Genomic DNA, 54589 nt, shown 5'->3' on the forward strand with positions numbered 1-54589 from the left:
CCGGCGCCCTGGTACTGGTTGCCGGACTCGCACCAGCACTGGTGGGCCGACTGGGCACGAAGCGCACCCTGGTCGGCTCCCTGCTGCTTCTCGCGGCCGGCCTGCTCTGGCTGGCGGCGGCGCCGAGCGACGCCGACTTCACCGTGCACATCCTCGGACCCAGCCTGGTCATCGGGATCGGTCTCGGTGGCGCCTTCATCACCGCCACCCAGCTCTCCGTCGACGGCGTCGAGGGTGGCGAGGCGGGCCTGGCCGGCGGACTCATCAATACCAGTCAGCAGATCGGCGGCGCCCTCGGCCTGGCGTTGCTCGCGTCCCTGGCAGCCGCACGCACCGCCGCGCTCGAAACGGCGGGAGCGGCGGGCGGCGAGGCGCTGACCGGCGGGTTCTCCTGGCTGTTCCTCGGCACGGCGGCCTTCGCCCTCGTCGGCGCCGGAGTCGCGGGCATCGCCCGACGCTCACCTGATGCCGACGTCCAGCACTCCGCCTGATCGATCATCGGCACTCGTGCCGCCCAGCCCCGCCTGCCCCAGCAAGAACCCCGACAGAACCCCCGATAGAACGGAAAACCCACCATGTCCTCAAGCGCCATTCCCACCACCACCGGCCGCGCCCTGCGGTACGTGCAAATCTCGGCTTGGGCGATCCCCGTCCTGGTCATCGGCCAGTTCTCGATGCTGGCGATCATCCCCGTGGCCCTCGTGCTCGTCGGCACCCTGCGCGACACCCGCCTCCGGGCGCTGCGCTGGTGGGGCGGACTGCTCGCGGCGAGCTACGTCGCACCCCTGGCCATCTGGCTGCTGCGACCGGACGGCGCGCAGAGCCTGTCTAAGGACATGCATCCGGCATTCGCCGCTCTGATCGTCGCCGTCGCGGCAGTAGTGCTCGTCAAGCTCTACCGGCCCAGGCGCTGAATCGCCGCCGGCCGCGTCTGCGAATCGACGCGCTCGGTCCGGGGTCAGGTCGCCTGCAGTACGGTAAGTGCACATGCAATCAGGAATCCCACCGGTGAGATTCCAGACCAGCGCCGTCGAGAGGTGACCGCATGACCGGGTCCGCAGTTGTCGTCCCCCTGGCCCCGCGCCTGCAGCCCGGCCGCTTCCTGGTTCCCGATGTGGCACGCGGTGTGGCCATCATGGCGATGCTCGTGGCGCACGCCGGCCCGATCATGGCGCAGCAACCGGCCGCCACCCTGTTCCTGCAGGGGCAGCTCAACGACGTGGCGTCCCCGCTGTTCGCCACCACCATGGGCGCGGCCGCGGCAATCGTGCTGGCCAAGGCCGGCACCGCATCCGCCCAGCGCACGGTGATCGTGCAGAACGTCATCCGAGGCGCCATCCTGGTGCTGCTCGGGTTGCTCCTGGCCACCTGGGGCAGCTGGATCGCGATCGTCCTGTCGTTCCTGGGCATCGTTCTCGCCATCGGCACGCCGCTGGTGCTGCTCGGCACCCGGGCGCTGATCGCCGTGCTGGCGGCGGTCCTGGTGATCGGCGCCCCGCTCAACGAGCTGATGCTGGCCGCCACCGGTCCGCTGATCACGGTGGGTGAGCGCACCCCGGCGAGCTTCCTGCTCGAGTGGCTGTTCCTCAGCCCGCACTACCGGGTGACCAACCTGCTGCCGTGGTTCCTGTTCGGGGCGCTGTTGTTCCGCATCCGCTTCGGGGGCCGACGCGCCGGCTGGATCCTGCTCGCGCTCTCGGTGCCGGCCTGGTGGCTCGGCCCCCTGTGGCGCGTCGCCACCGGCGAGGAGTTCAGCCCGTCTGGCAGCTACCTCGACACCCTGCACGACGCCGGACTGGTGCTCGGGGTGCTGGGCGTGATCATGCTGCTCGCGTCGCTCCGCGGCCGACGCACCGCGGCGGTGGTGCGGGCGGTGTTCCTGCCCTTCGAGGCGATCGGCTCGCTGTCGCTGTCGCTCTACGTGTTCCAGGTGGCCGTGGTCGGGTGGATGTCGGCCAACGGGATCCGCTTCGGCACCACCGACCCGGTGGCCTGGGTCGTGCTCGTGATCGGCGTGCCGATCGTGGGGATCCTCTGGTGGCGGTTCGTGGGCAAGGGGCCGATCGAGTGGCTGATCGGGGTGCTCTCGGGCCGGTACCGGCTCCGCCGCCCTGTGCGGGTCGGTTCGGAACCCTAGCGTCGCGCGGGAGTCAGGTCGCGGCCTGGTGCAGGGGCTCGAGCGCGGAGTCGAGGGCCGCTTCCAGAGGCCACGCCGAGCGCATCGGCTGGCTGAGCACGAGGCCACCCTGGATCGCGGCGAGGATCACGACGGCAATGCGCTGGGGATCGACCGCCGGGTCGATCTGGCTGGCGGCCTGCATTTTCTTCACGCCCACGGCCAGCAGGTCCCGCCACTCGGCCATGCTGGCGCCGAGGAAGGCCTCGAGGTCGGGATCGGTCATCGCTGCCTGCGTCGCCAGCGACCCGATCGGGCACGCCCAGCGACCGAGGCCGAGGTAGTACTCCACCAGGGCGGCCCGCCACTGATTCCACGACTCCCAGGTGCTCAGGTCGTGGATGAACGGCTCCTGCGCCTCGAGCAGCTGGTGGCCCTCCCACGTCGCGACCTCGCGCACGAGCTCGGTCTTGCCGCCGGGAAAGTAGTGGAAGAGCTGGCTCTTGCTGGTGAGGGTGGCGGCGCGAACTGTGTCGAGGGTGGTGCCGCCGATCCCCGCGGCGAGGATCTGCTCGCCGGTGGCCTCGATGATCCGCTGGCGGGTGGCCCGGCCCCGCGCGGTGATCTTCTTCTCCTCCATGCATCGATCGTAGCGTGCTGGACCGCACGGTCCAGAATGTGGTACGAATGGACCGTGAAGTCCAATGGCAGAGTCCAGCCCATGTCCCCCGCCCCCCGAGCCCCCTTCGGAGCCGAGTCCACCGCACTCGAGGTGGTGGAGGGGATCGACCTGACCGGCCGGTTCGCGCTCGTCACCGGGGCGAGTTCCGGCATCGGGGTGGAGACCGCGCGGGCGTTGGCCGCTGCCGGGGCGAACGTCACTCTCGCGGTGCGGGATGTGGCGGCAGGAGCCCGCACCGCGGAGGAGATCCGCTCCAGCACCGACAACAGTACTGTGCGGGTGGCCCACCTCGACCTGGCCGACCTGGGCACGGTGCGGGCGTTGGCGGCGGGGTGGTCGGGCCCGTTGCACATCCTGGTCAACAACGCCGGCATCATGCACACCCCGGAGTTGCGGACGCCCTCCGGGTGGGAGTTGCAGTTCGCAGTGAACCACCTGGGCCATTTCGCACTCGCGACGGCGCTGCATCCCGCGCTGGCCGCCGCGGACGGGGCCCGGATCGTGGCGGTGAGCTCCAGCGGGCACGGGTCCAGCGACATCCGCTTCGACGACCTGTTCTTCGAGCGGGAGCCGTACGATTCGGGGCTCGCGTACGGGCAGTCGAAGAGCGCGAACGTCCTGTTCGCCCTCGAGGCCACCAGGCGTTGGGCGGATGACGGCATCGCCGCGGCCGCGCTCATGCCGGGCGGAATCTGGACGAACCTGCAGCGGCACTGGGACCCGGAGATGCTGGCGGGGATGAAGCGCCGGTATCCGGGCAAGAGCCCGGCGCAGGGAGCCGCGACCTCGGTCTTCGTCGCGACCCGGGCGGTGCTCGGCGTGGGAACGCCGGGCTACTACGAGGACTGCCACCCGGCGGCCGTAGTGCCGGCCATCGTCGACGGCATCCACGGTGTGCTCCCGCACGCGCTCGACCCGGACACCGCCCACCGGCTGTGGGACGTGTCCGCCGGGCTGGTCGCGTCGGTCTGACCTCTCGCCGAGTTGCCCCGATCTGGACGAGTTGCCCCGGCGCAGCGGGGCAACTCGTCCGCAGGTGGGCAACTCGGTGCGTTCGGCGGCATACTGGCGACAACACCTGCCCATGCCGCACCGTGGAAGGAACCCCGTGAGCTTCTGGATCTGTGCCACCTGCGGCGTCGAACATGCCGAGAACTCCGGCGTCTGCGCCATCTGCGCCGATGAACGGCAGTGGGTGCCGGCCACCGGCCAGCGCTGGAGCACGCTCTTCGACCTGCACGAGGCCGGCTACCGGGCCGACCTCCACGAGCTGGAACCCGACCTGTTCGGCATCGAGAGCACCCCGCACGTGGGCATCGGACAGCAGGCCAAGCTGCTCTGCACCCCCACGGGGAGCGTGCTCTGGGATCCGCTCGGGTTCGTGGACAACGACATCGCCAGTCAGGTACTCGCGCACGGCCCGGTGCGCGCGATCGTGGCCAGCCATCCGCACATGTTCGGTGTGCAGGTGGAGTGGAGCCACGCTCTCGGCGGGGTGCCCGTGCTGGTGGCCGAGGCCGACCTGGCCTGGGTCGCCAGGCCCGACCCGGTGATCGAACCCTGGTCGACCGAGGTGAGCCTGCTACCCGGCGTCACCCTGGTGCAGGTGGGCGGGCATTTTCCCGGCAGCGGGGTGATCCACTGGGCGGCCGGCGCCAGAGGACGCGGCGTGCTACTCAGCGGTGACACCGTGTTCGCCAACCCCGACCGCAGTTCGGTGAGCTTCATGCGCAGCTACCCCAACCGGCTGCCACTCTCGGGCCCGGTGGTGGAGCGCATCGCCCGCAGCCTGGAGAGATTCGACTTCGACAGGCTGTACGGCAACTTCGACAATGTGATCCAGGCGGATGCCCGCGCCGTCGTGCGCCGATCGGCCGACAGGCACTGGGGCTGGGTGCGCGGCGACTTCGACCACCTCACCTGAGGTTTCCTGCGCGCCGGTCAGGTGCGGCGCCGGTCAGATCGGGTGCGGGCTGCGCTCCGGCGGTTCGGGCAGAATGCGCAGCCCGGCCGGGGTGTTCGCCACCTGCACGAGCTCGTCGATCCAGGCCCGGTTGAGTGTGGGCTCACGCTTGCCGGAGAACTCGAAGTCCAGCGGCACCGCGGGGTTCAACCAGATGGAGCTGTGGCCGCTGCCGGACTCCTTCGACCTTTCCCAGGAGAACGCGAAACTCTCGCCCCGGCGCAGCTTGGCCACGATCACGACCTTGAGGTGGGCCAGGGTGCGATCGTCGATTTCCACCGAGATCGCCGGCGACCCGTAGATGAACTTGCCCATCGCATTCCTCGTTTTTGCTGGCGGGCCCGCACGATCCGAGTACCGGCGCGGCCCGGTGTCTCACGACGGAGTGTAGGCCGAGGCGGCCCGGCTGGCTAGAACGAGCGGCGGGCCGGAACGCCGGCCCGGCTACCGGCGCCCGTCGGTACCCTGGTCGATCTCCTCGACGGCCTCATTAAAGTCGGTGGCGTGCCGCTCGGCCTCGGCTTCGGTCTCGGCCGACGGCTCCTCCACCGCGAGGATGCGGGCGGGCGGGAACACCGGCAACGGAAACAGCGCGATCTCCCCCTCGAGGCTCTCCTCGGCCACATCCGCCACATCGAGCTCGGTGGCCGGGCCGAGCACCAGGGTGTGCGTGCGGGTGGTGCCGTCGGCTTCGAGGACCTTGATGTCGACCGCGATGCTCTCCTCTCCCTTGGAGTGCGCGGTCACGTAGCCGAGCAGGGCCTCCGCGACGTCGTCGCCGGTGAGGATGGTGCCGCCGGCGTAGGTGATGAGCTTCATGCCACCGACGATAACCTCGCGGCGGGGTCTTGGGAATAACCCGGCCCGGCTACCCGGCGAGCGCGTGCACCGCAGCCGAGCCCTCCGGCAGCACCACCTCGAGCGTGGTCTCGCCCAGCCGAAGGGCGACGACGGATGCGCCCAGGTAGTCGGCGTGCGGGCGCAGGCTGATCTCGTCGATCGCGGCCAGCGGAATCGTCAGGTGCGAGCGCGACAGGTCGGGGGTGCTGCCGCGGAGCAGCCAGGCCTTGCGCCCGAGGATGTGCAACTCGCGTTCGGTACGGCAGAGCACCGCCCCGTGCAGCGTCATCGGATAGAACGCGTGCACGGCGCGGCTGATAAGGCCGCCACGCGGCGTGAGCACCGTGCGGCCATGGGCGGCGAGCAGGCTCGCCCCCAACTCACGGCGCATCAGGTCGAAGTACGAGGTGACCAGGCCCACATCCTCTTTGCCCAGGTCGAGCAGATCGAGGTCGGCGGGCGGGTCGTCGGGCGCGGGGAGAGTCAGCACTGGGGTGGGTCGCATCGCTGCCAGGGAGAGTTCGCTCAACACGTCGACAAGGTGGGTGATCACGGCCTCGGATGACACGTTGTACGGCACCGTCAGGGTGTCCCCGGTGCCGGAGCGGATGTCCAGGCGACCGTCGACCAGGTCGACGGTGTCGGTCAGGGCCACGATGTCGGCGTAGTCGAACACGCTCCTGGTGTAGCCGGTGTTCGCCCGGCTCAGCACTATGAGCGCCTCCGGCGCCACCACGACGAGGTGGTCGTAGAGGTCCATGGTCGGCTGCGCGTCGCGACGGCTGATGTTGCGGGGCACCTTGAGCACCAGCCGGCTGGTGCTGAAATCCAGCGGATAGTCCCGGTACAGGCCGGGGACCTCGGTGGCGTCGCGCACCCGGTCTACCCAGGGGCCGAACGCGTCGAACTCCGCCGATCGTGTCATATCCGTCGCACTCACTGGCCGCCTTCTGCGAGCCCGCTCCGGTGCGCGCCCGCCAACGGCCGCTGTGCCGCTAATGCTCAGGCTAGACCGTGGGAGTGGCACCGGCCGACCGGCGGGAGCGGAGCGCCACCCGCACGAAGCCCCGACGAAGCCATCTTCGATACTGCTAGCACGATCGGGCACGCCTCAGGGTCGCGACGCGCCGACACCATCCCGACACTCTGCACAGCGCTGTCCCCAGGTTATCCACATCACAATCCACAGCCTGTGAGCAGTCAGGGCGGGGATTTCCACACCCTGTGCACAGACTTATCCACAGGTGTGCACACGAATGCAGGTTCGAAACTGCACCCCGTCACCGACGAATCGCCCTGGAGCGTCGAACGGATGCGGGCTACACTCCCCCGCATGCAGACCCAACACTATGAAATCGCAGTTCACGCACCCGTCGAGGTGGTGTGGGAGACGATGCTGGACGATGCCACCTACCGCCTCTGGGCGAGCGAGTTCCAGCCCGGCTCCTACTTCGAGGGCTCCTGGCTGCCGGGCAGCGAGATCCTCTTCCTGGGTGACAACGAAGACGGCACGAGCGGCATGGTGGGGGTGATCGCCGAACACCGCCCACACGAGTTCGTCTCGATCGAATACCGCGGGCAGATCGTGAACGGGATCGAGGACACCACGAGCGACGATGCGCTTGCCGTGGCCGGTACACACGAGAACTACACCTTCACCGAGGCCGGCGGGGTCACCACCGTCGTGGTGGACATCGATGTGGATGACCGCTACGCCGACATGTTCGCCGAGATGTGGCCCCGGGCCCTCATAGCCCTGCGGGACCTCGCCGAGGCCGAGGCGCACACTCACGGGCAGCATCAGGCCGACCGGGAGGACTGAACTCGGGGAGGGCGTCTTCCTTATCCCGGGGCCTGGAAGCACCGCGGTACCGGAGCTACACTCGCGCCATGCACAGCCAGCAATTCTCGATCCAGGTGCACGCGTCTGCCGTTCTTGTGTGGCAGACCATGTTCGACGACACAACTTACCGTCAGTGGACGAGCGTATTCAATCCGGATTCCTATTTCGAAGGTGACTGGTTGCCCGGCAGCGAGATTCGGTTCCTGGGCAGCAACCCGGATGGTGCTCACGGCGGCCTGACCGGGATGTTCGGTGTGATCACCGAGAACCGCCCCTATGAATTCGTTCTGATCGAGTACCAGGGCCAGATCGTCAACGACGTCGACGACACATCCAGCCGCGAGGCACGACAGCTGATCGGAGCACGCGAGTCGTACTCGCTCGACGAGGTCGATGGATTCACGACGATCACCGTGGACGTGGACACGGCAGACACCTACGCCGAACTGTTCGGCGAGCTGTGGCCGCAGGGACTGGCCAAGCTCAAGGAATTGGCCGAGACCAAGGCCGCGGAGGCGGCGAGCTCGAGCTGAACGGCCATGGCACTGCCGGTCCTGACCACCAAACTGTTCGTTCCGGCCGTCAGACCCCACGCCGTGTCCCGCCCGCGGCTCATCGAGAAGCTGCGTGACGGGCGCCGCGCCGGCCGCAAGCTGACGCTGGTGTCGGCCCCGGCCGGGTTCGGCAAGACCTCGGTGCTCAGCGAGTGGATGGCCGACGCCCGCCGGCGGGATCCCCTGCTGCGGGTCGCCTGGATCTCGCTCGACGCGGCCGACAACGACCCGGCCCGGTTCCTCGGCTATCTGATCAGCGCCCTGCAGGCTGCCGATCCCGCGCTCGAGCTGGGCGCGGTAACGGGCCAGCCGGGCTCGGACGAGCAGACCCTGACGGCCCTCATCAATGCCCTCGCCGCGAGCACCACCCCGATCATCCTGGTGCTCGATGATTTCCAGACCATCGAGGCGCAACCCGTCCGCGACGCCGTCTCGTTCTTGCTCGACCACCAGCCGCCCACGCTGCACCTCGCTCTGGCCAGCCGGTCGGACCCGCTCCTGCCGGTGGCCCGGCTACGCGCCGGCGGTCAGCTCACCGAGTTGCGGGCGGCCGACCTGCGCTTCACCCCCGCCGAGGCCGCCGGCTTTCTCACCGAGATAATGGGACTGAACCTGTCCGCCACGGATGTCGCGGTGCTCGACGCGCGCACGGAGGGGTGGATCGCCGGACTCCAGCTGGCCGCCCTGTCGCTGCGGGAGCGCGACGACGTGTCAGGCTTCATTGCGGGCTTCGCCGGCAGCAACCGGTTCGTCCTCGACTATCTCGTGGAGGAGGTGCTGCAACGCCAACCCGCGCCCGTGCGCGACTTCCTGCTGCGGACCTCCGTCCTGGACGGGCTGAACGGTGCGCTCTGCGACGCCGTCACCGGACTCACCGGAAGCAGCGAGATGCTGGCCGCCTTGGAACGGGACAACCTGTTCGTGGTTCCACTGGACGACCGGCGACAGTGGTACCGCTACCACCACCTGTTCGCCGATGTGCTCCGCGCCCGGCTGACCGGCCAGGATCCCGGCCTGCACGTTCTGCACACCCGCGCGAGCGAGTGGTACGAACGCAACGACCTCATCGAGGACGCCGTGAGACACGCTCTGGCGGCCGACGACGTCGAGCGGGCGGCCCGGCTGATCGAGCTCGCCGTTCCGTCCGTGCGGCTGAGCCGGCACGACGCCACCCTGCTGCGCTGGCTGGCGCTGTTGCCGCCACCCGTCATCCGTCGCCGGCCGGTTCTGGGCGTCTATCGCGCGTGGTCTTCGCTCGTCGCCGGCGATGTGGAGGCCGTTGAGCCCAGGCTCGCCGCCGCGGAAAGCGCCCTGGCCGCCCGCGACGAGACGGGGCGGCCGGCGCACGACTCGGCGCCGAGCGAGGAACTGCGCACCCTGCCTGTAACGATCGCCGTGTACCGGGCGGCGGTGGCGCAGGCCCGCGGAGACCTGGCCGGCATGAGAACCCACGCGCAACGGGCCCTGGACCTCACCGAACCCGGCGACCATCTGGGCCGCGGTGCGGCGGCCGGTTTCCTCGGGCTCGCCGCGTGGGCCACCGGCGACCTCGACGCCGGGGTGCGGGCGTTCGGCGAGGTCCGAGCCAGCCTGCGGCGGGCCGGCAACCTGGCGGATGCGCTCAGCACGACCATCCCCACCGCCGACATGCTCCTGGGCCAGGGCCGGCTGCGGGATGCCCAGCGGTCCTATGAGGACGCACTCGGGGAGGCGCTCCGGCTGAGTGCCGCAGAGGGCACTCCCCCGCAGTCCACCGGCGACCTGGAGGTGGGGCTCAGCGACATCCTGCGGGAGCAGAACGACCTGCCCGCTGCCCTGGCCCACCTGGCCGCGAGCGAGGCGCTCGGCGAACAGGCGCATTCGCACGAGAACCGGTACCGCTGGTTCGTGTCGATGGCACATATCCGGCAGGCGCAGGGAGACCCCGAGGCCGCGCTCGAGCTGCTCGGCACGGCGGAGCGGCACTACCGGCGCGGGTTCCTGCCGGAACTGCGCCCGATCCACGCGCAGACGGCCCGGGTGTGGATCAGCCAGGGACGCCTGGGCGAGGCCACCGCCTGGGCAAGGGCGCGGGGCCTGTCGAGCTCGGATGCCCCGACCTACCTCCGCGAATTCGAGCACCTCACCCTGGCCCGGCTGCTGATCGCCGGGCACCGGGCCGACCCCGGCGTCGGCCGGCACCGCCAGGCCCTGCACCTGCTGGGCAGGCTGCTCGCGACCGCCGAGACCGGGCGGCGCTGGGGCAGCGTGACCGAGATCCAGCTGCTGCAGGCGCTCGCGCACGCGGCGAACGGCGACACCGTCCGGGCGCTCGAGCCCCTGGAGACGGCCCTTCGCCGGGCGGAGCCGGAGGGGTACTGCCGGCTGTTCCTCGACGAGGGTGAACCGATGGCGGCGCTCCTGCGGCACGCCGCCGCTGCGGGAATCGCTCCCGACGCCGTCCGACGGTTGAGCGGCACCCTCGCGCCGGGCGGCCTGCAGGCGGGTGGGAGCGAGGCGCCGGTGGGCGGGCTCGCCGACCCGCTGAGCGAGCGCGAACGGCACGTGCTGCGGTTGTTGGCCAGCGAACTGAGCGGCCCCGACATCGCCCGCGAGCTCTACATCTCGCTGAACACCCTGCGCACCCACACCCGGCACATTTTCGGCAAGCTCGACGTGAACAGCCGCCCCGCCGCCGTGCGCCGGGCCGAGGCGCTGGGCCTGGTCTAGCGCAGGCGCCCGCCCGACTATCCGCACAATCACCACATCGATCACCATGCCGGGTGATGCCGCGTCACCAGGTCTCTCCGTAGATTCCAGTCATCCTCAGGTTGCCGCCTGGAGTCAATCGACATCATCCATCAAGGAGAACCGCCATGAGCGCCACCCGGTCCGCATCCACCTCTTCCGCCCCGACCCCAGCCACGCCAGCCCGAACCACCGTCACCCCGTCCGGCCTCACCCGCGCCGCCGGCGCATCCGCCGCACTGGCCGGACTGATCTACATCGTCATCCAGTTCATCCATCCCCGTGACGTCATCACCTCGATCACCACCCCGATGTGGCTGGTCGTGCACCTGCTCAGTATGAGCATGGCCGTACTGGCCCTGATCGGGCTGGCGGGCCTGTACCTCAGCCAGGTGCGCCGGCTCGGGGTGCTCGGCCTGATCGGCTACCTCATGTTCAGCCTCTTCTTCATCCTGCAGGCGGCCTTCAACTTCGCCGAGGCCCTCATCGCGCCCCTGCTCACGGATGCCGCACCGCAGTTCGCCACGGACTTCGTCGGCCTGTTCGGGCGCTACGCCAGCACGACCGACCTCGGCCCGTTGGCCCTGGTCGTGCCCGTGGGCAGCGCCCTCTATATCGTCGGCGCGCTTGTATTCGGCATCGCGCTCCTCCGGGCCCACGTCCTGTCCCGCGGCGCGAGCATCCTGCTCATCGTCGCCGCCGTGCTGACGCCCGTGGCCGGCCTGCTTCCGCACACCGTCGAACGGATGGCCGCGATTCCGATGGGTCTCGCACTGATCTGGCTCGGCTACTCGCTGTGGTCGACCCAGCGCCGGGCGGCGCAGCAGCCCACCGATGGTGCCGAAGGTACCAACGGCACCGCGGGCACCGCGGGCACCGAGCGAGGCATCCGCCGTGCCACCCCGACTCGCTGATCCGCACCGCTTCGAGATCCGCATCCAGGGGCAGCTGGATGCGGGCTGGAGCGACTGGTTCGACGGCTTCGAGCTGACCGACGGCCGAGACGGAACCACCATCCTGACCGGACCGGTCACCGACCAGGCCGCCCTGCACGGGATCCTGCGGCGCATCGGCGACGTGGGACTCACCCTCCTCTCGGTCAACCCGACGCCGTCCCGTCCCTAGGAGCTGACGCAGATGAACGACACACAGATCACCGAAACGCTCCGAACACCGCGCCCGCGCACCACCTGGCCGGTGCCGGCCGGGCTGATCCTGCTCAGCCTCATTCCGGTGCTGGCCGGGGCCGCCCGGCTCGGCGAACTGACCGGAGGGGCCGTGCCGACCGTGCACAACGCCCGGTTCCTCGACTCCCCGGTTCCGGTGCTGGCGCATATAGTCGGCGCCACGGTCTTCAGCCTGGTGGGAGCGTTCCAGTTCGTGCCGGCCCTGCGCCGGGGCCGCGCCGGCTGGCACCGGGTCGCGGGCCGCGTCCTCCTGCTCCCGGCCGGGCTGCTCGCGGCCCTCTCCGGCATGTGGATGGCGGCGTTCTACCCGCATCCGCCCGGCGACGGCCTGGTCATGTCGCTGCTTCGCCTGGTCTTCGGGGCTGCGATGGTGGCCAGCCTCGCCCTGGGCATCCGCGCGATCTCGCGCCGCGACCTCGTCGGCCACGGCAGCTGGATGACCCGGGCCTACGCGATCGGGGTGGCGGCCGGCACCCAGGCTCTCCTGCTCATCCCCGGAGCCATGCTGTTCGGACCCACAGACGAGCCCTCCCGAACGGTGATCATGGGCGTCGCCTGGCTGCTGAATCTGGCGGTGGCCGAAGGGATCATCCGTCGCCGCGCCCGGCACTCCGCCCGGTCGCCCCGGCCGGTTCGGTGACGGCGGTCCCGTTCCGTCAGTGGGCGTCGCCGGACCGGGCGGCCTCGAGGGCAGTTCGGCCGATACCCCGCGCGAGCCGGGGCGCAACGACGAGCAAGAGCACGAGAGCGATGACCGCTCCGACGAGGAAGCCGAGCTGCGGATCGGCCACGTCGACCACGGCGCCGACCACAATCGCGGCCCCTGCCGCACCCGCATTGACGGCCGTGTTGATCCAGCTGGAGGCCTCGGTGCGCACCTCGGCCGCCGTGAGCTCGTCGGCGCTGAGGTACCCGGTGATCAGTGCGGGCGCCAGGAAGAAGCCGACCGCCGCGAGCACGATCGCGAGGGCGAGCAGCCCGGGCAGCAATGCGAGGGCCGCGCACAGCAGGCTCATCGTCGTGCCGGTGACCACCAAGCGCACCCCGAGGGAGGCCCGCCAGACGCGTTGCCCATAGAACAACCCGCCGATCGCGCTGCCCGCGGCAAAGGCGGCCAGCAGCATCCCCGCCACCTGCACCGAGCCCGCACGCTCGGCCACGGCCGGGGCGGCCACCTCGACGGTGCCGAGCACGCATCCCACGGCCACGAGGGCGACCAGCACCAGGGCGAAGCCGGGCTGCCGCAGCGGACGCAGGGCCAGTGGCGCCGGCGTGCGGCGGGCGGTGCGCTGCCGTGAGGCCGCACCCCCGGTCATGCCCAGGGTGCCGAGCACCGCGATGCCGCCGGTCACCAGCAGCGCTGTCGCGGGGCTCGTCAGCGCGATGATCGCCGCGGCGATCAGCGGCCCGGTCGTGAACAGCACCTCCTCGCACACGGCGTCGATGCTGTACGCGCGGGTGCGCTGCGGGCCCGGAGCGGTGAGCGACCCCCAGATCACCCGCATGGCGGCGCCGAGCGGCGGCGGGAAGAGGCCGGTGAGGGCGGCGATGCCGACCACGAGCCCCACCGGGGCGTCGGGCCGGGTTGTCGCCCATGCCACCCCGCCGAGGCCGACCGCGAAGAGGATGCTCATGGCACCCAGCGCCATCCGCTGCCCGACCCGGTCGACGACCCGGGCGCGGTAGGGCGAGGCGATCACGTTCGCCAGCCCGAACGCCCCCGTGGCGGCGCCCGCCGCGGCGAACGAGCCGGTGCTCGTCTGCACGCTGAAGAGCAGGGCGAGCGTCACCATGGCGAACGACAGGCGCCCCAGCAGGGCGGGCAGGAACACCCGAAGGGCTCCCGGCGTGCGGAGCGCCTGCAGATAGCCGGCGATCACTCCGCTCCGGGATCGGAAGAGGGCGGGGCTTCGGAGGCCGGGGCGGCGGGGCCCGGCGCGACCGGGAAGAGGGTCACCGTGGCGGCGACCCTCACGGCTCCGGGTGTGCCGGCGGCGACGGCCTCGTCGTGCAGGAGCCGGCCCAGTTCACGTCCGAGGTCGCGCACGCGTTGCCATGCCTCGGCGGGCAGCCGTACCTCGGCGTCGGTGAAGACGATCGGCGCCCCCGGTTCGTAGCGGGCGCTGCGCTGCACCAGCTCGGCCGCCAGGGCGGACATCAACGCCCGGTGTTCGTCCGCATCCCCGCTGGCGAGGGCCTCGCCGGACGCGGGATCGTGCCGGTAGCGCTTGGCGACACCGCCACGCACCCGGGCTTCCTCGACCAGCTGCACGAGACCCGCCTGGGCCAACCGGCGCAGGTGGTAGCTCACGTTCGCCTGGCTCTCGCCGAGCACCCGGGCGGCCTCCGCGGCGCTCAGGCTCTCGGCCGTGAGCAGGGAGAGGAGCTTGAGCCGGAGCGGATGGGCCACCACGCGCAGGCCCTCGAGGTCGTGAGGAGTGGGCATGTGTTCAGGCTAGACATCCGTTCGCCTACTGTCAAACAACCCTTTGGGAGTGAGCGGGCGCAGGTGGGGCGGCGCAGGTGGGGCGGCGCAGGTGGGGCGGCGCAGGTGGGGCGGCGCAGGTGGGGCGGCGCAGGTGGCTCAGAGCAGACCCGTCAGCGCCGCCCACTGCAGCAGGATGACGGTCTTGCCGTCGACGATGCGGCCGTCGGCCACCATGAGTAGGGCGTCATCGACCGGGATCTCGAGCACCTCGATATCCTCGCCCTCCTCGGCCAGACCGCCGCCCGGAGCCACCCGATCGGCCGGTGCGTAGGCGGCCACGTAGAAGTGCACCCGCTCAGTGACCGAACCCGGGCTCATATACAGGTCGAAGACGTGCAGCAGCTCCCCCACGTCGACGCCGAGCTCCTCGCTCGCCTCGCGGCGGATCGCCACCTCGGGGGCATCGTCGTCGAGCAGCCCGGCGGCGGTCTCGATGAGCATGCCGTCGGGGTGGCCGTTGACGTAGGCGGGGTAGCGGAACTGGCGCGTGAGCAAAACCGTGCGGCGCAGCGGGTCGTAGAGCAGGATGGTGGCTCCGTTGCCGCGGTCATAGGTCTCGCGTTCCTGCCGCTCCACCCGGCCGTCGCGGCGCCGGTAGTCGAACGTAGTGCGGCGCAACACGTGCCACCCGTCGCTGGTCACCTCGACCTGGCCGATCGAGACGTCTGGATTGCCGTGCAGCCCCGTCGCGGTCAGGTGCAGACCGGTGCGGCCCCGGCCGTCGGGCCGGTCCATGCCGGGCCGGCCGGTGAGGGTGCCGTCGACTGCGGCGGTCACGGCTGCGGCTGCAGTGCGCCGACGCCGGGCACCTCGTCCAGACTCGTGTACACAGGGATGCCCAGGCGGCGGGCGATGACCACATCCTGGTCGGCACCCTGGGATTCACCGGGGAGCCTCAACACACCGTCGCACCGCTCGAGCAGGCGCTCGGCCGTGGGGTACATGACGTCGGCGGCCAACGGATGCGCGACATCCGTCACACCGGCACTGGCGAGCACGGGCAGCGCCACCCACTCGCCGATCATCGGCAGGTGGCCGGCGCGGAAGATCGGCCAGGCCGCCTCCTCGAGCCGGTCGAGGTTCTGGCGGAGGAGCACGGGGTCGTCGCCCGTGCCCGATCGGTACGGGCCGGCGATCAGGATCATCAGGGATGCGGTCATGTCGGCTAGAGTAGTACAACGTGCACAAACATGCACAAGTCGGAAGGAACGTGTAATGCTGGCAGCGGAACGACAGGCCCTCCTCCTTGCTCGACTGGCCCGCGACGGCAAGGTGGTCGCCAAGGAGATCGCGGCCGAGCTGGGCCTGTCCGACGACAGCGTGCGCCGTGACCTGCGCGAGCTCGCGGCCGCCGGCCTGTGCCAGCGGGTCTACGGCGGGGCGCTGCCCGTGTCGGCGGCGCTCGTGCAGTACGCGGAGCGCACCCTGGTGCAGCCGGCCAGCAAGGACCGGGTCGCCGCGCGCGCCGCGCGCCTGATCGTGCCCGGCAGTACCGTGATCCTCGACGGCGGTACGACCACCCTCGCCGTGGTGCACGCCCTCCCGCCGACACTGAGCTGCACGATCATCACCCACAGCCCCACGATCGCCGCCGCGTTGGTGCCGCACGAGGGCGTGGAGGTTTTTCTGCTCGGCGGCAGGCTGTTCAAGCACTCCGCGGTGACCTGCGGGGCCGCCGCAGTGGAGGCCGCCCAGGCGATCACGGCCGACCTGTTCCTGCTGGGGGTCACCGGGGTGCATCCCACCGCCGGCCTGACCACCGGCGACGTGGAGGAGGCCGCCATGAAGCGGGCCCTGGCCGGCCGGGCCGCCGACACCTTCGTGTTGGCCAGCGCCGAGAAGATCGGGGCGGCCTCGCCCTACCGGGTGCTGCCGTTCGCCGAGATTGCGGGAATCGTCACCGACACCGCCGCGGACGATGCGACTCTGGTCGACCTGCGCGACGCCGGCGTGGCCATCCTGGCTGCCTGACCTGACCCCGGCGCGGGCGCGCGGGCCGGGCGGCTATTCGCGCAGGCCGAAGCGGCTGTGGATGGGGGCACTCCAGCGCGGCGCCCACCAGAGGATGCGCTCGAGAGAGGTCATCACCGCGGGCACGAGCACGATCCGCACCAGCGTCGCATCCAGCAACACGGCCACCGCCAGGGCGGTGCCGATCTGCTTCATCTGCATCAGCTCGCCGGTGGCGAAGCCCGCGAAGACCAGCACGATGATCAACGCCGCCGAGGTGATGATGCGGCCGGAGCTCTGCAGGCCGGTCTCGATGGCCTTGCGGGTGCTCTCGCCACGGTCGTGGTGTTCCTTGATGCGCGCCAGCAGGAACATCTCGTAGTCCATGGCCAGGCCGAAGCCGAAGGTGAGCACCAGCGTGAGCACGAGGGCGTCGACACCGGAGATGGTGTCGGGGTCGAAATCCAGCACCCCAGACAGGTTGCCCTCCTGGAACCCCCACACCAGCACGCCGGCCGCCGCGCCCAGGGAGATGGCACTGATGACCAGGGCGGTGAGCGGGATGATCACCGATCCGGTCATCAGGAACAGCAACACGAAGGTGGCCAGGGCGATGATCAACACCGCCCAGGGAGCTCCACTGGCCAGCGAGTCGAGGTAGTCAACGGCCTGCGCGTCAGCGCCGCCGACCCAGTTGTCGAAGGCCGGCCGGTCGGCCCGGATCTCCCGCACCACGTCGGCGCCCTGGTGCGTGTCCACGGCAACCCTGGACACCCAGTAGCCGTTGGTCTCGACCGGCGGCGCCACATCCGTCACCCCGGGCAGGGCGGCGACATCGGCCGCCCAAGCCGCCGCCGCGGCCTCGTCGGTGCTGGACACCAGCTGCACCCGTGGTGCGGTGGCAAGGGGGAACTCCTCGTTCAGGGTGGTGACGAAGTCGTACTGGCTCGACGACCGGGGGATGGCGTCGTCGGCACTGTTGGCCACCGTCATCGACAGCACCGGGCTGCTCAGCAGCAACAGCACGGCGGCACCGCCGAGCGCCACGAGCACCGGAGCCCGCTGCACGAGCCGGGCCAGCTTCGAGAAGACGCCTTCCTCCGGCGCGATGTCGCCGAACCGGGTGAGCCACGCTCCGACGCCCGGGATGCGGGTGAGCACGCCGGGCTGCACCAGCCGTTCACCGAGGTAGCCGAGCAACGCCGGCACCAGGACGAGCGCGGTGAGGATGGCGATGAGCACCACGCAGATCGCGCCGATGGCGATGGCGCGGATGATCGACGGTTCGAACACGAGCAGCCCCGCGGTGGCGATCGCGAAGGTGAGTCCGGAGTAGAGCACGGTGCGCCCGGCGGTGTTGACCGTGCTGCCCACAGCTTGGAGCATCAGTTCATGACGGCTGTGTCGGTGGTGTGGGAGGGTGGCCAGTTCCGCGGTTTGCAGCGGCGGCACATCCGCAAACGGCTCACCGTGCGGGCCCGGCGGGGCGCCGGGGCCACCTCCGCCCACCCGCGCCCGGAACTCCTCCCGGAACCGGCTCACCATCAACAGCCCGTAGTCGATCGAGAGTCCGAGGCCGATCACGGTGATCACGTTCATCACGGTGATGCCGATGTCCATCACGAACGTGAACGCGAAGAGCATCCCGAGCGCGCCGATGATCGACGCGATGGCACCGACCAGCGGGATGCCGGCCGCGAGGAAGCCGCCGAAGATGATCAGCATCACCAGGAGCGCGATCGGCAGGGCGATCAGCTCGCCCTTCTGCAGGTCGGACTCGGCGACGGCGATCAGCGACTCCACGATGAGGGGCGTGCCGCCGACCTCCACCTGGGCGCCCGGGTCGAGCTGGCCGATCTCGTCGGCGGCCACCTGCAGCCGGCGTTGAACATAGGTGAGCAGTGGGTCACTGACGACGCCGTCGGTGGCCTGCATGGCCACGGTGAAGAGCATCCCCTCACCGTCCGCGGAGAGCAGCGGCGCTGCCGCCGGGTTCGGGCTCCCATCGGGCAGGGGCGGGATGACGAGCGGGTTGATCACCCGGCTGACCCCGTTGACCTGCTCAAGGCGCAGAGTGGCGGAGTCCAGGATCGCGGCGAGGTCGGGCGAATCAAGATCGGTGGGGTGCACGAGCAGCGACAGGGACTCGGTCTGCTCACTCTCCGGACCCGCGATCAGGTCGGCGGCAGCTTGCGCTTCGCCGTCCACCGACGGACCGGCGCTGGAGAGCCTCTGGAAGAGGCTCTCGCCGCCGACCCCGAGCAGCGCCGTGGCCAGACAGGCGCCGAGCGCCACCACCCAGCACAGCAAGGAGATCAGACGATGGCGGGCGACGCTCACACCCAGTTTTCGCAACATGGCGGTCCTCCACTCGTGAACGCGCGCCCGCTGCACCGGATGCGCCCGCTCCCCGGTCGTTCCGCGGCCAAACTACTCCCGTGCGGGCGGACCGGACTACCCTGCAGGCATGACCAGCCACGGGGAACCGATTCCGCTCGAGCAGTTTTTCGCGGGCAGGGATCCGCACGCACGGGCGCTGTTCGATGCCGTGCGGTCGGTCATCCTGTCGATCGGCGAGACCGAAATCCGCGTCACCACCAGTCAGATCGCCTTCCGCCGGCAGCGGTCGTTCGCGTGGACGTGGCTCCCGGGTCAGTACCTCTCCGGCGACGTCGCCCCGCTCGTGCTGTCGGTCGACCTGGACAGGTTCGACACGTCAGCGCAGTGGAAAGAGGTGGTGGAGCCCACCCTCAACCACTTCATGCACCACCTCGAATTGCACTCGCCCGCAGACCTGGACCCCGGCGTGCTCGACTGCCTGCGTGAAGCCTGGTCCAAGGCCGGCTGAGATGCCGCTCTGGTCAGCCCAGGGGTGAGCCGGTGGGGTTCACCAGCAGGAAATCGGTGAGCTGGACCCAGCCCTCGGACTCCGGGTAGGTCGTCGTGTCCCCGGAGATCCTGGCCGAGCCGACGCCCATTCCCGAGGTGGACATCCCGCTCTCGTTCGAGCTGCACCCCGCGACGGCCGTATCGGTGTCGAGATTGTTCACCTGGATGATGCAGGCGCTCTTCTGGCCGCTGTCCGGATCGGTCATCGACGAGACGAAGTAGTCGACGTGACCGACGGTTCCGACGAAACGGCTTGACTCCTGGTCGACATTCCAGTCCGCCGTCCAGTCGGGCAGGACGTCCTCGGCCTCTCGGGGCGTGGCCAAAACCTCGCTCACCCGCGGATACGAATTGGCGGGCGCGCAGCCGGCCAGGCCGAGCATCCCACCGGCGAGGAGCGTCGCCGCCAGCCAGGCTGTGCCGGTCGTCGTCCTGTGCCTCATCCGAGCCCCCCGCTCATTCAGACCGATGCATTCCCGCCGTCGGTCGTGGCCGAAATCTAGCACGTCCGCATTGTCCGAGTTGCGGCGGTGGTGCTACGCGCTGGCCTCGGGCACGAAGCGATTGACGACCTCCGCGCGGCTCTCGTCTTCACTGGCGAGGACTCCGCCGTTCGCGACGATGTCCGGCGTGATCTCCTCGAAAACGATCCGGACGTCGCCGCGGCGTGCACCCAGGGTCAGAACGGCGCTGTTGGTGACGTCGTGAACGAAGGCTCGGCGCTGGTTGATGTCGCGGCCTGCGAGGAGTTGAACGGTGATATTGGGCATGTGTGCTCCTTCGCATCCTCGCCCGCCGGATTGGCGGGCAAGCGTGTCTTCATCTAGACGATGGTGTTGCTCAGTGTGCCGATGCCGGCGAGGGTGATGTCGACGGTGTCACCCGGCTGCACGGGGAGGTCGGTGCCGGGGGCCCCGGTGAGCACCACGTCCCCGGGCTCGAGGGTGAGCCACCTCGTCACGTAGACGAGCGTGGCGGCGACCGAGGAGGGCAGGTTGAACGAGCCCGAGTTGACCACGACGGCACCGTTGATGACCACCTGGGTGGCAACGTTCTCGGGGTCGGCCAGTTCGGTTTCGATCCACGGGCCGAGCGGGGTGTAGTTCTTGCCGCTCTTGCCCTGGAAGTTGCGCTGGTCGACCGGGCACTGGTCGACGTTGGTGACGTCGTTGGCCACGGTGTAGCCGAGCACGGCGTCGAAGGCGTTCTCGAGAGTGAGATTCGTGGCCGTGGAACCGATCACGACGGCGAGCTCGCCCTCGATGTTCACGGTGCCCACGTCGCGCACGGCGTAGATGTCGTCGCCGGTGCCGGCGACGGTGTGCACCGACTTGTGCCAGGCCTGCATGGGCAGGGGGTTGCCCGGCTCGTTGTGGCCGATGCCGACCACCACGCGCGGGTCGACCGCGGCGAGCAGTACGGCGTCCGCGGCCGGGATCGACTCGCCGGTGTAGACGAGCGGTGCGGCGAACGGGTCGGTGACGACGGTCCAGCTGTCACCGGTGGCGACAGCGTAACGCGGGCCGGTCGGGGTTTAGAGTCGGGCGATGCGCATGAGTTACTTTCCTGGATGGGAGGGGACGAACGAGGCGCCGTGCGTGCACACGGCGCCCCTCGTGCGGGTGCTGGACTACTTCACGGCCAGCGAGGCGCGGGTGCTCTCGCCGATGACGCCGTGTTCCCAGCGACCCTCGTTCAGGTCCTTGGCGATGCGACGGTACTTGTCATCGCTCATGTTGTAGATGAAGTAGATGATGATGGCGGCGATGGTGAGAGCAAGGGCCGGGTAGAGCGTCATGACCGCCTTGATTCCCAGCAGCGTCGCATCCGACTGCTCGGCGGCCTGCGCGACATAACCGGAGACGGCCAACATGCCGGCACCGACCAGGGCGGCGAGGGACTGCGAGACCTTGCGGGAGAAGCTGAAGGCCGCGTAGGTCATGCCCTCCCGGCGCACGCCGGTGTGCCATTCGCCGTAGTCGATGGTGTCGGAGACGAACGCCCAGGTGATGCCGTTCGGGATCGACAGCGCGACATACCCGATGGTGACCAGGATCATGAACGTCCACAGGTTGGTCGGAATGATGAAGTTCAGGCCGTTGGCGGCCACCGCGATGGCGAAGCTGACCATGACTGTGCGCTTCTTGCCGAAACGCACCACCAGCTTCGGAATGAACATGATGCCCACGATGGAGGCACCGATCATCACAAAGTTGAGCACGGCCATCAGCGCGATGTTGCCGAGATTGAATTCGGCGAAGAAGATCATCATCATGTTGTTCACGTTCATCGAGGAGATGGTGAACAGGCTCATCAGCACGAGGCCGAGCAGCGGGCGGTTGGTGAGCACGGCGCGGGCGTAGTCCTTGATGCCCGTCTTCTCCTTATTGGCTTCGCGGTTCACGACCACGTGTTCCTTGGTGCCGCGGTAGCAGAGCACGAAGGAGACCATCCCGAGGACTGACATGGCGACGGCGGCCCACATGTAGTTCTGCGCGGTCATGCCACCGAGCATCATCATGATCGGGATGAAGGCGATGCCGCAGATCCACTGGGCGCCGAGCGAGCCGGCCTGGCGGGAGGTGGCGAGCTGGGCACGTTCCTTGATGTTGCGGGTCATCACCGAGGCCAACGAACCGTACGGGCCGTTGACGAAGGAGTAGACACCGCCCCAGATGGCGTAGGAGCCGGCAGCGAAGGCGATCTTCCAGCCCATCGACACATCCGGCATGGTGAAGGTGACCACGGTCATGACAGCGAGGACGAATGCCGACACCATCATCACCGGGCGGAACTTGCCACGCTTGCCGACCTTGCGGCCGTCGATGAAGAGCGCCGCGACGGTGTCCATCACGGCGTCGAAGAGCTTGACCAGAACGAAGATCAACGCGACGACCGCCGGGCCGATGCCCGCGGTGTCGATCCAGAACTTGGTGAGGTAGGCCTGCCCGAGGTCGAACATGAACCCGTTGCCGAGGTCACCGAACCCGTAGGCCACCTTCTCCTTGCCGGTGAGGGTGCCTTCAGCCTCTTCGACGTCGTCGATGGGCGCTGCGTCCGGGACGACGGCAATGCTGTCTTGGATACTCATTGGTCACTCACTGGTTCCTCTGCTTTGAGCTTCAGTGACGACGACGCGGTGTTCCGCTGCACAGAATTCATGTCCGCCGCACAGACCTACATTAGGGGCGCAGCGCTCCGCATGGCGGGACCAAGGTCCCATTTTCGGCTTCGAAGTTCCACGCCGGGCGCAATCATTGGTATACTGTTCCGCGAGACGGAACATTGGCCTTCGCCGCGTCCCGCGGCAGCTGACCCAGAGCTCCCCAGGAAATGAGATAAACAATGCAGTTGCGTCATTCCACCCATCCCAGCCAGATCCGCAGCTTCGACACCGCTGCGCTCCGCGAGAACTACCTCGTCGACGACCTCTTCGCCGACGACGAGTTCCGCGCCACCTATACCCACGAAGACCGGATCGTCTTGGGCGGGGCGCGACCCGTTGCCGGCCCGATCGCTCTGGGAAGCTTCGACCTGCTGCGCACCGACACGTTCTTTGAAAACCGGGAGGCCGGGATCATCAACGTCGGCGGCGCCGGAACCATCACGGTCGACGGCACCGGCTACGACCTCGAGCCGGGCGCGTGCCTCTATATCGGGCGCGGTGTCTCCGATGTGGTCTTCGCCAGCGCCGACGGGGCCGCTCCGGCCGCCTTCTACCTCTTCTCCGCCACCGCGCACACCGCCTACCCCACGACGCTGGTGGGCCGGGGCCAGGGCACCGTCCGGGAGCTGGGCGACGCATCCACCTCGAACGAACGCACGATCAACCAGTACATCCACGCCAACGGTGTGCAGAGCTGCCAGGTGGTGATGGGCGTGACCGTTCTGAGCACCGGCAGCATGTGGAACACCATGCCGGCGCACACTCACGACCGCCGCACGGAGTGCTACCTGTACTTCGACCTGGCGCCGGAGCACCGCGTGATCCACCTGATGGGCGAACCCACCGAAAGCCGCCACCTGGTCGTGGCCAACAACGAGGCCGTCATCTCACCCAGCTGGTCACTGCACAGCGGCTTCGCCACCGGCAGCTACTCGTTCGTCTGGGCGATGGCCGGCGAGAACAAGGCCTTCGACGACATGGACCACGTGCAGCCGGCCGAACTGAGGTAACCGCTCACCCTGTGTTCACCTGGGCGCAGGAGTCGTCGGCGGCCGTGCGCCCGGTGAGGCCGTCCAGCCGCTCCGGGGCCGGCGTGGCAGGTGTCGTCGTCGGCGCCGCGGCATCCGGTTCGGCAGGGTCCGCGCCCGCCGGCGCCTCAGGGTCCTCCGCGGGCGGCCAGACCACCAGGGGTTCGTCGGTCGCGGGGGCGGGAGCCAACGAGAACGGCTCGTCGGCGGCGATTTTGGCGAACATGGTGGCGGCAAGGTCCCGCATGGGCACGACTCGGCCCGGGTAGTCCGGATCCTCCGTGCTGCCCGGGTACTGCACGAAGACCAGTCGGTCCAGGTCGATGTCCGCCAGCGCCAGGGCCATCGACACCATGGTGTCGGTGTGGGCGAGGCTGGTGGAGAGGTGGATGTTGCTGGCCGCCATGTTTGCCAGCGAGTACAGCCTGGGCAGGTCGGTGAGGGTGTCGTCTCCGCGGACGGTGCGCATCAACGAGGCCAGGTAGAGCTGCTGCGACGTGATCCGGGAGAGGTCGCTGCCGTCGCCGACTCCGTGGCGGCTGCGCAGGAAGGCCAGGGCGGTGTCGCCGGCTACGATGCTGGTGCCGGCGGGCAGCGACAGGCCGGCCTGCGGATCGTCGACGGGCTCGGTCAGGCAGACCGGCACGCCGCCGACCGCATCGCTGAGCCGCACGACGGCGGCGAAGGATGCCAGCCCCGCGTAGGGAATGTCGAGCCCGGTGAGCTGCTCCACCGTGTCGACCACGCAGGGCAGCCCACCGCGCCCCATCGCCTCGTTGACCGGGGCAGCTTGCAGCGCGCCGCGCACCGCGCCGGTGCCGGCGTCGGTGCACTCCGGATGCGCCACGATGAGGTCCCGGGGAATGCTGACGACCACGGCGTTCGTGTGGTCCGCCGATACGTGCACCAGGATGTTGACGTCGTTGAGGGCGGTCTCCCTCTCGCCGTAGGTCGCCCCCTGGGCCGCGTCGTTGTCCACACCGACGATGAGCAGGTTGAAGCCGTTCTCGTAGCTGCCGATCCCCGGCGGCGGGTCATCGCCGCGGCCGTCGACGCTGCCGATGTTGATATCGATCGAGTTGGCGGCCACCGTGCTGCTGACCTGCCAGAGCGCGAACGCCGCCAGAGCGGCGCCGCTGACGAGGAGCACCGCCAGGCCCAGGGCCACGGTGCCCAGGATGCCCGCCACGGCGTGCGACCTCTTCAGTCGCCCGTGCCGGGCGCTGCCCGTCGTGTGCTGCACTTCGGTCACCGGTTCGGCCCATCCGCAGCACCCTCGGAGCGCTGCCCCAGACGGATTTCAACGCCGCGAGCTGCTGCGTCCGTCGGACGGGAGCATAGTCTGGCCGCTGCATCCCAGCCAGAGCTGAGCCGGGGGTGCCCATCGACGGGCTCCCGGCTAGGTGTGCGGCGCCGGTTCGGTTAGACGGCGACGTCCCCGCGCCAGCCGCCACTCTGGTTGGCGGGGTCCTCCACGAACGTCTTGAACTGCTTGAGGTCCTTGCGGATCACGTGGTCGTCAACGCCGAACACGGCGCCGACCTTCTCCAGGAACCCTTCGGCGTCCCAGTCCAGTTGTACGGTCACCCTGGACGTGGTGTCACTCAGGCGGTGGAACGTGACCACGCCGGCGTGCTTCTCGTCGCCGGAAATGCTCTTCCAGGCGACCCGCTCGTCGGGGTGCTGCTCGGTGATCTCAGCATCGAACTCACGTTCGGCTCCGCCGACCTTCACTTTCCAGTGCGTGTGGGTGTCGTCGATCTGGCGGATGCTCTCGACGAAGTCGAGGAAGTGCGGGAAGGACTCGAACTGGGTCCACTGGTCATACGCGGTGCGCACGGGAACGTCTACGTCGATCGTTTCGATTACCTGGGTCACGGGGTTCATCCTCTGTTCCTAGAAAAGCGTGCCCTGCGCTGCCGATCGGGTCTGGCGGGCAGGTCACAGCCGGGTGGGCGGACTGGATCGTGCGAGTGTTCGTCTACCTATGACGCATCCAGGCGCCCATTCGTCACGGCGGCGGCCGGATTCATGGTGGATCCGACCGCCGGAGGCGAGTTACGCCTTGCCGACCGGACGGGTCGAGTCCTTCGCGGTGGGCTTGCGGGGCTTCCGGTCCTCCGCGCTGACCATCCAGATGTACTGCTCCAGCTTGAGGATGAAGCCGTTCAGAATATCGGCACTGGCCGGGTCTTCTTCGTCGACGGCCTCGTGAACGTCACGGATGTTGTCGACGGTTGCGGTCAGCAGAGCCGTCACGAGGCCCACGGTCTCTGTGGTGTCGACCTCTCCGGCGGGGAACTTGGGCAGATGTGTGGTCTTGGTGACCGTCTCGGTGCGCCCGTCGGGCAGGGCGTCGAGCGCACGCATCCGCTCGGCCAGCTCATCGGTGAAGATGCGGGCGTCGTCGATGATCTCGTCGAGCTGCAGGTGCAGGTCGCGGAAATTCTTGCCCACCACGCTCCAGTGCGCCTGCTTGCCCTGGATGTGGAGCTCGATCAGGTCGACGAGCACGGACTGGAGGTTGCTGCCGAGCTCTGCGGATGCCTTCATGGGATTCCCTTCATCACCAGCGGGAACGGTGGCGGCCGAGGGTTCAGCCGGCGTCCCGCCTGTTTGAGACAGCACACTAGCAGCGCCCACCGACAAGATCGGGACTCAGCTTTTTCTCAGTTTCGCCGGCTGTGCGACGGATATTGTTTCCACTCTCTCGCACCTTCGTGCGAATAATTCCAGAACGAAAGAGCATCATGACCGCCGCCGCGTCCCGTTCCCTGCCCTACCCGTTGGGTGCCACCCTCGTCGACGGGGGCGTCGACATGGCGGTGTATTCCGAGACGGCCGACAGCATCGACTTCTGCGTTTTCGACGACGACGGCACGGAGACGCGCACTGCGCTCACCCAGCGCACCGGTCACGTCTTCCACGGCATCGTGCCCGGCGCCGCAGTGGGCACCCGGTACGGCCTAAGGGTGCACGGTCCCTGGGATCCCGCCAACGGACTGCGCCACAATGGCAACAAGCTGCTGCTGGACCCGCACGCCACCGCCGTCTCTGGGGGCTACAGCTGGGGCCAGGAGGTTTTCGGCCACGACCAGCAGAATCCCGATGAGATGGATACGAGCGATTCCGCCGGACGCACGCCGCTCTGTGTGATCACCGACCCGGCCTTCGACTGGGCCGACGACGCGGCACCGCTCACCCCGCTGGCCGAATCGGTCATCTACGAGGTGCACGTCAAGGGCTTCACCCAGACCCACCCCGACGTGCCCGAAGACATCCGCGGCACCTACGCCGGCCTGGCCAGCCCGGCGGCGATCAAGCACTTCACCGACCTCGGCGTGACCGCGGTGGAGCTCATCCCGGTGCAGCAGTTCGTGCAGGACAGCCACCTCGAGGAGAAGGGCCTGCGCAACTACTGGGGCTACAACACCATCGGTTTCTTTGCCCCGCACGGCGACTACGCCGCGGCCGGCGACACCGGCGCCCAGGTGAACGAATTCAAGGAGATGGTCAAGGCGCTGCACGCCGCCGGCCTCGAGGTGATCCTCGACGTGGTCTACAACCACACCGCCGAGGGCAACCACATGGGTCCCACCCTCTCGTTCAAGGGCATCGACAACGAGGCGTATTACCGCCTGGTGGAGGGTGACCGCGGCAACTACTTCGACACCACAGGCACCGGCAACAGCGTGAACGTGAGCCACCCGGCCGCGCTCGGCCTGATCATGGATTCGCTGCGTTACTGGGTCACCGAGATGCACGTCGACGGCTTCCGCTTCGACCTGGCCACGACCCTGACCCGGCAGGGCGGCGACGCCGAACTGCACAGCGCCTTCCTCACCCTCATCCAGCAGGACCCGGTGCTCGCGCCGGTGAAGATGATCGCCGAGCCCTGGGACACCGCCGGCTACCAGGTCGGCGGCTTCCCGGCGGACTGGTCGGAGTGGAACGGCAAGTTCCGCGACGACGTGCGCGGGTTCTGGCACGGCAACGCCTCGCTGCTCAGCACCCTGTCGCAGCGGGTGCTCGGCAGCCCCGACGTCTACGAGGCGGACCGCCGCTCACCGCTGTCGAGCGTGAACTTCGTGACCGCGCACGACGGCTTCACCCTGGCCGACCTCACCATGTACGACGAGAAGCACAACGAGGCCAACGGCGAAAACAACAACGACGGCGAGAGCGACAACCAGTCCACCAACAACGGTGTCGAAGGCCCCACCGATGACGCCGAGGTGAACGAACGCCGAGACCGGATGCGCCGCAACCTCCTGGCCACCCTGCTGCTGTCCGCCGGTGTGCCGATGATCCTCGGTGGCGACGAACTCGGCCGCAGCCAGGGCGGCAACAACAACGCCTACTGCCAGGACGACGACATCTCCTGGTTCGATTGGGCCAACACCGACGACGCCTTGCTGGCCTTCACCCGCAGCCTGCTCGAGCTGCGCCGGGAGAACCCGGCGCTGCGGCCGGCCTGGTTCCGGCAGGCGCCGGGCCCCGACGCCGTCGACACCGTGCGGGTGCTCAGGGCGGATGCCGAGGAGTTCGCCGACGCGGACTGGACCGACGACGATGCCCACGCCATCACCTTCGTGCTCGAGCACGACGGCGCGGACGCCTTTGCCCTGCTGCTGAACGCCGCCGCCAACGGGGTGGAGTTCACGGTTCCCGCGGCCCCCAGCGGGGCGTGGGAACTCGCCGCCTCGAGCGACCCGGGCCAGCAGGTGGCGGCCCCGGTGAGCACGCTGATCGTGCGGGACGGCTCATTCACGCTGCTGCGCTCGCGCGTCTAGCGCGCCGGTTGCGCGCGTGTTTGGCTGTCGGCCAAGATAGAAGCGCCGCCAGTGCCAATTTTCGGGGTTCGAGCTCTGGCGCGCGTCCTCTGTTCTGTTGTGCGGGCCGCACACCGTTCTGCGTCCTGGGCCCCAGCACCCGTTGAAAGGCACCACCATGTCCCGCACCACCGCACGCCCGCGCACCGCTCTGATCGTCGCCGTATTCTCGGTCGGCGCTCTGGCCCTGTCAGGCTGCAGCGCAATCAGCGACCTGTTCCCCAAGGAAGCCGCCCGCGACGCCGAGACGCAGCAGATCAGCGAGGCCGGCAAGGCCGACGTCTTCACGCTGGCCGTCGGTGACTGCTTCAACGACCAGGACGCCGAGCAGATCGACAGCGTGCAGGCCATCCCGTGCTCCGATGCCCACGACTACGAGGCCTACTTCGCGTTCGATGTGAGCGACGACGCGACCTTCCCCGGTGACGACGTCATCACCCAGGTCGCCGAGGACCGCTGCATGACCGAATTCGCCACCTTCTACGGCAAGAACTACGCGGATGCAGCACCGATGGACTTCAACTACCTATCCCCCACCGAGGGGGGCTGGGAGGACGGCGACCACGAGATCCTCTGCCTGATCATGGGCGCCGACAAGACCACAGGCTCGCTGGCAGGCGCGGGCGTCTGAGGCGCGACTGCACTCAGCCGCCTGAGAGCGGGATCACGGGCGACGCATAGAAAACTCTTATGTTCCGTGCAGCCCACATGCAGGCCATAGGGCGTACGGTTACACCAGGAGTTCCCCCACTCCCACGATTGGCCCCGGTGCCAGCTCCCTTTCCCCCAAAGCGCGAGCGGCACCGGGGCTTTTTCATGCCCGCGTTGAGGAGGCGTGACAAAGTCCCGCGTAGGTGCATTTAATGGATCCTCACGCCACAGACCGGCGTTCCATCCAGTGCTCCGGGGTGGCCACGACTTCGAAGCCGAACTTGGCGTAGAGGCCGTGGGCGGTGGAGGTGGCCAGCACCACCCGCCGCAGGTTGAGGCTGTCGAGCACCGCGCCGACGTTCTCGATCAGCTCCACACCCACGCCCTGACCGCGCACGGCCGGGTCGACGAACACGTCGCAGAGCCAGGCGAAGGTGACCGAGTCGGTCACCAGACGCGCATACGCCACCTGGCGGCCCGTCGCCACCTCGAACATGCCGAAGTTGGCCGATGCGTCCATGGCGGCATCCTGCACGGCTCGGTCTCGACCCAGGGCCCAGTACGCCTCGGTGCTCAGCCAGGCGTGCACTAGGCCGCGATCCATCTCGTCCCGGTCGGCAGAAAAGCGGTAGGCGGCATCCGTCATGCGCTCACTCAACCGGAACAGGGCCGGTGGCGCAAATCCCGCGCCGACCCGGGCGTTAGGGGTTCGTTAGGAAACCAACGGGGCGGTTCGGGCGGGTGTTTACTCAGTTCGTGCTCGAGCGGAGCACGGGTGCCGGCCGGCAAACCGGCGGCCAACGGATGGAGATAATCGCATGCTCGACCTTGTCTACGTGCTCGGCGTCATCGCCGTGTTCGCGCTCATCGGCCTCGTGGCCTGGGGGGTGGCGAAGCTGTGATCGTGTTCGACATCGTCGCGGCCGTGCTCGCCGTGGCCGCCATCGGCTATCTGGTCTTCGCCCTGGTGAAACCGGAGCGGTTCTAGTGTCCGTCTGGCTGGGCATCCTGCAGGCCCTCACCCTCGTTGCCGTGCTCGTCGTGCTGTACCGCCCGCTCGGCGACTACATGGCCACCATCTACACCTCGCACAAGGACTTACGCGTCGAGCGCGGTTTCTACCGGCTGATCGGGGTGGATGCCCGCAGCCAGCAGACCTGGTCGGCGTACCTGCGCGGCGTGCTCGCCTTCTCGCTGATCGGGGTGCTGTTCGTCTACGCGATCCAGCGCGCCCAGGCCGTGTTGCCGTACTCGCTGGGTTTTGACGCCGTACCGGAGGGGCTCTCGTTCAACACAGCAATCTCCTTCGTGACCAACACGAACTGGCAGTCCTACTCCCCCGATGTGACCCTGGGCTACACGGTGCAGCTGGCCGGCCTGGCCGTGCAGAACTTCGTCTCCTCGGCCGTGGGACTGGCCGTGGCGATCGCCCTGGTGCGCGGCCTGATGCTGCGCCGCTCCGGCACCATCGGCAACTTCTGGGTGGACCTCACCCGCGGGGTGCTGCGGCTGTTGCTGCCGCTGGCGGTGATCGCCGCGATCGTGCTGCTGGCCGGCGGGGTGATCCAGAATTTCACCGGATTCACCGATGTGACCACCCTCACCGGCGCCACCCAGTCGATCCCCGGCGGCCCGGTGGCCTCCCAGGAGGCCATCAAGGAGCTCGGCACCAACGGCGGCGGCTTCTTCAACGCCAACTCGGCGCATCCGTTCGAGAACCCGAGCGGCTGGACCAGCCTGTTCGAGATCGTGCTGATGCTGGCCATCCCGTTCAGCCTGCCGCGCACCTTCGGCACCATGGTGGGCGACAAGAGGCAGGGCTACACGATCCTGGCCACCATGGCCACGATCTTCGTCATCTCGCTCACCGCGCTCACCCTGTTCGAACTGAACGGCGCCGGCACAGCCCCCGGCCTGGCCGGGGGTGCGATGGAGGGTAAGGAGACCCGGTTCGGCATCTTCGGCTCCACCCTGTTCGCCACTTCGACCACCCTCACTTCCACCGGCGCGGTCAACTCGATGCACGACTCCTACACGGCGCTGGGCGGCATGATGCCGATGCTGAACATGATGCTCGGCGAGGTCGCCCCAGGCGGCACCGGCTCCGGTCTCTACGGCATGCTGATCCTCGCGGTGATCGCGGTGTTCGTGGCCGGCCTGCTGGTGGGCCGCACCCCGGAGTACCTGGGCAAGAAGATCGGCCCGCGTGAGATCAAGCTGGCCAGCCTGTACATCCTGGTCACCCCCACCCTGGTGCTGGCCGGCACCGCGCTGAGCTTCGCGATCCCCGCCGTGCGGGCGGATGTCGAGGCCACGTCGATCTGGAATCCCGGCTTGCACGGGCTGTCCGAGGTGCTCTACGCGTTCACCTCCGCGGCCAACAACAACGGCTCGGCGTTCGCCGGCCTCACCGCGAACACGCCGTGGTTCAACACCGCTCTCGGGGTGGCCATGCTGCTCGGCCGGTTCCTGCCGATGGTGTTCGTGCTGGCCCTGGCCGGCTCGTTCGCCGCGCAGGACCGGGTGCCGGCCACCGTGGGCACCCTGCCCACCAACCGGGTCCAGTTCGTGGGCCTGCTCCTCGGCGTGACGATCATCATCACCGCCCTCACCTATTTCCCCGTACTCGCGCTGGGTCCCCTGGCGGAAGGGCTGCAGTAAGCCATGACCACACTGTCCAACACCCACAAGCCGGCCTCCCCCGACCAGCACGCAGCACCCCACTCGTCGAAACCGAAGAAGGCGATCAGCGCCGGCCAGCTCGTGGCCGCACTGCCCGGCGCGGTGCAGAAGCTCGACCCGCGCCTGATGTGGCGGAACCCGGTGATGTTCATCGTCGAAATCGGCGCCGTGCTCACCACGGTTCTCGCCGCCGCGGAACCGTTCCTGGGCGGCCCCGGCGAGTCCGGCGGCTCCGCCGTGCCCAGTTCGTTCACCGTGGGCATCGCCGTCTGGCTCTGGCTCACCGTGATCTTCGCCAACCTGGCCGAGTCCGTGGCCGAGGGCCGCGGCAAGGCCCAGGCCGACAGCCTGCGGCAGACCCGCACCAGCACCAGCGCCACCCAGGTGCAGGACTACAACCCCGAGACCAACCCCGGCGCGGAGGGGGCCCAGGTGCGCACGATCTCCTCGGCCGACCTCACCCTCGGCGACGTCGTGATCGTCGTGGCCGGGGAGCTGGTCCCCGGCGACGGCGACATCGTCTGGGGCATCGCCTCGATCGACGAATCCGCGATCACCGGCGAATCCGCCCCGGTGGTGCGGGAGTCCGGCGGCGACCGCAGCGCCGTCACCGGCGGCACCCGGGTGCTCTCGGACCGCATTGTGGTGCGCATCACGAGCAAACCGGGCGAGACCTTCGTGGACCGGATGATCGCCCTTGTCGAGGGCGCGGCGCGGCAGAAGACGCCGAACGAGTTGGCGCTGAACATCCTGCTGGCCAGCCTGTCGATCGTGTTCCTGGTGGTGGTGCTCACCCTCAACCCCATCGCGAGCTACTCCGCCGCCACGGTGAGCCTGCCCGTGTTGATCGCCCTGCTGGTCTGCCTGATCCCCACCACCATCGGGGCGTTGCTCTCGGCGATCGGCATCGCCGGCATGGACCGGCTCGTGCAACGGAATGTGCTGGCCATGTCGGGCCGCGCGGTCGAGGCCGCCGGCGACGTCACCATCCTGCTGCTCGACAAGACCGGCACCATCACCTACGGCAACCGGCAGGCCCGCGAGTTCGCGCCGCTGACCGGGGTGACCGAGGCGGAGCTGGTGCGGGCAGCGGCGCTGTCCTCGCTGAGCGACCCCACCCCGGAGGGCAAGTCGATCGTGGACCTGGCCGCGGAACGGGGCTTCCACCGGCCGGAGAGCCTGGCCGGCGACATCGTGCCGTTCACCGCGCAGACCCGCATGAGCGGAATCGACCTGGCCGGCGGCGGCGGGCAGATCCGCAAGGGCGCCGGCTCCGCCGTGCTGGCCTGGGTGGGCGAGGCCGGCCCGGTGCCTGAGGTTGTGCTGGCCGAGCTGACCGCGGAAGTGGAACGCATCTCCCGGCTGGGCGGCACCCCGCTCGTGGTCGCCACGGGGACAGCATCCGGCGAGCGCACCGTTCTCGGCGTGGTCTACCTCAAGGACATCGTCAAGGAAGGCATCAAGGAACGCTTCGCCGAGCTCCGCGCGATGGGCATCCGCACCATCATGGTCACCGGCGACAACTCCCTCACCGCCACCACGATCGCGGCAGAGGCCGGCGTGGACGACTTCCTCGCCGAGGCGACCCCGGAGGACAAGCTCGCGCTGATCCGCCGTGAGCAGGAGGGCGGCAACCTCGTGGCCATGACCGGCGACGGCACCAACGATGCGCCCGCCCTGGCCCAGGCCGACGTGGGGGTGGCGATGAACACCGGCACCTCCGCCGCCAAGGAGGCCGGCAACATGGTCGACCTCGACTCAGACCCCACCAAGCTGATCGACATCGTGCGGATCGGCAAGCAACTGCTGATCACCCGTGGGGCGCTCACCACCTTCTCGATCGCCAACGACCTCGCCAAGTATTTCGCGATCATCCCGGCCATGTTCGCCGGAGTGTTCCCCGGCCTGGCCGTGCTGAACATCATGCAGCTGAGCTCCCCCGCGTCGGCGATCCTGTCCGCGATCATCTTCAACGCCATCATCATCGTGGTGCTGATTCCGTTGGCGCTGCGTGGTGTGAAGTACCGGGCGGCGAGCGCGCCCCGCATCCTCGGCCGCAATCTGCTGATCTACGGGCTCGGCGGCGTGATCGCCCCGTTCCTGGGCATCAAACTCATCGACCTCGTCGTGTCGCTGCTGCCCGGGTTCTAGGCCATGTTCACCCTTCCCACACTCGACCAACCGAAATGGACCTCCCGATGAACGCCTCCCGACCTCGCACCGGCCCGCTCACCCGGCCTTATTGGGTGGCGATCAAGGCCATGCTCGTCTTCACCGTGGTGCTCGGCCTGGCCTACCCGCTGGCCATCACCCTGGTCGGCCAGCTCGCCCTGCCCGCCCAGGCCAACGGGGCGCTCGAGCGCGCCGCCGACGGCACCGTCGTCGGCTCCAGCCTGATCGGGCAGTCCTTCACGGATGCCGACGGTGCTGCCCTGCCCGAATGGTTCCAGTCCCGCCCGTCCGCGGCCGGTGACGGCTACGACGGCGCCGCGTCCAGCGGCAGCAACTGGGGGCCGGAAAACCCCGATCTGATCCAGGCGATCCGCGATCGGCAAGCCGCCATCGAAGAGCTCGACGGGGTGACGGCCGACGAGATCCCCGCGGAGGCCGTCACAGCCTCGGCCTCCGGCCTCGATCCGCACATCAGCCCGGCCTACGCCCTGCTGCAGGTGCCCCGCGTCGCCGCGGCCCGCGGCCTGCCCGAAGCCGAGGTCCGTGCCCTGGTGGACGCCTCAGTTCAGGGTCCCGACCTCGGATATCTCGGCGAACCGACCGTGAATGTGCTCAACTTGAATCTCTCGCTCGCACAGCTCGAGTCGGAGCAGGGAAAGGGCTAGCCCATGAAACGCGGTCGACTGCGCGTGTTGCTCGGCGCCGCCCCCGGCGTCGGCAAGACCTACAGCATGCTCGAAGAAGGCCGCCGGCTGCAGGGCGAGGGAAAAGACGTGGTCGTCGCCGTCGTGGAAACCCACGGTCGCGCCGCCACCGCGCTCATGGCCGAGGGCCTGGAGGTGGTGCCCCGCATGCTCGTGCAGCACCGCGGCGTCGAGCTGAGCGAACTCGACCTGGCCGCAGTGCTCGACCGCCGGCCCGAGCTGGCCCTGGTCGACGAGCTCGCGCACACCAACGCTCCCGGGTCGGTACACAACAAGCGCTACCAGGATGTTGAGGCGCTGCTGGCGGCAGGCATCGACGTGATCTCAACCGTCAACATCCAGCACATCGAATCGCTCAACGACGTCGTGCAACAGATCACCGGGGTGCCGCAGCGCGAGACGCTGCCGGATGCGGTGCTGCGCGCGGCCGATCAGGTGGAGGTCGTCGACCTGGCCCCGCAGGCCCTGCGTGACCGGCTCGCCGAGGGCAATGTCTACCCGGCGGCCCGCATCGACGCGGCACTGTCGAACTATTTCCGGCTCGGCAACCTCACGGCGCTGCGGGAACTGGCGCTGCTCTGGCTGGCCGACGAGGTCGACACGGCGCTCAAGAGCTACCGGGCCGAGCACGGCATCTCGAACAAGTGGGAGGCCAGGGAGCGCGTGGTCGTGGCGCTCACCGGCGGGCCGGAGGGCGACACGCTCATTCGCCGGGGCGCCCGCATCGCGGCCCGCTCGGCCGGCGGCGAGCTGATCGCCGCGCATGTGATCAGCCAGGATGGCCTGGCCTCGCCGCATCCGGGCGCCCTTGCGGCGCAACGGGCGCTGGTGGAGGAGCTCGGCGGCAGCTACCACCAGGTGGTCGGCGACGACATCCCCCGGGCGCTGGTGGAGTTCGCCCGCGCGGCGAACGCCACCCAGCTCGTGATCGGCGTCAGCCGCCGCAACCGGCTCACCGCGGCGCTGTCCGGGCCCGGCATCGGCAGCACCATCACCCGCGAATCCGGCGACATCGACGTGCACATCGTCACCCACTCCGCAGCCGGCGGCGGTGTGGCACTGCCCAGGCTGGGCGGTTCGCTCACGGTGCGGCGCCGGCTGGCCGGTTTCGCCCTGGCGCTGGCCGGCGGACCTCTGCTGACCTGGCTGCTGGTCAGTTTCCGCAGCGAGGAGTCGATCACCAGCGACGTGCTCAGCTACCAGCTGCTCGTCGTGGTGGTCGCCCTTGTCGGCGGGCTCTGGCCGGCACTGTTCGCGGCCCTGCTGTCCGGGCTCACCCTGGACTATTTCCTGGTGCAACCGCTCTACACGATCACCGTGGCCGAACCGTTGCACCTGTTCGCCCTCTCGCTCTACCTCCTCAACGCCCTCCTGGTGAGTTACGTCGTCGACCAGGCGGCCCGGCGCACCCGCACGGCCCGGCGGGCGGCGGCCGAGTCCGAGCTGCTGGCCACCGTGGCCGGCAGCGTGCTGCGCGGCGAGGATGCGCTGCAGGCGCTGGTCACCCGCACCCGCGAGGCGTTCGGGCTCGACCGGGTGCGGCTGCTCGCCGACGGCGTGGTGCTGGTCGAGGCGGGCGGTGCGGCGGCGGGCGGCGCGGCGGAGTCGAGTTCCTCGGCGACCCCGGGGGTGCCGGGCCCCCCGGCGACCACGGTGCCCATCGGCACCCGGGCCAGCCTGGAACTCGACGGACCCGACCTGGCGGCCTCGGAACGGAGGCTGCTCAGCGTCATCGCCAGCCAGATCGAAGCCGCCCTCGAGCACCGGGACCTGGCCCAGACGGCCAGCGAGGTCGGTCCGCTCGCCGAGGCCGACCGGATGCGCAGCGCCCTGCTCGCCGCCGTCGGCCACGACCTACGCCGGCCCCTCGCCGCCGCGACGACCGCCATCAGCGGGCTGCGTGCCACCGACATCACCCTCCCCGAAAGCGACCGCACCGAGCTGCTGGCCACCGCCGGGGAAAGCCTGGACACCCTGGCGTCGCTGGTGACCAACCTGCTCGACGTGAGCAGGCTGCAGGCCGGGGCTCTGGCCGTGGCCCTGGGCCCCGTCGACCTCGCCGACGTGGTGCTGCCGGCCCTGGACGAGCTCAGCCTCGGCCCGGACACCGTGCAACTCGACCTGCCGGGCGATCTCGCCCCGGTGGTCGCCGACCCCGGTCTGCTGCAGCGCGCGGTGGTGAACCTGCTCAGCAACGCCATCCGGTTCTCACCGGCCGGCACACCCGCCCGGGTATCGGCCAGCCGCTTCGCCGACACCGTGCAGTTGCGCATCATGGACCAAGGGCCCGGCATCCCGGCCGGCCGGCGCGATGAGGTGTTCGTGCCGTTCCAACGGCTCGGCGACACCGACAACTCCACCGGCCTCGGTCTCGGCCTGGCCCTGTCGAAGGGATTCGTGGAGGGCATGGGCGGCAGCCTCGAAGCCGACGACACCCCAGGCGGCGGGCTCACCATGGTGATCTCCTTGCCGGCCGCCACCACCGCCGAACCCCCTGCACCCACCGCACGCCCCGCCAGCGACGAGGTCACCGCATGAGAATCCTGATCGCCGACGACGACCCGCAGATCCTCCGGGCGCTGCGCATCACCCTGGGCGCCCGCGGCTACGAGATCGTCACCGCCCACGACGGCCCCGCCGCGCTCGCGGCGATCGTGGAGTACCACCCCGACCTGGTGATGCTCGACCTCGGCATGCCCACCCTCGACGGCCTCGCCGTGATCGACTCTGTGCGTGCCTGGAACAGCGTGCCGATCCTGGTGGTCAGCGGCCGCAGCGGAGCCTGGGACAAGGTGGAGGCCCTGGACCGAGGCGCCGACGACTACGTCACCAAACCGTTCTCGATCGACGAACTGCTGGCGCGCATCCGTGCCCTCACCCGCCGGATGCCCACCAGCGGCGACGAACCGGTGGTCGCCTTCGGCGACATCACCGTCGACCTGCCGGCCAAGACCATCGTGCGGGCCACACCCGGCGGACCGGAGCACGTGCGACTCACCCCCACCGAGTGGCAGATCCTGGAGCTGCTGCTGCGCACGCCGGGCAAGCTGGTGAGCCGGCAGGCGCTGTACGCCGAGGTCTGGGGACAGCACAAGATGACCGACACCGGCTACCTCCGCCTCTACCTGGCCCAGCTGCGCAAGAAGCTCGAGGCCGACCCGTCCCACCCCCGCTACCTGCTCACCGAGGCGGGAATGGGCTACCGTTTCGCGCCCGATCCGCCACCCGCCGGCTGACCCGCGCGGACGCGCGATCTGCGAGCCAGGCGCCGCTACGCGGGTGGCGCGCCACCCGCCTACCGGCGCGGCACCCGCATACCGTCGCCGGCCAGTTGCTCGCCGCGCGGCGGCCGTGCCGCGGCCCGAGCGGCTCAGCTCACCGCATCCGCCAGGGGGAGGTCGTACCGGGGGCGGCGCGCCAGGAGCGAGGTCACATCGCCCGCGACGTTGCGGGGCGCCCGGCCCCGCTCGAACACGATGGCCGGCGCCGACGCGGGCCGGTCGACCGGGCCGCCGCCCACCACGGCCAGGGCGCAGGCCAGCGTCGAGGTGATGCTGAGGTGGCTGCCTTCGCGCAGGCCCAGGACCGGCACGTCGTTCTCGTCGAGGAACTCGGTGAGCCGGGCCTCACGGGACTCGCTGGGCGCGCCGGCCGGGTCGGTGTCGACGTAGTACGGGTTGATCTGGAACGGCAGCAACCCGAGGGCCTCGAACGACTCGGGCTGCACGATGGGCATGTCGTTGGTGGTGCGGATGCTGGGCGCCGTGATGGTCGCTCCGGCGCTCGAGCCGAGGTAGGGCAGGTCGTCCTGCACCCGGGCGCGGATGACCGGCATCAGGCCGAGACGCTGCAGCGCGGCCAGCAGCCGGAAGGTGTTGCCGCCGCCGATGAAGAGCGCCTGCGCGGACGCGACCGCGGCGACGGGGTCGGCCGCCTCGTGCAGGCCGCGCACCGCGATGCCGTGCGGCTCGAGCGTGGCCCGCACCGAGTCCGTGTACGCATCGGGGTCGGCCCCGGCGAAGGGCACGAAGGTGACTTCGGTCACCCCGTTCAGAAACGCGAGCACCTCAGGCAAGGCGTGCTCGAGGTAGCCGAGCCCCGGCACGGTGCAGTTGGAGAGGAGGAGCAGTTGCATGGGTCCTGCCAATCGGGATGGGAAATCTGGGCGCTCGACGACGGGCCGCAAGACGGCACATCCGTCGATCGAAAAGTGATACTACCGCCAGCCGCGGCCAGGCGCCCGGATAGTTTCTTGAAGCCGGCAGAGAGATCGTCCCGCACGCGCACCGACCCCGGAGAGCCAAGGTTCCTAGGATGGGAACACGCCAAACGACCACGGAGGTCACTATGTCTGCCATCGTCCCGCACCTGCCCGAACTACCGTCCTCCGTCGAATTGGGGATGGGCCCGGGCGGGCTGACCGTGGCTCGGGTGTTCGGCCCGGCCGGCTCCGCCGAGATCTACCTCCGCGGCGCGCACCTGAGCACCTGGACACCCACCGGCGGCACCCCGGTGATCTGGATGAGCGAGCAGAGCGAATACGCACCGGGCGTGCCCCTGCGCGGTGGCGTGCCGATCTGCTTCCCTTGGTTCGGCGCGCACCCCACGGATGCCACGGCCCCGTCACACGGATTCGCCCGCCTGGCCGACTGGCAGCTCGCCGAGGCGCGGGAGGCCGGCGACGACGTGGTGCTGGTGTTCCTGCTCACCGACACCGAGGCCACTCGCGCCTCGGCCTGGCCGCACCCGTTCGAAGCGCGCTACACGGTCACCGTCGGGGCCACGCTGTCGCTCTCCCTGCGGGTCACCAATCGGGGCAGCACGAAGCTGAGCTTCGAGGAGGCCCTGCACACCTACCTCGCGGTCGCCGACATCCGCCAGACCGAGGTCGCCGGCCTCGAGGGCGCCCCGTTCACCGACCGCCTCACCGGCCCGCGCCCCGCCGAAAGCACGCCGGTGCGCTTCGACGCCGAGACCGACCGCATCTACCTGAACAACCCGGCCACCACCACGGTGACGGATGCGTCCACCGGCCGGGTCATCACCGTCGCCAAGCAGGGCTCGGCCAGCACGGTCGTATGGAACCCGTGGATCGACAAGGCCGCCGCGATGGCTGACTTCGGCGACACCGAGTACACCGGCATGGTGTGCGTGGAGACGTGCAACATCCGCGACAACGCGATCACCCTGGCGCCGGGTGAAAGCCACGAGATCAGCGTGAGCTACTCCGCGGCGTGACCTGCGCGGCCGGTTCAGGCCAGGGAGTACAAGCTCAAGGCATTGCCGTCAGGATCGGTGAAGTCGAAGTAGTCCACGGCTCCGTCGACGTGCTCCAGCGGGCCCAGGGACACCCCCAGGTCACTGAACCGCCGATACTCGGCCGGAGCATCGTCCACGCCCAGGCGCAGAACCAGCTGCGCACCGGAGCGTGCGGTCGGCTCCTCGCTGAGTTGCAGCTCGATCGGCCCGAGCACTATCTCCAGCACCCCGGGAGCGGGCTCGACGCTCGGAGCGGTCAGCTCGAACACCCGCCTGTACCACTTCTCGGCCTCCTGAAGGTCGCTCACGGGCAGTCCGATGGTTGCGCTCGTCACGATCATGGAACCCATCCCACCGCGCCGGGCGCCACCGCGCAAGGGGCCGAGCCGCACGAGGGCACCTAAAATCGGAGGATGGCCGCCTCCACCCCCACCACCATGACGGAGGACTACCTCAAGGTCATCTGGAAATCGCACGAGTGGTCCGACGAGGGCATCACCACCACCGAGATCGCCGCCACGCTCGGCGTCGCCGCATCCTCGGTGTCGGGCAACCTGAACAAGCTCGCGCGTGACGGCTACATCCTGCACGAGCCGTACAGCCGCATCCTGCTCAGCGACGCGGGGCGGAGCATCGCCGTGCGGATGGTGCGCCGGCACCGCATCATCGAGACCTACCTGGTGGAGCAGTGCGGCTACGGCTGGGACGAGGTGCACGAGGAGGCCGAGGTGCTCGAGCACGCCGTGTCCGACCGGCTGCTGGAGATCTGGGACGACGAGCTCGGCAACCCGCTGCAGGACCCGCACGGCGACCCGATCCCCCGCAGGGACGGCACGGTCGCCCGCCCCGACGGACGCCGCCTGCACGAGCTGGCCGAGCACGAGACCGGCACCGTGCTGCGGGTCTCCGACCACGACCCCGCGCTGTTGCGGTACTTGTACTCGCTCGGCATCACCGTGGGCAGCACCCTCACGGTGCACGCCCGCCGCGACTACGCCGGGTCGATGGCGGTCGGCCAGGTCGGCGCGCCTGCAACCCCGGATGCCGCCACCGAGTCCGTCGAACTGGCCACGGTGGCCGCCAACGCGATCTGGGTGACCTCGGCCTGAGCCAGTGCACCCAGCCGGGTCAACGAACCAGCTGCGGTTCCCGATCGTCGTCGGCCGGCTCCGGCAGGCTGCGCCGGAACGGGGCCGCCAGGGCCGGCAGGATGTCGCGCCTGTGCACCCAGAACAGCACCGCGGCGATCCCGAGGTGGACGGCGCTGAGCACGTAGCGGCCGGACGTGTCGGTGACCACGAACTGCACCGCGAACAGCGCCACCAGGGCCAGCGCCGACCAGCGGTGGAAGCGCAGCGCGATGATGATCGCCACGCCCATCACGGTCTGGCTGGCGGTGAGCACGAACTCCTCCACCTGCCGCGGGTCCAGGGCCAGGTCCAGGCCGCCGCCGCCGCCGAAGTAGTGCGCGATGGGCAGCGAGCCCACCAGCAGGGTCCACTGGTTGATCTTCGAGGCGATCAGGGTGCCGATGGCGGCGGTGCCCATGCCGCGCAGGGCGAACAGCACGGCGATGATGAATTCGGGAGCTTCGGAGGCCAGCGGCGCCAGCCACTGCACCAGGAAGTAGCTGTCGATGCCCAGTGCGCTACCGGATTCCACCAGGGCCTCGGCGAACGGTTCGGCCGACGCCAGGATGATCGCGGCGGACACCACGAACATGCTCACCACGAGGATACGACGCCGTCGCTCTGGCAGTTCGACGATGTGCGCTGCCATGCCCACGAACTCGTCCTCACCGCTGTCGGGCACCTTGCTCGCCCGCCACAGGTAGGCGATGAAGATCAGGATCAGCACGAGGCCGAACCACATGGCGATCGTCTGCATCAGCGGGATCGCGAAGGCCAGCACGGCAACGATCGCGAGCACGCCGATGTCGAGGCGGCTGCTCTTCGGAAGCTGCAACGCACGCGGCAGGCCTGTGCCGGTCGCCCCGCGGGCGGAGGCGGCCCGACGGGCCACAATGAGCGCGACGACCACCACGAGCGGCCAACCGAAGCCGAGCAACAGCCGGTTGGACCCGGTCATGTTGGCCGCCGCGAACTGGGCATAAGCCGGGTCGGAGCCGGACCTGAACGCGTAGTACAGGTCGACGGCGTACTCGGGCAGCACCGCGATCAGCGCCAGGATGGCGATGGCGAGGGCACCGGAGATATCTTTCTGGGCGGCCTCGGCGGCCCAGGCGAGCATGAACGACGCCGCGACAACGGCGGCGCCGAAGATGACGAGGTCGAGCACGGGGTGGGGCGCCAGGCCCAGGACACGGAAGACCATGGCCGGCGCGGCAATGGCCAGGCATAGCAGGATGCGGCGAAGAAGGGGTGCGGGCACGATGAACTCTCGGTCGGCTGCAACCGGAAGCACGCACAGCGAGACTTTCGGCCACAGGAACTGGCCGAAGGTCTCGTTCGCCCCGTAAGGAACCGGGGTGGCACGCCGGGCGATCGTCGTGATCGCCAGTATGTCGACGTACCGCTTTGTCCACGCACACGAGGCGCGAACCCAGGAACTACTCCCCTTCGATGCCCTCAGCCAACCACACCCCTGCAGTAATATTCCACTTTTCGCATATGTTTGGCATGCCGAATTCCAGGGTGCGCCGAGGCTCATCCGCTCTCTCGGCGACCCGTCATGACCCGGCCGTCGGCAGACCCCGGAATTCGCTGCCCGATCGGGACGTTGTCCCTGGTGATGACTAGTGAACCCGAGACCCAGACCGACCTGTCCACCCGAACTGCGCTCGTGGCCGGTGCCAGCGGCATCGCCGGATCGGCGCTGGTTGACCAGCTCTCGGCCGACGGCTGGCAGGTGATCGCCCTGTCCCGCACCCCGATCGCCGCCCGGCCCGGCGTGGTGCCGGTCAGCGCCGATCTGCGGTCGGTCGACTCGCTGCGAGCCGCCCTGACCGGCCACACGCCCACGCACGTGTTCTTCACTGCGTGGCTCCGCCAGAACACGGAGGCGGAGAACATCCTGGTCAACTCGGCCATGGTGCGCGACCTGCTCATCGCCCTCGCCGACGCCCCCGTGCGGCATGTGGCCCTGATGACCGGACTCAAGCAGTACCTCGGCCCGTTCGAGGCCTACGGTCAGGGCGAGGTGCCCGACACCCCGTTCCACGAAGACGAGCCCCGCCTGTCGGTGGAGAACTTCTACTACGCACAGGAGGACGAGCTCTGGGCCGCGGCCAGGGCGCGCGGTTTCACCTGGTCGGTGCACCGTGCCCACACCGTGATCGGCTACGCCGTCGGCAACGCCATGAACATGGGCTCGACCCTCGCTGTCTACGCGGCCGTCTGCCGTGAACTCGGCCGGCCGTTCGTGTTCCCCGGCTCCGAGACCCAGTGGAACGGCGTCACCGACATGACGGATGCCGGCCTGCTGGCCGAGCAGATGGTCTGGGCCGCCACCACCCCGGCCGCCGCCGACACCGCGTTCAACATCGTCAACGGCGACACCTTCCGGTGGCGCTGGCTGTGGCCGCGCCTGGCCGCGTATTTCGGCGTCGAGCCGGAGGGCTTCAGCGGTGCCCCGCGCCCCCTCGAGGCCCAGATGGCGGATGCGCAGCCGGTCTGGGACGCCATCGTGGCCAAGCACGGCCTCGTCGAGGGCGACCTGGCCCGGCTGGCGTCCTGGTGGCACAGCGACGCCGACCTCGGCCGCACCATGGAGGTCTTCGCCGACCTGAGCCGCAGCCGGGCCGCGGGCTTCACCGGTTACCGCAACACCGAGCAGGCCTTCCTGGACCTGTTTGAGCGGTATCGTGCCGAGCGGCTCATTCCCTAGGCGGATCCACCGCGACGAACCAGCCGCTAACCTCCAGGGATGATCATCTCGGGAATCATCTTCGTGCTCGGCGGAATCCTGGTGGTGGCGGTGAATGAGGCCGCCGCCCGCGGACGCCTGGGCGTCAACTCGGTGGCGGGCATCCGCACCCGCGCCGTGATGATGTCCGAGGCGGCCTGGACGGCCGGCCATCGGGCGGCCAGGATCCCGATGGGCCTGGCCGGGCTGGTCATGGTCCTGACCGGTGCCGCCATCCTCCTGCTGCGCCTCGACGGGGACACCATAGGACCCCTCGTGCTCGCCTCAGCCGCCGCCGCGGTGCTCCTCGTCCTGGTCGGAGCAACCATGGCAACACCGGCCGCGAACCGCGCGCTCGTGCATTCCGAGGAGGACGAGCGGCACTAGCGGCAGCGCCGCCGGTAACTCAGGAAGCCAGTCGCTCGGCCGTGACTCTGCCCGCGCCGGCCGGCGCCGCACCGTCTTCTGATCGGCTGATCTCTGCCCACACGGCGTCGAGGGACAGACCGAGCACCTCCGCGATCGCCGCGATGGTCGGGAAGGCCGGGGTCGCGATGCGGCCCGATTCGATCTTGCGGAGGGTCTCGGGCGAGACGTCGGCAGCCAGGGCCGTGTGCAACATCGAGCGCTCGCCCCTGGCGGAGCGGAGGAGGGCGCCGAGGCGTGCACCGCGCTCGAGCTCGGCGGGGGTGAGCGGCAACCTGACCATGACCGCAAGTCTACCGGGATGATATGGCCGGTATAGTTATTGGTTCCACGAGAAGGGCACCGCATGATCGAGATCTTGAACCCCGCCGAACTGGCCAAAGCGCGGCGCTCCGGCGCCCTGGTCGCCGACATCCTGCAGAGCCTGAAGAGCCGCAGCACGGTGGGCACCAACCTCCTGGACATCGACCGGTGGGCCCAGGCCATGATCACCCTGGCCGGCGCCGAGTCCTGTTACGTCGACTACGCGCCGTCCTTCGGGCGCGGGCCGTTCGGCCACTACATTTGCACCGCCGTGAACGACGCCGTGCTGCACGGGCTCCCGCACGACTACAAGCTGGCGGACGGCGACCTGCTCACGCTCGACCTCGCCGTCCTACTCGATGGCATCGCGGCGGACTCGGCCATCAGCTTCGTCGTGGGTGACTCGAAGCCGGCGGAGAGCCTCGCGCTGATCGACGCGACCGAACGTGCGCTGGCTGCGGGGATCGCCGCAGCCGGACCTGGAGCCCGAATCGGCGACCTGTCCCATGCCATCGGCTCCGTCCTCAGCGCGGCCGGCTACCCGATCAACGAGGACTTCGGCGGTCACGGCATCGGCTCGACGATGCACCAGGACCCACACGTGTCGAACGCCGGCCGGCCCGGCCGGGGCTACCGGTTGCGCCCCGGATTGCTGCTGGCCCTGGAGCCGTGGGTCATGGTCGGCACCGCCGAACTGATCACCGACGCAGACGGCTGGACCCTCCGCAGCGCGACGGGCAGCCGCACGGCGCACAGCGAGCACACCATCGCGATCACCGACGACGGCGCGGAGATCCTCACCCTGCCCACGCCGGGTGAATAGCCCGCACACGGGTTGATCAGGGGACTCGGGTAGAATTATCGACAGGTGAGCTGGGAAGTCTGGTCAGCACTCGAATGACCGACCCCCCACACACTCTGGAGTGCCTTGACTCACGACACCCCCCACCCGCCGACCCCGCACACGGTTCCCTCCCGCGGCAGCTACCGAGAGAAGCTCCGCATCGGCGCGATCCTCCGCAAGGAAACCGTCGGCGGTTTCCTGCTGGTCTTCGCCGCCGCAGTCGCCCTGATCTGGGCCAACTCGCCGGCGTCCGAGGGCTATTTCGCCCTGCGCGACTTCCGGATCGGCTACGCACCGTGGCACCTGGAACTCAGTCTGGGGGCCTGGGCGGCCGACGGACTGCTGGCGATCTTCTTCTTCCTGGTGGGCCTGGAGCTCAAGAAGGAATTCGTGGCCGGCGACCTGCGCTCCCCGTCCCGGGCCATCGTGCCCGTCGCTGCGGCGATGGGCGGCGTGGCCGTGCCCGCGTTGTTCTACGCCGGAGTCAACCTGGTCAGCCCGGAGACCCTACGCGGCTGGGCCATCCCCACGGCCACCGACATCGCCTTCGCTGTGGCGGTGCTGGCCATCGTGGGCTCGCACCTGCCCAGCGCCCTGCGCATCTTCCTGCTCACCCTGGCCGTGGTCGATGACCTGCTGGCCATCTCGATCATCGCCGTGTTCTACTCCGACGACGTGCAGTTCAGCCCACTGTTGTTCGCGCTGATCCCCCTGGCGCTGTACACCGTACTGGCCCAGAAGTACCGGCGCTTCTTCGCCGAGAAAGCCTGGGCCGCCTGGCTGATCCTGCTGCCGCTTGGCTTCGCCGTGTGGGCCCTCGTGCACGCCGGCGGCATCCACGCCACCGTGGCCGGGGTTCTGCTCGGCTTCGCCGTGCCGGTCATCCACCGCCGCGCCCGCCCCGGCCGGCCCGCCGCGGAGGGACCAGGCCTGTCGGAGAACTTCGAGCACCGCTTCCGCCCGCTCTCGGCCGGTTTCGCCGTGCCGGTCTTCGCGTTCTTCTCCGCCGGCGTCACCGTGGGCGGCTGGGCCGGCCTGGTCGGCGCGCTCACCGACCCCGTGGCGATCGGGATCATCGTGGGACTGGTGCTCGGCAAGCCCGTGGGCATCGTGGGAACAACCTGGCTGATGACCAAACTCACCCCGTTGAAACTCGACCCGGCACTGCGCTGGATCGACCTGATCGGCGTGGCGATCCTCGCCGGCATCGGCTTCACGGTGTCGCTGCTCATCGCCGACCTGAGCTTCGCGGCCGGCGGGCTCACCAACGACCACGCCAAGGTGGGCATCCTGGTCGCCTCCCTCACCGCCGCCCTGCTCGCCTCGGTGATCCTCCGCGCCCGCAACCGCGTCTACCGCCGCATCGAGCAGGCCGACGCGGTGGATGCCGACGGCGACGGCATCCCGGACGTCTACCAGCAGGACGACTCCCGCCCGCGCGTGACGCCCGGCGCCTGACCGGCTCCTCCCCGCGCGGGCTCCCCGCCACCAACACGACAGAGGGTGCGCCTTGCGGCGCACCCTCTGTCAGAACCGGCCGGGGGCCGGGAGCAACTCCTACTCGTAGCGGAGCGACTCGATCGGGTCCTGCCGGGCTGCGCGCAGGGCCGGGATGGTGCCGGCCAGGAAGGCCAGGCCCATCACGGTGAGCACGATCGTGGCGAGCGCCGCGGGGTCGAAGGCCACCAGGGTGAGCCCGGGCAGGTCCGCCAGCAGGGTGTCGGCGAGCACAGCGTTGGCGCCCAGGCCGGCCAGCATGCCGACCCCCACACCGAGTGCGCTGCCCATCAGGCCGATGAACACGGCCTCCAGGCTGAACAGGCCGAAAATCTTGCCGCCGCCCAGGCCCATGGCCTTCATCAGGCCGATCTCCCTGGTGCGTTCCTGCACGCTCATCAGCAAGGTGTTCACGATGCCGAAACCGGCGGCCAGCAGGGCGATCACGGCGAACCCGTTGAGCACCAGCACGATGCCGTCGATGACGGCCTTGAACGCGCCGATGGCGTCCTCGACGGTGGTGCCGGTGTAGCCCAACTCGGCCAGCGAGTCCTTCAGCGCGGTGAGGTCGGCATCCGTCCCGGTGGGGTCGAACCGCACGATGGCCTGTGCGTAGCTGTCCTTGCCCGCGTCGGAGAGGCCGACGCTCTGGGTGTCGTAGAGGGTCTGGGTGAGCGTCTCGTTGGCGGTGAACGCTGTCGAACCCACCAGCCCTTCCTCGGCCACACCCACGATCGTGGCGGTGACCTCTGACTGCGTGCCCTGCACATCCGTGACGCCGAAGGTCAACGTCTGGCCCACTGCGGCATCCGCGTCGGCGAACCCGAGGGCGTCGACGTAGGAGACCGGGATGGCGACCTCGTTGGTGCTGCTGGCCGCGTCGGGTTCGGCGCCGGCGGCGAGGTCGAGGGCCATGCCGGGGATGAAGCTGCCGACTGTGGCCTCGTAGGCCGTGCCGTCGCCGACCTGCACGTAGTCAGGGCTGACCCGCAGCTGGGGTTCGACCGAGAGCACGCCGTCCACGCCCTCGATGGCGGTGAGGTCGGTGGAGGTGAGGGCCACGACCGTGGAACCCGGGCGACCCGTGGCGGCCGCGACGGCCCGGGCATCCGGGTCGTACTCGACCGGGCCATCCGCGGTGTCTTCGGCAGCCGTGGTGACGGTGAGCACGTCGTCGGCCCCGATCGAGGCCACCGTCGTGTCGATGTACTGGTTGATGCCGGTGCCGACCCCGCTGGTGAGGGTGAGCGTGAAGGCGCCGATGAAGATGGCGAGCACCGTGAGGGTGGTGCGGGTCTTGCTGCGCAGGCTGTTCTTCACGGCCGAGCGGACGAGGTCGAAGAGGTTCACGAGCGCACCTCCTCAACACTCGAGGCCCCGGCCGGGGTTGCGGGCACCGCGTGCAGACTGTCGACGATGAGGCCGTCGCGGATGTACACGCGGCGGTCGCACCGGGCCGCGAGTTCCTCGTCGTGGGTCACGATGATGAGGGTGATGCCGTTCTCCTTCTGCAGCGAGAACAGGATGTCCTCAACGACCTTGCCGGTGGCGGAGTCGAGGTTGCCGGTGGGTTCGTCGGCGAAGATGACGCTGGGGTTGTTCACCAGGGCCCGGGCGATCACCACCCGCTGCTTCTGCCCGCCCGAGAGGTCGATGGCCTTGTTCTTGGCCTTGTCGGCCAGTTCCAGCTGCTCCAGGGCCGCCATGCCGCGGCGTTTGCGCTCGGCACCGCCGATGCCGGCGATCTGCAGTGGCAGCGTCACGTTCTCCAGCACGCTCGTATTGGGCGTGAGGAAGAACTGCTGGAAGACGAAACCGAAGGTCTCGTTGCGGGTCTGGTTGACGACCTTGCCGCTCAGCGCACTGGCGTCGCGGCCGCTGAGCTCCACGGCGCCGGCGCTGGGGTTGTCGAGCAGCGCCAGCAGATGCATGAGGGTGGACTTGCCCGACCCGCTCTTGCCGACGATGGCGATGGACTCGCCCTGCTGGATGTCGAGGGAGACGCCCTTGAGGGCGTCGAACCGAGTGGCGCCGCGGCCGTACGACTTGTGTATGTCGCGGGCGGCGAGAATGGGCACGGTCATGGGTTGGGCTCTCCTGGTTGATGCGCGGATGTCGGCTGCGTTGATAGGTGCTGCCTTGATGGGTGCTGCGCGAGTTGGCGTGCCGGCCGGACCGTCCCGGATCGGATCGGCCCAACGGCACGACTCCAGTCTGCCCGGACCCGCCAAGCCCGGTCATCCCCCCGTCGTGGCAACCCGGCCGTACCGCAAGGTGCACAGTTTCGCCGTGAGCCGGAGCCGGCGTACCACGAACGCAGTACGTGCGGCACCCGCGATGGTGGGCTGACGCGGCGCCGATCGGTTGACAGAATGGGGGTCGAGCCCGATTCTGCGGGCGGGAGGACACCATGCGGACCCAGCGCGACCAGGCACCGACACAACAGCACCCCCGCTCCCCCGCCGGCGCTGCGTCCGGCTGGCACGCCCAGGCCGACCCGGCCGGCCGCGACTTCTCGCCGCTGTCCAGGCTGCCCGCCTGGCTTCGCCACGGCATCCTGCTGCTTCTCGTGATCGGTCCCAGCTTCGCCCGCACCGACATCGGCGGCAGCATCCTCTCCAGCCCCGCGGCGTTCGGGTTGGCGCTGGTCTCGGCAGGCGCGGTGCTGCTGCGCCGACGGGCGCCTCTCGTGGGCGCATCCGCGGCTGTCGTGGCGTGCGCGCTCGGCTTCGCAGTGGACGGGCCGATCGTCACCTACCTGATCGCCGCGCTGATCGGGGTGTTCGCGGTGGCGCGCTGGCTGCCCCGGCGCACCTCGCTGATCTTCTCCGGCGTCACCGTGCTGGTGATCGGCGCGGCCACCTTTGTGTTCCTCGACTCGACGTGGCACGACGCACGCGCCATGCTGCAGCTGACCGCGTTCGTGGGCTTCGCCACCGCCGCGGGAGACGCCAACCGGTCGCACGCGGCCTACATCCGCGGCATCACCGAGCGGGCTCGCCGAGCCGAGGAGACCAAGGAGGCCGAGGCGCTCCGCCGGGTGGCCGAGGAGCGACTGCGCATCGCCCGCGACCTGCACGACCTGCTCGCCCACCAGATCGCCGTGATCAACCTGCACTCCAGCGTCGCCTCCCAGGCGCTGCCCGCCCGGCCCGACGACGCCGAGAAGTCGCTGGCCACCATCCGCGAGGCCGCCCGCACGGTGCTCGGCGAAATCGGCAGCCTGCTCACGGTGCTGCGTGCCACGGATGCCGGCGGCACCGGCCTGACGACGGCACCGGTGGCCGGGCTCGCCGACCTCGAGCCGCTACTGATCGATTTCGAGCGGAGCGGTTTGCGGGTGGATCTCCGGGTGGTCGGCACACCCCGGCCACTGCCAGGCGCCGTCGACATGGTGGCGTACCGCGTGGTGCAGGAGGCGCTGACCAACGCCCACAAACACGGCGCCGACCACTCCGCGCTGCTGCACCTGGACTACCAACCGGCCGCCGTGGAGGTCACGGTGACCAACACTGTGGATCCGCCCGCCGCCGCCGGATCGGCAGCCGAGCCGTCGGCCGGTGCCGGGCACGGCCTGCTCGGCGCCCGGGAACGGGTCGGCTCGGTTGGCGGCCGGCTCAGCGCCGCCAGGGGGCCGGGCCCGGTGTTCAGGTTCACCGCCTGGCTGCCCACCGAAACCGACCTTCCCCTCCCCGATCCGGCCGTGGATCTGCAACCGAATGGTGCCTCATGATCTCCGTAGTCCTCGCCGACGACCAGTCCCTGATCCGCACCGCCGTGGCCGAGCTGGTCTCACACGAGGAGGGATTCAGCGTGGCCGGCCAGGCCGGCAACGGTCGTGAGGCCGTGCAGCTGGTGCGCGAGACGCGGCCGGACATCGTTCTGATGGACATCCGGATGCCGGTGATGGACGGCATCCAGGCGACCGCGGCGATCTGCGCCGACCCGGACTTGGCGGCGACCCGCATCATCGTGCTCACCACGTTCGAGGAGGACGAGTACGTGCTGCAGGCGCTGCGGGCCGGCGCCAGCGGGTTCGTCGGTAAGGGTACCGAGGCTCCCGACCTGATGAACGCCATCCGCACCGTGCACGGCGGCGACGCCCTGCTCTCGCCGCGCGCCACCAGGGCCCTCATCGACCGCTACACCGCACCCGCCGAACCTGCCACGCTCGAGGTGCCCGCCGCCCTGGCGCTGCTCACTGAGCGGGAGCTTGAGATCCTGCTGCTCGTGGGCCGCGGCCACGGCAATGGCGCCATCGCCGATGAACTGGTGATCTCCCCGCACACCGCCAAGACCCACGTGAACCGCATGATGACCAAGCTCGGCGCGCACGACCGCGCCCAACTGGTGATCATCGCCTACGAATCGGGCCTGCTGGTGCCCGGCGCCCGCCCCTGACCCGGGACTGCTCAGCGGTAGTGCTGCTCGCCGCGGGCGGCCTTGTCGATCACGTCGCGGATGCGCGCGGCCCGAACGGCGGGGGTCTTGATGGTGTTCAGGCGGAAGTAGATCCGGAACCGCTCGACCTTGGTGAGCCCGGCGATGAACGCGGCCGCGACCGGGTCGGCGTCCAGGGCCGCCTGCAGGTCGGCCGGCGCCACCGCATCCTTCTGCCGGTAGGCGGCGTCCCAGCGGCCGTCCGCCTGGGCCCGCTCGACCTCGGCCAACCCGGCCGGCTGCATCCGCCCCTCGACGATGAGGCGCGCCACGTGCTCCCGGTTGATCTGCGACCACGGGCTGTTCTTCCGCCGCGGCGAGAAGCCGGTGAGCGTGTAGTCGTCGTCGAGCCGGCTGGTCTGCCCGTCGATCCAGCCGTAGCAGAGCGCCACGTCCAGGGCCTCCGACCAGGTCATCCCCGGCGCCGACGAGCTCTTCTTGCGCAGCTTCAGGCGCACGCCACCGTCATCGGGCTCGCCGCGCAGATAGGTTTCCCATTCCTCGACGCTCACGTCGAGAACGATCCGGTCCTGCATACCCACCATGCGGCCATTTTACGGATGCCGGGTTCCGGCGCAGGAATCCTGCGCAGGGTGGCCGGACTGCTGACTTCGCGGCGGGCCCGGCGTAGCATCGACCCCGGCGGGCGTCGTTGGTGGCATCGGCAGAAGTCTGTGCCCGGCGCCGCAGAAGGCTGGTTTTCCCATGATGAACATGACCATGCAGATGATGGAAATGCACATGAAGGACATGCCCATGCAGGGGATGGACATGATGCTGATGCAGGAGTGTATCGAGGCCTGTTCAGCCTGTGAGCAGGCCTCCACCATGTGCGCAGACTCGATGATGGGCGACGGCATGGCGATGGCGCGGAGCATGTGCGCGAACATGGCCGACATGTCCGGCACCATGATGCGGGCGATGCTGCGCCCCAACGGGATGCACATGGACAGCATGATGGCGATGCACATGGCCACCATGTCGATGGCCACCGCCTGCGCCGAGGAGTGCATGAAGCACGCTGGCATGAGCGAGGATGCCAGGATGTGCGCCGAGGCGTGCCGTCAGTGCGCGATGTGCTGCCAGAAGATGATGGACGCGATGACGGGCATGATGCCGACGAGCTGACCGGGGCCGGCTGAGCGACCCGAACTGGCTAGAGCCGCACCACGCTGATCCGGCTGCGGCCGCTTGCGAGCACGTTGTAGACGGAGTGCAACGCCACCGGCGCTCCTATCGTCAGTTGCGCCGTGTGATCGGCGTGGTTCCACACCCATACCGTCGCGGTGTCGCTGTCGGCCGCGTCGCCGTACCCGAACAGGTTGACGCCGATCCAGCCATCGGATGTGGCGCGCACCACGAGACCGTCGGTCCACTTGCTGGGCGTTGCCTCGGCCACCCGCACGTGAATGGGCTGGGTCGTGTGGCCGGCTCCATGGTTGACGCAGCCCTCGCCTCCCGTGCTGTTGCACTGCAGGACGTGCAGCGGTTGCGTGATCATTGAGCCTCCTTCACCGTTGGGCTTCGTTGCCTCGAGTGTAGGTTCGGGATTTTGCCCTGTCACGGGCCGTCGTCACAGAGCGCAACACTTGACGGCCGGGCCGCATCCGGCCGGGAACCCGGCACCAGGCGGGGCACCAGCCGCACCAGGACCACCATGCCCAGCAGCTCGACCAGGGTCTGCGTCACCACGGCGAGCGGCGCCAGGGCCAGGGAAGCCGGCAGTGCCAGGGCCAACGGCAGCACCACCAGCGAGTTGCGGGTTGCTCCGCTGAAGACCAGGGCACGCGAGGCCGGCACGTCAAGGCGGGCCAGCCGGGCGGCGACCAGGCCTACCCCGACCATGATGGCCAGAAAGGCGATGTAGACCGGCACCACGGCCAGCAATGCGGCGGCCTGTGCACCCACCGCGGCGATCTGAGACCCGACGACCACGGCGAGGGTGACCATCATGAGCGGCACCATCGCCGCCTGCATGCACGTCTCGATGGAGCCGGCACTGCGGGCCAACCGGCGCCGCCGGCTGCCGCACTGCACCGCGGCCGCGGCGGCCAGCGGCAGCACGATCAGCACCAGGAACGCCTCCACGAACGGGGCGACCTCGATCAACGCGGCGGCGTCCGGCCCCGCGAAGAGCCACAGATACCCCGGCAGCAGCACGATCTGCAACAGCATCAGCAGCGGGGTCGCGGCCAGCAGCCTGTCGGCGGCCCCACCGGCCAGGCCGGTGAACACGATCACGTAGTCCACGCACGGGGTGAGCAGCACCAGCAGCACCCCCAGCAGCAGGGCCCGGTCAGCGGCGACGAACCGGCTGAGGCCGAAGACCACCGCCGGCACGAGGACGAAGTTGACCGACAGCACGCCGCCCAGGAACCGCCGGTCCAGGAACGACCGCCAAACGGCCGCCAACGGTACGCCCAAGAAGGTGGCGAAGAGCAGCAGCCCGAGCACCGGAGTGATGGTCGACGAGAGGGCGGGGGCGGCGGCGGGTGCCAGCCAGCCGACCAGCAGGCCGAGCCCAATGGCCGCGAGGAACAGCGTCACCTGACGCTGCTCCATCCGCTGCACGAACCCCGCCATGCTCCCACCCTAAAGGCGGGCAGAGGAGGCGGCGTTGCCCCGGCCCGGCTGTCACCGCCGCTGCCTATAGTGGTGGGATGAATACCGACGACAAGAACGCCCCGAAGGCACCGGACGGCTCCACCGACCTCAGCAGCGCCGACGCGGCCCACACCGAGGAGCTCGCGGATGGGTCACAGAGCGACGGCAGCGCCTCCACCGAGGACGACACCGCCTCCGGCGGCCCGGCGGACTGATCTGTCCCGCCGTCCCCCGGCGCCCGCTCCGCCGGCACCCCACGCCGGCACCCCCACCCAGCACTACCGCCGGCTCCGACAGCCAGTGCGGTCCCCGAAAACAGAATTGGTAACACGCGCACCATGACCGCCGGCACCCCCGACTTCCGCGACAGCGGCCTGCAATTCCCCGATTCGTTCGTCTTCGGTTCGGCGACCGCCGCGTACCAGATCGAAGGCGCCGTCGACGAAGACGGCCGCGGCGCCTCGATCTGGGACACCTTCTCGCACACGCCCGGCGCCGTGCAGAACGGCGATACCGGCGACGTGGCCGACGACCACTACCACCGGCTCGAGGCCGACCTGGACCTGATAGCGGACCTCGGCCTGAACGCGTACAGGTTCTCGATCGCCTGGCCACGCATCCAGCCGACCGGTCGCGGACCGGTCAATGCTGCCGGCCTTGACTTCTACGAACGCCTCGTCGACGGCCTCATCGAGCGCGGGGTGACCCCGGTGGTCACCCTGTACCACTGGGACCTGCCGCAGGCTCTCGAGGACGAGGGCGGCTGGACCAACCGCGACACCGCATACGCGTTCGCGGACTACGCCCGCATCGTCGGCGCGGCCCTCGGCGACCGGGTACCGGTCTGGACCACCCTCAACGAACCGTGGTGCTCCGCT

General features: G+C 69.4%; 59 protein-coding genes and 1 pseudogene (2 of these 60 running past the window's edge). 33 read left to right on the forward strand and 27 right to left on the reverse strand.

Annotated features, from left to right (window positions below):
* The 3 genes from E3T61_RS05015 to E3T61_RS05025 all read left to right on the forward strand — a co-directional run.
* Positions 1-491, forward strand: partial view of an MFS transporter gene (locus E3T61_RS05015; protein WP_134639790.1) — the 3' end only. The gene continues 985 nt to the left of window position 1, outside the view; only the last 491 of its 1476 coding nucleotides appear in the window; its start codon lies off the left edge, out of view; the stop codon is at positions 489-491.
* Between the two features lie 84 nt (positions 492-575).
* Positions 576-914 (forward strand): hypothetical protein, encoded by a 339-nt coding sequence (locus E3T61_RS05020; RefSeq protein WP_134639791.1) that lies wholly within the window; start codon positions 576-578, stop codon positions 912-914.
* A 131-nt stretch (positions 915-1045) separates the two neighbouring features.
* A complete protein-coding gene (locus E3T61_RS05025; protein WP_134639792.1) occupies positions 1046-2137 on the forward strand; it encodes a DUF418 domain-containing protein in 1092 nt (363 codons plus the stop codon).
* A 13-nt stretch (positions 2138-2150) separates the two neighbouring features.
* On the opposite strand, the gene E3T61_RS05030 is transcribed toward E3T61_RS05025, so the two are convergent.
* Positions 2151-2756, reverse strand: a complete 606-nt coding sequence (locus E3T61_RS05030) for a TetR/AcrR family transcriptional regulator (RefSeq protein ID WP_134639793.1) — start codon at positions 2754-2756, stop codon at positions 2151-2153.
* 81 nt (positions 2757-2837) lie between these two features.
* Between E3T61_RS05030 and E3T61_RS05035 the strand changes: the two genes are divergently transcribed.
* Together E3T61_RS05035 and E3T61_RS05040 are read left to right on the forward strand one after the other, a co-directional pair.
* Positions 2838-3770: an SDR family NAD(P)-dependent oxidoreductase gene (locus tag E3T61_RS05035; protein WP_134639794.1), complete on the forward strand. Its 933-nt coding sequence runs from the start codon at positions 2838-2840 to the stop codon at positions 3768-3770.
* A gap of 136 nt (positions 3771-3906) precedes the next feature.
* On the forward strand, positions 3907-4722 hold the full coding sequence (locus E3T61_RS05040; RefSeq protein ID WP_241992394.1) for an MBL fold metallo-hydrolase: 816 nt from the start codon (positions 3907-3909) through the stop codon (positions 4720-4722).
* A 33-nt stretch (positions 4723-4755) separates the two neighbouring features.
* Here the strand turns inward: E3T61_RS05040 and E3T61_RS05045 are convergent, their stop codons facing one another.
* The 3 genes from E3T61_RS05045 to E3T61_RS05055 form a co-directional block, all read right to left on the reverse strand.
* Positions 4756-5076, reverse strand: coding sequence for a DUF7882 family protein (locus E3T61_RS05045; protein WP_134639796.1), 321 nt, complete (start codon positions 5074-5076; stop codon positions 4756-4758).
* A gap of 129 nt (positions 5077-5205) precedes the next feature.
* The gene (locus E3T61_RS05050; RefSeq protein ID WP_134639797.1) at positions 5206-5580 is read right to left on the reverse strand and encodes a hypothetical protein; all 375 of its coding nucleotides are present in this window, start codon (positions 5578-5580) and stop codon (positions 5206-5208) included.
* Positions 5581-5629: 49 nt separating this feature from the next.
* The gene (locus E3T61_RS05055; RefSeq protein ID WP_134639798.1) at positions 5630-6541 is read right to left on the reverse strand and encodes a hypothetical protein; all 912 of its coding nucleotides are present in this window, start codon (positions 6539-6541) and stop codon (positions 5630-5632) included.
* Between the two features lie 393 nt (positions 6542-6934).
* On the opposite strand from E3T61_RS05055, the gene E3T61_RS05060 reads away from it, so the two are divergent.
* From E3T61_RS05060 to E3T61_RS05085, 6 genes are all read left to right on the forward strand, one after another.
* Positions 6935-7423: an SRPBCC family protein gene (locus E3T61_RS05060; RefSeq protein ID WP_134639799.1), complete on the forward strand. Its 489-nt coding sequence runs from the start codon at positions 6935-6937 to the stop codon at positions 7421-7423.
* A gap of 68 nt (positions 7424-7491) precedes the next feature.
* On the forward strand, positions 7492-7977 hold the full coding sequence (locus E3T61_RS05065; RefSeq protein WP_134639800.1) for an SRPBCC family protein: 486 nt from the start codon (positions 7492-7494) through the stop codon (positions 7975-7977).
* Between the two features lie 6 nt (positions 7978-7983).
* The gene (locus E3T61_RS05070; RefSeq protein WP_134639801.1) at positions 7984-10707 is read left to right on the forward strand and encodes a winged helix-turn-helix domain-containing protein; all 2724 of its coding nucleotides are present in this window, start codon (positions 7984-7986) and stop codon (positions 10705-10707) included.
* Positions 10708-10853: 146 nt separating this feature from the next.
* Positions 10854-11639, forward strand: a complete 786-nt coding sequence (locus tag E3T61_RS05075; RefSeq protein WP_134639802.1) for a hypothetical protein — start codon at positions 10854-10856, stop codon at positions 11637-11639.
* The gene (locus E3T61_RS05080) at positions 11620-11850 is read left to right on the forward strand and encodes a hypothetical protein (protein ID WP_134639803.1); all 231 of its coding nucleotides are present in this window, start codon (positions 11620-11622) and stop codon (positions 11848-11850) included. Before E3T61_RS05075 ends, E3T61_RS05080 begins: the two co-directional genes overlap by 20 nt.
* A 12-nt stretch (positions 11851-11862) precedes the next feature.
* Positions 11863-12552, forward strand: a complete 690-nt coding sequence (locus tag E3T61_RS05085) for a DUF2306 domain-containing protein (protein ID WP_134639804.1) — start codon at positions 11863-11865, stop codon at positions 12550-12552.
* Between the two features lie 16 nt (positions 12553-12568).
* Here the strand turns inward: E3T61_RS05085 and E3T61_RS05090 are convergent, their stop codons facing one another.
* The 4 genes from E3T61_RS05090 to E3T61_RS05105 all read right to left on the reverse strand — a co-directional run bounded on the left by E3T61_RS05090 (position 12569) and on the right by E3T61_RS05105 (position 15560).
* Positions 12569-13792 (reverse strand): MFS transporter, encoded by a 1224-nt coding sequence (locus E3T61_RS05090; RefSeq protein WP_134639805.1) that lies wholly within the window; start codon positions 13790-13792, stop codon positions 12569-12571.
* Positions 13789-14358: a helix-turn-helix domain-containing protein gene (locus tag E3T61_RS05095; protein ID WP_134639806.1), complete on the reverse strand. Its 570-nt coding sequence runs from the start codon at positions 14356-14358 to the stop codon at positions 13789-13791. Before E3T61_RS05095 ends, E3T61_RS05090 begins: the two co-directional genes overlap by 4 nt.
* Positions 14359-14496: 138 nt before the next feature.
* A complete protein-coding gene (locus E3T61_RS05100; protein WP_134639887.1) occupies positions 14497-15135 on the reverse strand; it encodes an NUDIX domain-containing protein in 639 nt (212 codons plus the stop codon).
* Positions 15136-15173: 38 nt separating this feature from the next.
* Positions 15174-15560 (reverse strand): DUF4406 domain-containing protein, encoded by a 387-nt coding sequence (locus E3T61_RS05105; protein WP_241992395.1) that lies wholly within the window; start codon positions 15558-15560, stop codon positions 15174-15176.
* Positions 15561-15615: 55 nt separating this feature from the next.
* On the opposite strand from E3T61_RS05105, the gene E3T61_RS05110 reads away from it, so the two are divergent.
* The gene (locus E3T61_RS05110; RefSeq protein WP_134639807.1) at positions 15616-16371 is read left to right on the forward strand and encodes a DeoR/GlpR family DNA-binding transcription regulator; all 756 of its coding nucleotides are present in this window, start codon (positions 15616-15618) and stop codon (positions 16369-16371) included.
* A gap of 33 nt (positions 16372-16404) precedes the next feature.
* Here E3T61_RS05110 and E3T61_RS05115 read toward each other — a convergent pair whose 3' ends face one another.
* Positions 16405-18708 (reverse strand): MMPL family transporter, encoded by a 2304-nt coding sequence (locus E3T61_RS05115; RefSeq protein WP_134639808.1) that lies wholly within the window; start codon positions 18706-18708, stop codon positions 16405-16407.
* Positions 18709-18817: 109 nt separating this feature from the next.
* On the opposite strand from E3T61_RS05115, the gene E3T61_RS05120 reads away from it, so the two are divergent.
* Positions 18818-19198 carry a DUF5655 domain-containing protein gene (locus tag E3T61_RS05120; protein ID WP_134639809.1) on the forward strand — a complete coding sequence of 127 codons (381 nt, stop codon included), beginning with the start codon at positions 18818-18820 and terminating at the stop codon, positions 19196-19198.
* Positions 19199-19211: 13 nt separating this feature from the next.
* Here E3T61_RS05120 and E3T61_RS05125 read toward each other — a convergent pair whose 3' ends face one another.
* The 5 genes and pseudogenes from E3T61_RS05125 to E3T61_RS05140 all read right to left on the reverse strand — a co-directional run bounded on the left by E3T61_RS05125 (position 19212) and on the right by E3T61_RS05140 (position 22330).
* Positions 19212-19682, reverse strand: coding sequence for a hypothetical protein (locus tag E3T61_RS05125; RefSeq protein ID WP_134639810.1), 471 nt, complete (start codon positions 19680-19682; stop codon positions 19212-19214).
* Positions 19683-19775: 93 nt separating this feature from the next.
* Positions 19776-20009, reverse strand: coding sequence for a tautomerase family protein (locus E3T61_RS05130; protein ID WP_134639811.1), 234 nt, complete (start codon positions 20007-20009; stop codon positions 19776-19778).
* A gap of 53 nt (positions 20010-20062) precedes the next feature.
* A complete protein-coding gene (locus E3T61_RS05135; protein ID WP_241992396.1) occupies positions 20063-20632 on the reverse strand; it encodes a fumarylacetoacetate hydrolase family protein in 570 nt (189 codons plus the stop codon).
* Between the two features lie 27 nt (positions 20633-20659).
* Positions 20660-20755 (reverse strand): annotated as a pseudogene (locus tag E3T61_RS22455) (fumarylacetoacetate hydrolase family protein); the annotation flags it as partial.
* A gap of 114 nt (positions 20756-20869) precedes the next feature.
* Positions 20870-22330, reverse strand: coding sequence for a glycoside-pentoside-hexuronide (GPH):cation symporter (locus E3T61_RS05140; RefSeq protein ID WP_134639812.1), 1461 nt, complete (start codon positions 22328-22330; stop codon positions 20870-20872).
* Positions 22331-22584: 254 nt separating this feature from the next.
* On the opposite strand from E3T61_RS05140, the gene kduI reads away from it, so the two are divergent.
* A complete protein-coding gene (kduI, locus tag E3T61_RS05145) occupies positions 22585-23415 on the forward strand; it encodes a 5-dehydro-4-deoxy-D-glucuronate isomerase (RefSeq protein ID WP_134639813.1) in 831 nt (276 codons plus the stop codon).
* A gap of 4 nt (positions 23416-23419) precedes the next feature.
* On the opposite strand, the gene E3T61_RS05150 is transcribed toward kduI, so the two are convergent.
* From E3T61_RS05150 to E3T61_RS05160, 3 genes are all read right to left on the reverse strand, one after another.
* A complete protein-coding gene (locus tag E3T61_RS05150; RefSeq protein ID WP_134639814.1) occupies positions 23420-24685 on the reverse strand; it encodes an LCP family protein in 1266 nt (421 codons plus the stop codon).
* 170 nt (positions 24686-24855) lie between these two features.
* Positions 24856-25311: an SRPBCC family protein gene (locus E3T61_RS05155; protein WP_134639889.1), complete on the reverse strand. Its 456-nt coding sequence runs from the start codon at positions 25309-25311 to the stop codon at positions 24856-24858.
* Positions 25312-25491: 180 nt separating this feature from the next.
* The gene (locus tag E3T61_RS05160) at positions 25492-25986 is read right to left on the reverse strand and encodes a Dps family protein (protein ID WP_134639815.1); all 495 of its coding nucleotides are present in this window, start codon (positions 25984-25986) and stop codon (positions 25492-25494) included.
* Between the two features lie 197 nt (positions 25987-26183).
* Here E3T61_RS05160 and glgX point away from each other — a divergent pair, with 197 nt between their 5' ends.
* Positions 26184-28226 (forward strand): glycogen debranching protein GlgX, encoded by a 2043-nt coding sequence (glgX, locus tag E3T61_RS05165; protein WP_134639816.1) that lies wholly within the window; start codon positions 26184-26186, stop codon positions 28224-28226.
* A gap of 157 nt (positions 28227-28383) precedes the next feature.
* Complete coding sequence (locus E3T61_RS05170; RefSeq protein WP_134639817.1) at positions 28384-28896, forward strand: septum formation family protein; 513 nt, start codon at positions 28384-28386, stop codon at positions 28894-28896.
* Between the two features lie 240 nt (positions 28897-29136).
* On the opposite strand, the gene E3T61_RS05175 is transcribed toward E3T61_RS05170, so the two are convergent.
* Positions 29137-29562, reverse strand: a complete 426-nt coding sequence (locus tag E3T61_RS05175; protein WP_134639818.1) for a GNAT family N-acetyltransferase — start codon at positions 29560-29562, stop codon at positions 29137-29139.
* A 252-nt stretch (positions 29563-29814) separates the two neighbouring features.
* Here E3T61_RS05175 and kdpF point away from each other — a divergent pair, with 252 nt between their 5' ends.
* The 6 genes from kdpF to E3T61_RS05205 are packed head-to-tail and all read left to right on the forward strand — an operon-like array spanning position 29815 to position 37710.
* Positions 29815-29904, forward strand: coding sequence for a K(+)-transporting ATPase subunit F (kdpF, locus tag E3T61_RS05180; RefSeq protein WP_134639819.1), 90 nt, complete (start codon positions 29815-29817; stop codon positions 29902-29904).
* A complete protein-coding gene (gene kdpA / locus E3T61_RS05185) occupies positions 29904-31577 on the forward strand; it encodes a potassium-transporting ATPase subunit KdpA (protein ID WP_134639820.1) in 1674 nt (557 codons plus the stop codon). Before kdpF ends, kdpA begins: the two co-directional genes overlap by 1 nt.
* Before the next feature lie 3 nt (positions 31578-31580).
* The gene (kdpB, locus tag E3T61_RS05190; protein ID WP_134639821.1) at positions 31581-33749 is read left to right on the forward strand and encodes a potassium-transporting ATPase subunit KdpB; all 2169 of its coding nucleotides are present in this window, start codon (positions 31581-31583) and stop codon (positions 33747-33749) included.
* A gap of 47 nt (positions 33750-33796) precedes the next feature.
* The gene (kdpC, locus tag E3T61_RS05195) at positions 33797-34435 is read left to right on the forward strand and encodes a potassium-transporting ATPase subunit KdpC (protein ID WP_134639822.1); all 639 of its coding nucleotides are present in this window, start codon (positions 33797-33799) and stop codon (positions 34433-34435) included.
* Between the two features lie 3 nt (positions 34436-34438).
* On the forward strand, positions 34439-37012 hold the full coding sequence (locus E3T61_RS05200; protein ID WP_134639823.1) for a sensor histidine kinase: 2574 nt from the start codon (positions 34439-34441) through the stop codon (positions 37010-37012).
* Positions 37009-37710 carry a response regulator gene (locus E3T61_RS05205; RefSeq protein WP_134639824.1) on the forward strand — a complete coding sequence of 234 codons (702 nt, stop codon included), beginning with the start codon at positions 37009-37011 and terminating at the stop codon, positions 37708-37710. Before E3T61_RS05200 ends, E3T61_RS05205 begins: the two co-directional genes overlap by 4 nt.
* A gap of 134 nt (positions 37711-37844) precedes the next feature.
* On the opposite strand, the gene pepE is transcribed toward E3T61_RS05205, so the two are convergent.
* A complete protein-coding gene (gene pepE, locus E3T61_RS05210; RefSeq protein WP_134639825.1) occupies positions 37845-38609 on the reverse strand; it encodes a dipeptidase PepE in 765 nt (254 codons plus the stop codon).
* Positions 38610-38821: 212 nt separating this feature from the next.
* Here pepE and E3T61_RS05215 point away from each other — a divergent pair, with 212 nt between their 5' ends.
* Positions 38822-39712 carry a D-hexose-6-phosphate mutarotase gene (locus tag E3T61_RS05215; protein WP_166793148.1) on the forward strand — a complete coding sequence of 297 codons (891 nt, stop codon included), beginning with the start codon at positions 38822-38824 and terminating at the stop codon, positions 39710-39712.
* A 14-nt stretch (positions 39713-39726) separates the two neighbouring features.
* On the opposite strand, the gene E3T61_RS05220 is transcribed toward E3T61_RS05215, so the two are convergent.
* Positions 39727-40074, reverse strand: coding sequence for a VOC family protein (locus E3T61_RS05220; RefSeq protein WP_134639827.1), 348 nt, complete (start codon positions 40072-40074; stop codon positions 39727-39729).
* Between the two features lie 72 nt (positions 40075-40146).
* Between E3T61_RS05220 and E3T61_RS05225 the strand changes: the two genes are divergently transcribed.
* A complete protein-coding gene (locus tag E3T61_RS05225) occupies positions 40147-40842 on the forward strand; it encodes a metal-dependent transcriptional regulator (protein ID WP_134639828.1) in 696 nt (231 codons plus the stop codon).
* 19 nt (positions 40843-40861) lie between these two features.
* Here E3T61_RS05225 and E3T61_RS05230 read toward each other — a convergent pair whose 3' ends face one another.
* Positions 40862-42157: a sodium:proton exchanger gene (locus E3T61_RS05230; RefSeq protein ID WP_241992397.1), complete on the reverse strand. Its 1296-nt coding sequence runs from the start codon at positions 42155-42157 to the stop codon at positions 40862-40864.
* 327 nt (positions 42158-42484) lie between these two features.
* On the opposite strand from E3T61_RS05230, the gene E3T61_RS05235 reads away from it, so the two are divergent.
* Both E3T61_RS05235 and E3T61_RS05240 read left to right on the forward strand, forming a co-directional pair.
* Positions 42485-43579 (forward strand): SDR family oxidoreductase, encoded by a 1095-nt coding sequence (locus E3T61_RS05235; RefSeq protein WP_134639829.1) that lies wholly within the window; start codon positions 42485-42487, stop codon positions 43577-43579.
* Positions 43580-43618: 39 nt separating this feature from the next.
* Positions 43619-43984 (forward strand): SdpI family protein, encoded by a 366-nt coding sequence (locus tag E3T61_RS05240; protein ID WP_134639830.1) that lies wholly within the window; start codon positions 43619-43621, stop codon positions 43982-43984.
* A 19-nt stretch (positions 43985-44003) separates the two neighbouring features.
* On the opposite strand, the gene E3T61_RS05245 is transcribed toward E3T61_RS05240, so the two are convergent.
* Positions 44004-44306, reverse strand: coding sequence for a helix-turn-helix domain-containing protein (locus tag E3T61_RS05245; protein ID WP_134639831.1), 303 nt, complete (start codon positions 44304-44306; stop codon positions 44004-44006).
* 63 nt (positions 44307-44369) lie between these two features.
* Between E3T61_RS05245 and map the strand changes: the two genes are divergently transcribed.
* A complete protein-coding gene (map, locus tag E3T61_RS05250) occupies positions 44370-45149 on the forward strand; it encodes a type I methionyl aminopeptidase (RefSeq protein ID WP_134639832.1) in 780 nt (259 codons plus the stop codon).
* A 105-nt stretch (positions 45150-45254) separates the two neighbouring features.
* Positions 45255-46628, forward strand: coding sequence for a Na+/H+ antiporter NhaA (gene nhaA, locus E3T61_RS05255; RefSeq protein WP_134639833.1), 1374 nt, complete (start codon positions 45255-45257; stop codon positions 46626-46628).
* Between the two features lie 99 nt (positions 46629-46727).
* On the opposite strand, the gene E3T61_RS05260 is transcribed toward nhaA, so the two are convergent.
* Positions 46728-48017, reverse strand: a complete 1290-nt coding sequence (locus E3T61_RS05260; protein WP_134639834.1) for an ABC transporter permease — start codon at positions 48015-48017, stop codon at positions 46728-46730.
* Complete coding sequence (locus E3T61_RS05265) at positions 48014-48751, reverse strand: ABC transporter ATP-binding protein (protein WP_134639835.1); 738 nt, start codon at positions 48749-48751, stop codon at positions 48014-48016. The genes E3T61_RS05260 and E3T61_RS05265 overlap by 4 nt, the downstream gene beginning before the upstream one ends.
* Before the next feature lie 326 nt (positions 48752-49077).
* Between E3T61_RS05265 and E3T61_RS05270 the strand changes: the two genes are divergently transcribed.
* Together E3T61_RS05270 and E3T61_RS05275 are read left to right on the forward strand one after the other, a co-directional pair.
* Positions 49078-50400, forward strand: a complete 1323-nt coding sequence (locus E3T61_RS05270) for a sensor histidine kinase (RefSeq protein ID WP_134639836.1) — start codon at positions 49078-49080, stop codon at positions 50398-50400.
* Complete coding sequence (locus tag E3T61_RS05275) at positions 50397-51068, forward strand: response regulator (protein ID WP_134639837.1); 672 nt, start codon at positions 50397-50399, stop codon at positions 51066-51068. The genes E3T61_RS05270 and E3T61_RS05275 overlap by 4 nt, the downstream gene beginning before the upstream one ends.
* A gap of 11 nt (positions 51069-51079) precedes the next feature.
* Here the strand turns inward: E3T61_RS05275 and E3T61_RS05280 are convergent, their stop codons facing one another.
* Positions 51080-51652, reverse strand: coding sequence for a YdeI/OmpD-associated family protein (locus tag E3T61_RS05280; RefSeq protein WP_134639838.1), 573 nt, complete (start codon positions 51650-51652; stop codon positions 51080-51082).
* A gap of 160 nt (positions 51653-51812) precedes the next feature.
* Here E3T61_RS05280 and E3T61_RS05285 point away from each other — a divergent pair, with 160 nt between their 5' ends.
* Positions 51813-52235, forward strand: a complete 423-nt coding sequence (locus E3T61_RS05285; protein ID WP_134639839.1) for a four-helix bundle copper-binding protein — start codon at positions 51813-51815, stop codon at positions 52233-52235.
* A 28-nt stretch (positions 52236-52263) separates the two neighbouring features.
* Here the strand turns inward: E3T61_RS05285 and E3T61_RS05290 are convergent, their stop codons facing one another.
* Positions 52264-52608 carry a hypothetical protein gene (locus E3T61_RS05290; protein WP_134639840.1) on the reverse strand — a complete coding sequence of 115 codons (345 nt, stop codon included), beginning with the start codon at positions 52606-52608 and terminating at the stop codon, positions 52264-52266.
* Positions 52609-52667: 59 nt separating this feature from the next.
* Positions 52668-53690, reverse strand: a complete 1023-nt coding sequence (locus E3T61_RS05295) for a bile acid:sodium symporter (protein WP_134639841.1) — start codon at positions 53688-53690, stop codon at positions 52668-52670.
* 77 nt (positions 53691-53767) lie between these two features.
* On the opposite strand from E3T61_RS05295, the gene E3T61_RS21840 reads away from it, so the two are divergent.
* Together E3T61_RS21840 and E3T61_RS05300 are read left to right on the forward strand one after the other, a co-directional pair.
* Complete coding sequence (locus tag E3T61_RS21840; protein ID WP_166793149.1) at positions 53768-53926, forward strand: hypothetical protein; 159 nt, start codon at positions 53768-53770, stop codon at positions 53924-53926.
* A gap of 123 nt (positions 53927-54049) precedes the next feature.
* A protein-coding gene (locus E3T61_RS05300) for a GH1 family beta-glucosidase (RefSeq protein WP_134639842.1) crosses the window boundary here: on the forward strand, positions 54050-54589 show its 5' end (the start). Its footprint extends 882 nt past the window's final position; 540 of the gene's 1422 nt are visible here — the first part of the coding sequence; the start codon lies at positions 54050-54052; its stop codon lies beyond the right edge, outside the window.

It is taken from the genome of Cryobacterium lactosi, from assembly GCF_004403945.1.
Lineage (GTDB): Bacteria > Actinomycetota > Actinomycetes > Actinomycetales > Microbacteriaceae > Cryobacterium > Cryobacterium lactosi.

Excerpts from the sequence above, each read along its gene's own strand:
- E3T61_RS05020 (WP_134639791.1), top strand. The coding sequence starts at position 576 with ATGTCCTCAAGCGCCATTCCCACCACCACCGGCCGCGCCCTGCGGTAC.
- E3T61_RS05025 (WP_134639792.1), top strand. The coding sequence starts at position 1,046 with ATGACCGGGTCCGCAGTTGTCGTCCCCCTGGCCCCGCGCCTGCAGCCC.
- E3T61_RS05030 (WP_134639793.1), bottom strand. The coding sequence starts at position 2,756 with ATGGAGGAGAAGAAGATCACCGCGCGGGGCCGGGCCACCCGCCAGCGG.
- E3T61_RS05035 (WP_134639794.1), top strand. The coding sequence starts at position 2,838 with ATGTCCCCCGCCCCCCGAGCCCCCTTCGGAGCCGAGTCCACCGCACTC.
- E3T61_RS05045 (WP_134639796.1), bottom strand. The coding sequence starts at position 5,076 with ATGGGCAAGTTCATCTACGGGTCGCCGGCGATCTCGGTGGAAATCGAC.
- E3T61_RS05050 (WP_134639797.1), bottom strand. The coding sequence starts at position 5,580 with ATGAAGCTCATCACCTACGCCGGCGGCACCATCCTCACCGGCGACGAC.
- E3T61_RS05060 (WP_134639799.1), top strand. The coding sequence starts at position 6,935 with ATGCAGACCCAACACTATGAAATCGCAGTTCACGCACCCGTCGAGGTG.
- E3T61_RS05065 (WP_134639800.1), top strand. The coding sequence starts at position 7,492 with ATGCACAGCCAGCAATTCTCGATCCAGGTGCACGCGTCTGCCGTTCTT.
- E3T61_RS05070 (WP_134639801.1), top strand. The coding sequence starts at position 7,984 with ATGGCACTGCCGGTCCTGACCACCAAACTGTTCGTTCCGGCCGTCAGA.
- E3T61_RS05075 (WP_134639802.1), top strand. The coding sequence starts at position 10,854 with ATGAGCGCCACCCGGTCCGCATCCACCTCTTCCGCCCCGACCCCAGCC.
- E3T61_RS05085 (WP_134639804.1), top strand. The coding sequence starts at position 11,863 with ATGAACGACACACAGATCACCGAAACGCTCCGAACACCGCGCCCGCGC.
- E3T61_RS05095 (WP_134639806.1), bottom strand. The coding sequence starts at position 14,358 with ATGCCCACTCCTCACGACCTCGAGGGCCTGCGCGTGGTGGCCCATCCG.
- E3T61_RS05100 (WP_134639887.1), bottom strand. The coding sequence starts at position 15,135 with ATGGACCGGCCCGACGGCCGGGGCCGCACCGGTCTGCACCTGACCGCG.
- E3T61_RS05105 (WP_241992395.1), bottom strand. The coding sequence starts at position 15,560 with ATGACCGCATCCCTGATGATCCTGATCGCCGGCCCGTACCGATCGGGC.
- E3T61_RS05110 (WP_134639807.1), top strand. The coding sequence starts at position 15,616 with ATGCTGGCAGCGGAACGACAGGCCCTCCTCCTTGCTCGACTGGCCCGC.
- E3T61_RS05115 (WP_134639808.1), bottom strand. The coding sequence starts at position 18,708 with ATGTTGCGAAAACTGGGTGTGAGCGTCGCCCGCCATCGTCTGATCTCC.
- E3T61_RS05120 (WP_134639809.1), top strand. The coding sequence starts at position 18,818 with ATGACCAGCCACGGGGAACCGATTCCGCTCGAGCAGTTTTTCGCGGGC.
- E3T61_RS05125 (WP_134639810.1), bottom strand. The coding sequence starts at position 19,682 with ATGAGGCACAGGACGACGACCGGCACAGCCTGGCTGGCGGCGACGCTC.
- E3T61_RS05130 (WP_134639811.1), bottom strand. The coding sequence starts at position 20,009 with ATGCCCAATATCACCGTTCAACTCCTCGCAGGCCGCGACATCAACCAG.
- E3T61_RS05140 (WP_134639812.1), bottom strand. The coding sequence starts at position 22,330 with ATGAGTATCCAAGACAGCATTGCCGTCGTCCCGGACGCAGCGCCCATC.
- kduI (WP_134639813.1), top strand. The coding sequence starts at position 22,585 with ATGCAGTTGCGTCATTCCACCCATCCCAGCCAGATCCGCAGCTTCGAC.
- E3T61_RS05160 (WP_134639815.1), bottom strand. The coding sequence starts at position 25,986 with ATGAAGGCATCCGCAGAGCTCGGCAGCAACCTCCAGTCCGTGCTCGTC.
- glgX (WP_134639816.1), top strand. The coding sequence starts at position 26,184 with ATGACCGCCGCCGCGTCCCGTTCCCTGCCCTACCCGTTGGGTGCCACC.
- E3T61_RS05170 (WP_134639817.1), top strand. The coding sequence starts at position 28,384 with ATGTCCCGCACCACCGCACGCCCGCGCACCGCTCTGATCGTCGCCGTA.
- E3T61_RS05175 (WP_134639818.1), bottom strand. The coding sequence starts at position 29,562 with ATGACGGATGCCGCCTACCGCTTTTCTGCCGACCGGGACGAGATGGAT.
- kdpB (WP_134639821.1), top strand. The coding sequence starts at position 31,581 with ATGACCACACTGTCCAACACCCACAAGCCGGCCTCCCCCGACCAGCAC.
- kdpC (WP_134639822.1), top strand. The coding sequence starts at position 33,797 with ATGAACGCCTCCCGACCTCGCACCGGCCCGCTCACCCGGCCTTATTGG.
- E3T61_RS05200 (WP_134639823.1), top strand. The coding sequence starts at position 34,439 with ATGAAACGCGGTCGACTGCGCGTGTTGCTCGGCGCCGCCCCCGGCGTC.
- E3T61_RS05205 (WP_134639824.1), top strand. The coding sequence starts at position 37,009 with ATGAGAATCCTGATCGCCGACGACGACCCGCAGATCCTCCGGGCGCTG.
- pepE (WP_134639825.1), bottom strand. The coding sequence starts at position 38,609 with ATGCAACTGCTCCTCCTCTCCAACTGCACCGTGCCGGGGCTCGGCTAC.
- E3T61_RS05215 (WP_166793148.1), top strand. The coding sequence starts at position 38,822 with ATGTCTGCCATCGTCCCGCACCTGCCCGAACTACCGTCCTCCGTCGAA.
- E3T61_RS05220 (WP_134639827.1), bottom strand. The coding sequence starts at position 40,074 with ATGATCGTGACGAGCGCAACCATCGGACTGCCCGTGAGCGACCTTCAG.
- E3T61_RS05225 (WP_134639828.1), top strand. The coding sequence starts at position 40,147 with ATGGCCGCCTCCACCCCCACCACCATGACGGAGGACTACCTCAAGGTC.
- E3T61_RS05235 (WP_134639829.1), top strand. The coding sequence starts at position 42,485 with ATGACTAGTGAACCCGAGACCCAGACCGACCTGTCCACCCGAACTGCG.
- E3T61_RS05240 (WP_134639830.1), top strand. The coding sequence starts at position 43,619 with ATGATCATCTCGGGAATCATCTTCGTGCTCGGCGGAATCCTGGTGGTG.
- E3T61_RS05245 (WP_134639831.1), bottom strand. The coding sequence starts at position 44,306 with ATGGTCAGGTTGCCGCTCACCCCCGCCGAGCTCGAGCGCGGTGCACGC.
- map (WP_134639832.1), top strand. The coding sequence starts at position 44,370 with ATGATCGAGATCTTGAACCCCGCCGAACTGGCCAAAGCGCGGCGCTCC.
- E3T61_RS05265 (WP_134639835.1), bottom strand. The coding sequence starts at position 48,751 with ATGACCGTGCCCATTCTCGCCGCCCGCGACATACACAAGTCGTACGGC.
- E3T61_RS05270 (WP_134639836.1), top strand. The coding sequence starts at position 49,078 with ATGCGGACCCAGCGCGACCAGGCACCGACACAACAGCACCCCCGCTCC.
- E3T61_RS05275 (WP_134639837.1), top strand. The coding sequence starts at position 50,397 with ATGATCTCCGTAGTCCTCGCCGACGACCAGTCCCTGATCCGCACCGCC.
- E3T61_RS05280 (WP_134639838.1), bottom strand. The coding sequence starts at position 51,652 with ATGGTGGGTATGCAGGACCGGATCGTTCTCGACGTGAGCGTCGAGGAA.
- E3T61_RS05285 (WP_134639839.1), top strand. The coding sequence starts at position 51,813 with ATGATGAACATGACCATGCAGATGATGGAAATGCACATGAAGGACATG.
- E3T61_RS05290 (WP_134639840.1), bottom strand. The coding sequence starts at position 52,608 with ATGATCACGCAACCGCTGCACGTCCTGCAGTGCAACAGCACGGGAGGC.
- E3T61_RS05295 (WP_134639841.1), bottom strand. The coding sequence starts at position 53,690 with ATGGCGGGGTTCGTGCAGCGGATGGAGCAGCGTCAGGTGACGCTGTTC.
- E3T61_RS21840 (WP_166793149.1), top strand. The coding sequence starts at position 53,768 with ATGAATACCGACGACAAGAACGCCCCGAAGGCACCGGACGGCTCCACC.